Source organism: Mesorhizobium sp. M0778 (assembly GCF_040320105.1).
GTDB lineage: Bacteria > Pseudomonadota > Alphaproteobacteria > Rhizobiales > Rhizobiaceae > Mesorhizobium.
Map to the genome: position 1 here is coordinate 56,356 of NZ_JAMYPA010000005.1, position 57,671 is coordinate 114,026.

The 57,671-nt window shown below is 63.0% G+C and carries 47 protein-coding genes, 1 tRNA gene and 1 riboswitch (1 of these 49 running past the window's edge); of the genes, 21 read left to right on the forward strand and 27 right to left on the reverse strand.

Features of this window, described 5'->3' with window-relative positions; all coding sequences use genetic code 11:
* Nucleotides 1-50 precede the first annotated feature (50 nt).
* Nucleotides 51-1,328 (forward strand): 5-aminolevulinate synthase, encoded by a 1,278-nt coding sequence (hemA, locus tag NKI22_RS09135; protein WP_352852421.1) that lies wholly within the window; start codon nucleotides 51-53, stop codon nucleotides 1,326-1,328.
* 92 nt (nucleotides 1,329-1,420) lie between these two features.
* On the opposite strand, the gene NKI22_RS09140 is transcribed toward hemA, so the two are convergent.
* A complete protein-coding gene (locus tag NKI22_RS09140; protein WP_352482469.1) occupies nucleotides 1,421-2,587 on the reverse strand; it encodes a pyridoxal phosphate-dependent aminotransferase in 1,167 nt (388 codons plus the stop codon).
* Between the two features lie 110 nt (nucleotides 2,588-2,697).
* A complete protein-coding gene (gene mscL / locus NKI22_RS09145) occupies nucleotides 2,698-3,120 on the reverse strand; it encodes a large conductance mechanosensitive channel protein MscL (RefSeq protein ID WP_023719476.1) in 423 nt (140 codons plus the stop codon).
* Nucleotides 3,121-3,353: 233 nt separating this feature from the next.
* Here mscL and NKI22_RS09150 point away from each other — a divergent pair, with 233 nt between their 5' ends.
* Nucleotides 3,354-6,842 carry a PAS domain-containing hybrid sensor histidine kinase/response regulator gene (locus tag NKI22_RS09150; RefSeq protein ID WP_352482470.1) on the forward strand — a complete coding sequence of 1,163 codons (3,489 nt, stop codon included), beginning with the start codon at nucleotides 3,354-3,356 and terminating at the stop codon, nucleotides 6,840-6,842.
* A 3-nt stretch (nucleotides 6,843-6,845) separates the two neighbouring features.
* Here NKI22_RS09150 and NKI22_RS09155 read toward each other — a convergent pair whose 3' ends face one another.
* Both NKI22_RS09155 and NKI22_RS09160 read right to left on the reverse strand, forming a co-directional pair.
* Nucleotides 6,846-7,508 (reverse strand): response regulator, encoded by a 663-nt coding sequence (locus tag NKI22_RS09155; protein WP_502893818.1) that lies wholly within the window; start codon nucleotides 7,506-7,508, stop codon nucleotides 6,846-6,848.
* A 118-nt stretch (nucleotides 7,509-7,626) separates the two neighbouring features.
* Nucleotides 7,627-8,058, reverse strand: a complete 432-nt coding sequence (locus NKI22_RS09160) for a hypothetical protein (protein ID WP_352493790.1) — start codon at nucleotides 8,056-8,058, stop codon at nucleotides 7,627-7,629.
* A 126-nt stretch (nucleotides 8,059-8,184) separates the two neighbouring features.
* Here NKI22_RS09160 and NKI22_RS09165 point away from each other — a divergent pair, with 126 nt between their 5' ends.
* The gene (locus tag NKI22_RS09165) at nucleotides 8,185-8,535 is read left to right on the forward strand and encodes a DUF952 domain-containing protein (protein ID WP_352852420.1); all 351 of its coding nucleotides are present in this window, start codon (nucleotides 8,185-8,187) and stop codon (nucleotides 8,533-8,535) included.
* Nucleotides 8,532-9,608, forward strand: a complete 1,077-nt coding sequence (locus NKI22_RS09170) for a quinone-dependent dihydroorotate dehydrogenase (protein WP_352852419.1) — start codon at nucleotides 8,532-8,534, stop codon at nucleotides 9,606-9,608. Before NKI22_RS09165 ends, NKI22_RS09170 begins: the two co-directional genes overlap by 4 nt.
* 3 nt (nucleotides 9,609-9,611) lie before the next feature.
* Here the strand turns inward: NKI22_RS09170 and NKI22_RS09175 are convergent, their stop codons facing one another.
* On the reverse strand, nucleotides 9,612-11,036 hold the full coding sequence (locus tag NKI22_RS09175; protein WP_352852429.1) for an MATE family efflux transporter: 1,425 nt from the start codon (nucleotides 11,034-11,036) through the stop codon (nucleotides 9,612-9,614).
* A 50-nt stretch (nucleotides 11,037-11,086) separates the two neighbouring features.
* On the opposite strand from NKI22_RS09175, the gene NKI22_RS09180 reads away from it, so the two are divergent.
* Nucleotides 11,087-11,989, forward strand: a complete 903-nt coding sequence (locus tag NKI22_RS09180) for a histone deacetylase family protein (protein ID WP_352547904.1) — start codon at nucleotides 11,087-11,089, stop codon at nucleotides 11,987-11,989.
* A 62-nt stretch (nucleotides 11,990-12,051) separates the two neighbouring features.
* Here NKI22_RS09180 and NKI22_RS09185 read toward each other — a convergent pair whose 3' ends face one another.
* The gene (locus NKI22_RS09185; RefSeq protein WP_352547906.1) at nucleotides 12,052-12,315 is read right to left on the reverse strand and encodes a DUF6460 domain-containing protein; all 264 of its coding nucleotides are present in this window, start codon (nucleotides 12,313-12,315) and stop codon (nucleotides 12,052-12,054) included.
* Nucleotides 12,316-12,447: 132 nt separating this feature from the next.
* On the opposite strand from NKI22_RS09185, the gene NKI22_RS09190 reads away from it, so the two are divergent.
* Nucleotides 12,448-12,521 (forward strand) — tRNA-Gly (locus NKI22_RS09190).
* A 315-nt stretch (nucleotides 12,522-12,836) separates the two neighbouring features.
* Here the strand turns inward: NKI22_RS09190 and NKI22_RS09195 are convergent.
* A complete protein-coding gene (locus NKI22_RS09195) occupies nucleotides 12,837-13,826 on the reverse strand; it encodes a LysR family transcriptional regulator (protein ID WP_352482475.1) in 990 nt (329 codons plus the stop codon).
* Between the two features lie 316 nt (nucleotides 13,827-14,142).
* On the opposite strand from NKI22_RS09195, the gene chvE reads away from it, so the two are divergent.
* The 4 genes from chvE to araD1 all read left to right on the forward strand — a co-directional run bounded on the left by chvE (nucleotide 14,143) and on the right by araD1 (nucleotide 19,304).
* A complete protein-coding gene (gene chvE / locus NKI22_RS09200; protein ID WP_023719486.1) occupies nucleotides 14,143-15,207 on the forward strand; it encodes a multiple monosaccharide ABC transporter substrate-binding protein in 1,065 nt (354 codons plus the stop codon).
* Between the two features lie 99 nt (nucleotides 15,208-15,306).
* The gene (gene mmsA / locus NKI22_RS09205) at nucleotides 15,307-16,839 is read left to right on the forward strand and encodes a multiple monosaccharide ABC transporter ATP-binding protein (RefSeq protein WP_023719487.1); all 1,533 of its coding nucleotides are present in this window, start codon (nucleotides 15,307-15,309) and stop codon (nucleotides 16,837-16,839) included.
* Nucleotides 16,836-18,128: a multiple monosaccharide ABC transporter permease gene (gene mmsB / locus NKI22_RS09210; protein ID WP_023719488.1), complete on the forward strand. Its 1,293-nt coding sequence runs from the start codon at nucleotides 16,836-16,838 to the stop codon at nucleotides 18,126-18,128. Before mmsA ends, mmsB begins: the two co-directional genes overlap by 4 nt.
* Nucleotides 18,129-18,311: 183 nt before the next feature.
* Nucleotides 18,312-19,304, forward strand: a complete 993-nt coding sequence (araD1, locus tag NKI22_RS09215; RefSeq protein WP_352493788.1) for an AraD1 family protein — start codon at nucleotides 18,312-18,314, stop codon at nucleotides 19,302-19,304.
* Between the two features lie 30 nt (nucleotides 19,305-19,334).
* Here the strand turns inward: araD1 and NKI22_RS09220 are convergent, their stop codons facing one another.
* Nucleotides 19,335-20,429 carry a 2'-deoxycytidine 5'-triphosphate deaminase gene (locus NKI22_RS09220; protein ID WP_352852416.1) on the reverse strand — a complete coding sequence of 365 codons (1,095 nt, stop codon included), beginning with the start codon at nucleotides 20,427-20,429 and terminating at the stop codon, nucleotides 19,335-19,337.
* A gap of 143 nt (nucleotides 20,430-20,572) precedes the next feature.
* Nucleotides 20,573-20,650: riboswitch (SAM riboswitch) on the forward strand.
* Nucleotides 20,651-20,720: 70 nt separating this feature from the next.
* Between NKI22_RS09220 and NKI22_RS09225 the strand changes: the two genes are divergently transcribed.
* Nucleotides 20,721-21,911, forward strand: a complete 1,191-nt coding sequence (locus tag NKI22_RS09225) for an O-succinylhomoserine sulfhydrylase (protein WP_352937724.1) — start codon at nucleotides 20,721-20,723, stop codon at nucleotides 21,909-21,911.
* Nucleotides 21,912-21,963: 52 nt separating this feature from the next.
* On the opposite strand, the gene NKI22_RS09230 is transcribed toward NKI22_RS09225, so the two are convergent.
* Nucleotides 21,964-23,118, reverse strand: coding sequence for a ceramide glucosyltransferase (locus NKI22_RS09230; protein ID WP_352852414.1), 1,155 nt, complete (start codon nucleotides 23,116-23,118; stop codon nucleotides 21,964-21,966).
* A gap of 227 nt (nucleotides 23,119-23,345) precedes the next feature.
* Here NKI22_RS09230 and apaG point away from each other — a divergent pair, with 227 nt between their 5' ends.
* Nucleotides 23,346-23,738 carry a Co2+/Mg2+ efflux facilitator ApaG/CorD gene (gene apaG, locus NKI22_RS09235; protein ID WP_254816331.1) on the forward strand — a complete coding sequence of 131 codons (393 nt, stop codon included), beginning with the start codon at nucleotides 23,346-23,348 and terminating at the stop codon, nucleotides 23,736-23,738.
* A 76-nt stretch (nucleotides 23,739-23,814) separates the two neighbouring features.
* Here the strand turns inward: apaG and NKI22_RS09240 are convergent, their stop codons facing one another.
* The 3 genes from NKI22_RS09240 to NKI22_RS09250 all read right to left on the reverse strand — a co-directional run bounded on the left by NKI22_RS09240 (nucleotide 23,815) and on the right by NKI22_RS09250 (nucleotide 27,068).
* Entirely contained in the window at nucleotides 23,815-24,825 is a 1,011-nt protein-coding gene (locus NKI22_RS09240) for an Hsp33 family molecular chaperone (protein WP_023719494.1), read from the reverse strand.
* Nucleotides 24,826-24,942: 117 nt separating this feature from the next.
* Nucleotides 24,943-25,854 (reverse strand): ornithine carbamoyltransferase, encoded by a 912-nt coding sequence (gene argF, locus NKI22_RS09245; protein ID WP_031194171.1) that lies wholly within the window; start codon nucleotides 25,852-25,854, stop codon nucleotides 24,943-24,945.
* A 14-nt stretch (nucleotides 25,855-25,868) separates the two neighbouring features.
* Nucleotides 25,869-27,068, reverse strand: a complete 1,200-nt coding sequence (locus tag NKI22_RS09250) for an aspartate aminotransferase family protein (RefSeq protein WP_023719496.1) — start codon at nucleotides 27,066-27,068, stop codon at nucleotides 25,869-25,871.
* Between the two features lie 354 nt (nucleotides 27,069-27,422).
* Between NKI22_RS09250 and NKI22_RS09255 the strand changes: the two genes are divergently transcribed.
* A complete protein-coding gene (locus NKI22_RS09255; protein ID WP_023719497.1) occupies nucleotides 27,423-27,947 on the forward strand; it encodes a GcrA family cell cycle regulator in 525 nt (174 codons plus the stop codon).
* Between the two features lie 69 nt (nucleotides 27,948-28,016).
* Here NKI22_RS09255 and NKI22_RS09260 read toward each other — a convergent pair whose 3' ends face one another.
* From NKI22_RS09260 to NKI22_RS09270, 3 genes are all read right to left on the reverse strand, one after another.
* Nucleotides 28,017-29,024 carry a magnesium and cobalt transport protein CorA gene (locus tag NKI22_RS09260; RefSeq protein ID WP_023677347.1) on the reverse strand — a complete coding sequence of 336 codons (1,008 nt, stop codon included), beginning with the start codon at nucleotides 29,022-29,024 and terminating at the stop codon, nucleotides 28,017-28,019.
* Nucleotides 29,025-29,216: 192 nt separating this feature from the next.
* Nucleotides 29,217-29,942: a phosphate signaling complex protein PhoU gene (gene phoU, locus NKI22_RS09265; protein ID WP_023719498.1), complete on the reverse strand. Its 726-nt coding sequence runs from the start codon at nucleotides 29,940-29,942 to the stop codon at nucleotides 29,217-29,219.
* 113 nt (nucleotides 29,943-30,055) lie between these two features.
* The gene (locus NKI22_RS09270; RefSeq protein ID WP_352817557.1) at nucleotides 30,056-31,321 is read right to left on the reverse strand and encodes a sensor histidine kinase; all 1,266 of its coding nucleotides are present in this window, start codon (nucleotides 31,319-31,321) and stop codon (nucleotides 30,056-30,058) included.
* Nucleotides 31,322-31,430: 109 nt separating this feature from the next.
* Here NKI22_RS09270 and ppk2 point away from each other — a divergent pair, with 109 nt between their 5' ends.
* A complete protein-coding gene (gene ppk2 / locus NKI22_RS09275; RefSeq protein ID WP_023719500.1) occupies nucleotides 31,431-32,333 on the forward strand; it encodes a polyphosphate kinase 2 in 903 nt (300 codons plus the stop codon).
* 24 nt (nucleotides 32,334-32,357) lie between these two features.
* Here the strand turns inward: ppk2 and NKI22_RS09280 are convergent, their stop codons facing one another.
* The 3 genes from NKI22_RS09280 to NKI22_RS09290 form a co-directional block, all read right to left on the reverse strand.
* On the reverse strand, nucleotides 32,358-33,107 hold the full coding sequence (locus NKI22_RS09280; protein ID WP_023719501.1) for an enoyl-CoA hydratase-related protein: 750 nt from the start codon (nucleotides 33,105-33,107) through the stop codon (nucleotides 32,358-32,360).
* Nucleotides 33,108-33,121: 14 nt separating this feature from the next.
* Nucleotides 33,122-33,760 carry an acyl-homoserine-lactone synthase gene (locus NKI22_RS09285; protein ID WP_023719502.1) on the reverse strand — a complete coding sequence of 213 codons (639 nt, stop codon included), beginning with the start codon at nucleotides 33,758-33,760 and terminating at the stop codon, nucleotides 33,122-33,124.
* A gap of 97 nt (nucleotides 33,761-33,857) precedes the next feature.
* The gene (locus NKI22_RS09290; protein ID WP_023719503.1) at nucleotides 33,858-34,589 is read right to left on the reverse strand and encodes a helix-turn-helix transcriptional regulator; all 732 of its coding nucleotides are present in this window, start codon (nucleotides 34,587-34,589) and stop codon (nucleotides 33,858-33,860) included.
* 271 nt (nucleotides 34,590-34,860) lie between these two features.
* Here NKI22_RS09290 and NKI22_RS09295 point away from each other — a divergent pair, with 271 nt between their 5' ends.
* Nucleotides 34,861-35,712, forward strand: coding sequence for an ABC transporter substrate-binding protein (locus tag NKI22_RS09295; protein ID WP_023719504.1), 852 nt, complete (start codon nucleotides 34,861-34,863; stop codon nucleotides 35,710-35,712).
* A 14-nt stretch (nucleotides 35,713-35,726) separates the two neighbouring features.
* On the opposite strand, the gene NKI22_RS09300 is transcribed toward NKI22_RS09295, so the two are convergent.
* On the reverse strand, nucleotides 35,727-36,137 hold the full coding sequence (locus NKI22_RS09300; RefSeq protein WP_023719505.1) for a tellurite resistance TerB family protein: 411 nt from the start codon (nucleotides 36,135-36,137) through the stop codon (nucleotides 35,727-35,729).
* A gap of 247 nt (nucleotides 36,138-36,384) precedes the next feature.
* On the opposite strand from NKI22_RS09300, the gene NKI22_RS09305 reads away from it, so the two are divergent.
* Complete coding sequence (locus NKI22_RS09305) at nucleotides 36,385-38,040, forward strand: lysine--tRNA ligase (protein ID WP_352817551.1); 1,656 nt, start codon at nucleotides 36,385-36,387, stop codon at nucleotides 38,038-38,040.
* Here the strand turns inward: NKI22_RS09305 and NKI22_RS09310 are convergent.
* From NKI22_RS09310 to NKI22_RS09340, 7 genes are all read right to left on the reverse strand, one after another.
* Entirely contained in the window at nucleotides 38,003-38,839 is an 837-nt protein-coding gene (locus tag NKI22_RS09310) for a thermonuclease family protein (protein ID WP_352493783.1), read from the reverse strand. The genes NKI22_RS09305 and NKI22_RS09310 overlap by 38 nt on opposite strands.
* Nucleotides 38,840-38,850: 11 nt before the next feature.
* A complete protein-coding gene (locus NKI22_RS09315; protein WP_023719508.1) occupies nucleotides 38,851-39,495 on the reverse strand; it encodes a S24 family peptidase in 645 nt (214 codons plus the stop codon).
* Between the two features lie 81 nt (nucleotides 39,496-39,576).
* Nucleotides 39,577-41,796, reverse strand: coding sequence for a 3-hydroxyacyl-CoA dehydrogenase NAD-binding domain-containing protein (locus tag NKI22_RS09320; RefSeq protein ID WP_352817548.1), 2,220 nt, complete (start codon nucleotides 41,794-41,796; stop codon nucleotides 39,577-39,579).
* A 12-nt stretch (nucleotides 41,797-41,808) separates the two neighbouring features.
* A complete protein-coding gene (locus NKI22_RS09325; protein ID WP_352547915.1) occupies nucleotides 41,809-43,017 on the reverse strand; it encodes an acetyl-CoA C-acetyltransferase in 1,209 nt (402 codons plus the stop codon).
* Nucleotides 43,018-43,048: 31 nt separating this feature from the next.
* Nucleotides 43,049-44,218, reverse strand: coding sequence for an acyl-CoA dehydrogenase family protein (locus tag NKI22_RS09330; protein WP_023719511.1), 1,170 nt, complete (start codon nucleotides 44,216-44,218; stop codon nucleotides 43,049-43,051).
* Between the two features lie 114 nt (nucleotides 44,219-44,332).
* Nucleotides 44,333-46,129 carry an acyl-CoA dehydrogenase gene (locus NKI22_RS09335; RefSeq protein WP_352482491.1) on the reverse strand — a complete coding sequence of 599 codons (1,797 nt, stop codon included), beginning with the start codon at nucleotides 46,127-46,129 and terminating at the stop codon, nucleotides 44,333-44,335.
* A 237-nt stretch (nucleotides 46,130-46,366) separates the two neighbouring features.
* Nucleotides 46,367-46,828, reverse strand: a complete 462-nt coding sequence (locus NKI22_RS09340; RefSeq protein WP_023719513.1) for a MerR family transcriptional regulator — start codon at nucleotides 46,826-46,828, stop codon at nucleotides 46,367-46,369.
* Nucleotides 46,829-47,378: 550 nt separating this feature from the next.
* On the opposite strand from NKI22_RS09340, the gene NKI22_RS09345 reads away from it, so the two are divergent.
* From NKI22_RS09345 to NKI22_RS09360, 4 genes are all read left to right on the forward strand, one after another.
* The gene (locus NKI22_RS09345) at nucleotides 47,379-51,233 is read left to right on the forward strand and encodes a peptidoglycan-binding protein (RefSeq protein ID WP_352815750.1); all 3,855 of its coding nucleotides are present in this window, start codon (nucleotides 47,379-47,381) and stop codon (nucleotides 51,231-51,233) included.
* A 191-nt stretch (nucleotides 51,234-51,424) separates the two neighbouring features.
* The gene (locus NKI22_RS09350; protein ID WP_023719515.1) at nucleotides 51,425-52,348 is read left to right on the forward strand and encodes a sulfite exporter TauE/SafE family protein; all 924 of its coding nucleotides are present in this window, start codon (nucleotides 51,425-51,427) and stop codon (nucleotides 52,346-52,348) included.
* The gene (locus NKI22_RS09355) at nucleotides 52,348-53,139 is read left to right on the forward strand and encodes a TIGR02186 family protein (protein WP_023719516.1); all 792 of its coding nucleotides are present in this window, start codon (nucleotides 52,348-52,350) and stop codon (nucleotides 53,137-53,139) included. Before NKI22_RS09350 ends, NKI22_RS09355 begins: the two co-directional genes overlap by 1 nt.
* A 107-nt stretch (nucleotides 53,140-53,246) precedes the next feature.
* Nucleotides 53,247-54,503, forward strand: a complete 1,257-nt coding sequence (locus NKI22_RS09360) for an Hsp70 family protein (protein WP_352483221.1) — start codon at nucleotides 53,247-53,249, stop codon at nucleotides 54,501-54,503.
* A gap of 5 nt (nucleotides 54,504-54,508) precedes the next feature.
* Here the strand turns inward: NKI22_RS09360 and NKI22_RS09365 are convergent, their stop codons facing one another.
* Nucleotides 54,509-55,411, reverse strand: coding sequence for a LysR substrate-binding domain-containing protein (locus NKI22_RS09365; RefSeq protein WP_352815752.1), 903 nt, complete (start codon nucleotides 55,409-55,411; stop codon nucleotides 54,509-54,511).
* 280 nt (nucleotides 55,412-55,691) lie between these two features.
* Here NKI22_RS09365 and NKI22_RS09370 point away from each other — a divergent pair, with 280 nt between their 5' ends.
* On the forward strand, nucleotides 55,692-57,671 hold the 5' portion of the coding sequence (locus tag NKI22_RS09370) for a molybdopterin oxidoreductase family protein (protein ID WP_352549133.1). Its footprint extends 951 nt past the window's final position; the window shows 1,980 of its 2,931 coding nt (coding positions 1-1,980); it begins with the start codon at nucleotides 55,692-55,694; the stop codon falls past the right edge of the window.

Here is a 57,671-nt window from a genome sequence, read left to right on the forward strand (position 1 = left end):
ACGGCGAATAGGCCAATGACTATGATCCCGCGCAAAATTGGGAAGGCGACATGAATTACCAGCGGTTCTTCGAGGAAGCGATCGACCAGCTCCATGCAGAGCGTCGCTATCGCGTCTTCGCCGACCTTGAGCGTATCGTGGGAAAATTCCCGCGCGCCATCTGGCGTGCCAATGGCCGCGCCGAGGAAATCACCGTCTGGTGCTCCAACGATTATCTCGGCATGGGCCAGCATCCCGACGTCATCGCCGCGTTCCAGAAGGCGGCAGGCAAAATGGGATCGGGGGCCGGCGGCACCCGCAACATTTCGGGCACCAGCAACCCGCTGGTCGAGCTCGAACTGGAGCTTGCCGACCTGCACGACAAGGAAGCGGCACTGGTTTTCACCTCCGGCTTCGTTTCAAACGAAGCGTCGATCTCGACCATTGCAAAGCTGCTTCCCAATTGCCTGATCATCTCGGACGAGCTTAACCACGCTTCGATGATCGAGGGTGTGCGGCGCTCGGGCGCCGAGAAGAAGATCTTCCGCCATAACGACGTCGCGCATCTCGAAAGCCTGCTGCAGGCGGCCGGCCGCGAGCGTGCCAAGCTGATCGTCTTCGAGAGCGTCTATTCGATGGATGGCGACATCGCGCCGATCAAGCAGATCGTCGACCTCGCCGAGCGTTACAATGCGATGACTTATATAGACGAGGTCCATGCCGTTGGCATGTACGGACCGCGCGGCGGCGGCATCACCGAGCGCGAAGGGCTGGCCGACCGCATCGACATCATCGAGGGCACACTGGCCAAGGCGTTCGGCACGCTTGGCGGCTACATCACCGGCACCAGCGCCGTGATCGACGCCGTGCGCTCCTATGCGCCGGGCTTCATCTTCACTACGGCGCTGCCGCCGGCGATCGCTGCCGCGGCAACCACCTCGATCCGCCATCTCAAGCGCTCGCAGGCCGAGCGCGACGCGCAGCTGCGTCAGGCGACACGGACCAAGGAAGTGCTGGCCGCAGCCGGCCTGCCGGTGATGGAATCGCCTACCCACATCGTGCCGCTGCTGGTCGGCGATCCCGAGCTCTGCAAGATGGCCAGCGACCGCCTGCTCGGCGTGCAAGGCATCTATATCCAGCCGATCAATTACCCGACAGTGCCGCGCGGCACCGAACGGCTGCGCATCACGCCGACACCGTTCCATTCTGACGCGCTGATTGCCTCCTTACAGGACGCGCTGGTCGAGACATGGGATGCGTTGGGGATTCCCTACGGTTCGGCCGGCCGGCCTTCAGTGGCCAAGAGCGACCGCGTCATCCCGCTGCTGGTGCCGAAGTCGGGCGGGTAACCTCCGCCGCTACGGGCACCATTGCGGAAGCCGCCTATCGGTGCCGCCTCATTTTTCAGTGCTGCGATGCCTGGCGCGAAGCTCAACACACCTCACACAGTCGTCATCCACTTCGCCAGCCGGTGCGCGGCTTCTTCGAGCTGGTCGAGGCGGCGGTGGAAGCATAGCCTGAGGAAAGCTTCGCCACCGGGGCCGAAGGCGGTGCCGGGCGCCAAGCCGACATTGGCGCGGTCGACCATGTCGAAGGCGGCAGCGCGGGAATCGGTGATGCCGTCGACGGCGAAGAACAGATAGAACGCGCCCTGCGGCACGGTGAACCGCGCCCTGCCGGTTTCGGCGAGAATGCCGCAGACGAGGTCGCGCGCCGCCCTCGCCCGCTCCACCTGTTCGACGATGAAGGCATCGCCCTCGTCGAGGGCGACGACGGCGCCGCGTTGCATGAACTGCGCAACGCCGGAAGTCGAATACTGGACCAGGTTCTCGAACACCTGCTGCAAGGCGGGATGGATCTTGATCCAGCCGATGCGCCAGCCGGTCATCGCCCAGTTCTTGGAAAAGGAATTGACGAACAGGATGCGGTCCTCATCGGCCATGATGTCGATGAACGACGCCGCGCGGCCATGGCCGTAGTGGAACAGCGAATAGATCTCGTCGGCAATGATCCACAGGCCCCTTTCGCGGGCGAGATCGAGGATTGCCTGCAGCGTCTCCTTGTCGGCGGTCCAGCCGGTCGGGTTGGACGGCGTGTTGACGAACAGCGCCTTGGTCCGTGGCGTGATCGCCGCTGCGATCTTGTCGACATCGCAGGACCAGCCATTGCCGGACTGATCAAGGGTGACTGCAACCGGAACGGCGCCGGCCACGCCGGCGGCGGCGGCGAAATTCGGCCATGCCGGCGACAGGTAGACAAGTTCGTCGCCCTTGCCGGCCACCGCGTCGATGGCCATCTGGATGGCATGCATGCCGGAGCCGGTGACGATGAATTCTTCGTTGGCGAAAGTCTTGCCGAAATGCCTGGTGTAGTAGCGGGCGAGCGCCTGCCTGAGTTCGGGAATGCCCCGCTGCCAGGTGTAGAAGGTCTCGCCGGCGGCCAGCGCCTTGGCGGCGGCATCGGTGATGAAGGCAGGCGTCGGCAGGTCGCCCTCGCCGGCCCAAAGCGGGATCATACCGTCGCGGCCGCGGCCACGATTCATGACGGCGACAATGCCGCTTTCCGGCGCCGCCCGCGCTTCGGCGCGCAGAGTATCGATCAGGGTCATGGATGGTCCGTTTTCGTTTGCTCGACTGCTAGCGTGTTTCAGGGCGGACGAAAACAGAAAACCCCGGCCGCAAGCGACCGGGGTTTTGGTCCAGAAAGTTGCCGCAGGCGCTACTTTCTGGCGAGGAGATCGCGAATTTCGGTGAGCAGCGCGACGTCGGCTGGTGGCGGAGCGGCCGGGGTAGCCGGTTTCTCGCGCTCCAGCCGCTGGCGCAGATTGTTCACCGCCTTGACCATCAGGAAGATAATGAAGGCGAGGATAAGGAAGTTCAACGCCACGGTGATGAAGCTGCCATAGGCGAAGACCGCGCCCTGTTTCTTGGCATCCGCCAGCGATGTGGCGTTAACGGCCGAGGACAAGGGCAGAAAGTAGTTGTTGAAGTCTAATCCGCCCAAAATCGCCCCGATGACCGGCATGATGATGTCGTCGACCAGCGAGGTGACGATCTTGCCGAAGGCAGCGCCGATGATGACGGCGACGGCCAGGTCCATCACATTGCCCCTGGAAATGAATTCCTGAAACTCTTTCAGCATTCGACCCTCCTTTTCCTGACCGGCCGTGCTGCCGTCCACGCCCTCGGCATCGACCGGCAGGCAGAATAGCAAAAACCTGCGGTTGCGACAGGAGCAAAGACGTGTTTCCCCGGCCTGGATTGCGCGAAGCCGCGGCCATAATGCGCCGAAAGCCGCGATGGACTCGGTGGCCAAGCTGTGATTGCGTCTGCAAGGCCGGATGAAAAAGCCGGCGCAGGGAGGAAGTTCGAGGCGTGCAGGGCTGGTTCATCGTCATCATCGCGATCGCCTATGTGACGTTGCTGTTTGCTATCGCCAGCCTGGGCGACCGGCGCTCGACTTCATCCGGGCCTGGCCGCGCCCGGCCCTTTATCTATGCGCTCAGCCTCGCCATCTACTGCACCTCCTGGACCTTCTTCGGCTCGGTCGGGCTCTCCTCCGAGCGCGGCCTCGAATTCCTCGGCATCTATATCGGACCGGTTCTGGTGTTCGTGTTCGGCTTTCCGCTGCTGCAGCGCATCGTCAGGCTGGCAAAGACCGAGAAGATCACCTCGATCGCCGACTTTCTCGGCGCCCGCTACGGCAAGAGCTTCGCTGTCGCGGCGATCGCCACGCTGATCGCAACCATAGGCGCGGTGCCTTACATGGCGCTGCAATTGAAGGCGATCTCCGGCTCGGTCAGCCTGATGGTCGAGCACTATACCGGCTCGCCGCCGTCGTTCGATCCGTTCGTCAGCGACATCTCGCTTGTCGTTGCCATGCTGCTGGCGCTGTTTGCCGTGCTGTTCGGCACGCGCCATGCCGACGCCACCGAACACCAGGACGGTCTGGTGCTGGCGGTGGCGGTCGAGACCGTGGTCAAGCTCGCCGCCTTCCTGGCGATAGGCCTGATGGTCACGTTTCTGATCTTCGGCGGGCCAGGCGATATGTTCGACCGGCTCGCCGAAAACACGCAGGTGCGCCAGGCGATGGGCTACAACACCTCGCTCGCGACCTGGCTGGTACTGACATGCCTGAGCGGCTTTGCCATCCTCATGCTGCCGCGCCAGTTCTACGTCACCATCGTCGAGAACCGCAGCGAGGCTGAGCTGCGCACGGCGACATGGGTGTTTCCGCTCTATCTCGTGGCAATCAACCTGTTCGTGCTGCCGATCGCGCTGGCCGGCCTGGAACTGGTCGGCCCCAGGACCAGCAGCGACCTCTATGTGCTGTCACTGCCGCTGTTCAGCGGCCACGACGTTCTGGCCATGGCCGCCTTTATCGGCGGCCTGTCGGCGGCGACGGCAATGGTGATCGTCGAAAGCGTCGCGCTGTCGATCATGATCTCCAACGACCTGATCATTCCGCTGTTCGTGCGCCGGCTGCTGCGGACCACGACCTCAGAGAGCGAGGACTGGTCGACGCTCATCCTCAATGTGCGGCGGGCGGCGATCTTCATCATGCTGTTCATCGCCTTCCTCTACTACCGCGAGAGCACAAACAGCGCGCGGCTATCCTCGATCGGCCTGATGTCGTTCGCCGCGATCGCGCAGTTCGCGCCGGCAATGATCGGCGGCCTGGTCTGGCGCGGCGCCAACGGAAGGGGTGCGGCACTCGGCATGGTGGCCGGCATCGTCGTCTGGAGCTACACGCTACTGCTTCCCTCGCTCGCCGCGCCCGAGACCGGCATCCTCGTCCACGGCCTGTTCGGCTTCGATGCATTGCGGCCGCAAGCCCTGTTCGGCACCGTCGCCGAGCCGCTGAACCATGGCGTGCTGTGGAGCCTGTCGATCAACACGTTGTTTTTTGTGTTCGGCTCACTGTCGCGCGCGTCGGTGCCGCTGGAACGCATCCAGGCGTCGATCTTCGTGCCGCGCGAGGCGGGGCCGCTGCCGAGCCTGCGCCGCTTCCGCACCACGATCACCGTCAACGACCTCAAGGACACGATCGCGCGCTATCTCGGTGTCGAACGCACCGAGCGCTCCTTCCAGTCATTCGAGAAGAGCAGCGGCACTTCACTGCACGGCAACGAACAGGCCAGCATGGATGTCATCCGCTTCTCCGAGCAGCTTCTGGCCAGTGCCGTCGGCTCCTCCTCGGCGCGGCTGATCCTGTCGCTGCTGCTGCGCCGCAACGACCGCGAATCCAAGGACGCCTTCCGCCTGCTCGACGACGCCACCGAGGCGCTACAGCACAATCGCGACCTGCTGCAGATCGCACTCGACCAGATGGAACAGGGCATCACCGTCTTCGACCGCGATTTCCGGTTGATCTGCTGGAACCGCCAGTACCGGGCGCTGTTCGACCTGCCCGACGAAATGGGCCAGGTCGGCGTCTCGCTCGATCGTATCCTGCGCCACCTTGCCGAGCGCGGCGATATACCGCCAGACCAGCGCGTCACCATGCTGAACCGCCTGACCAGCTTCGTCAGCCCATGGCAGATGGAGCTGAAGACCAGCGGGCGTATCCTGGAATTGCGCTCCAATCCGATGCCGGACGGCGGCATCGTCGCCACCTATGCCGACATCTCAGGGCGCGTCGAGCAGGATCTGGCGCTGAAGCGCGCCAATGAATCGCTGGAACAGCGCGTGAAGAGCCGCACCGCCGAGCTCACCCGCGTCAACGAGGAGCTGGCGCAGGCGCAGATGCTGGCCGAAGAGGCCAATCTCGGCAAGACGCGCTTCCTCGCTGCCGCCGGCCACGACATCCTGCAGCCGCTGAACGCCGCCCGCCTCTATTGCTCGTCGCTGATCGAGAAGACCGGCAAGGGGCCTGCCGGCAAGGCGGCGATGAATATCGAATCGTCACTGGAATCGGTCGAGACCATCCTCGGCGCGGTGCTCGACATTTCGCGCCTCGATGCCGGCGCGATGAAGCCGGACGATACGAGCTTCGGCCTCGACGGGCTGCTGCGCCAGATCGGCAACGACTTCCGGCCGCTTGCCGCCGAAAAGAAGCTCGAACTCTCGATCATGCCGTCGTCGCTCAGCGTCATGACGGATCGAAATCTGCTGCGCCGGCTGATCCAGAACCTGGTCTCCAACGCCATCAAATATACGCGCCATGGCCGCATCCTGGTCGGCGTGCGGCGGCGCGGCGAACTGGCCGAGATCCAGGTTATCGACACCGGCATCGGCATTGCCGGCGACAAGCTCAACACCGTGTTCCGCGAATTCACCCGGCTCGACGAGGGCATGCGCGAGGCGGAAGGCCTCGGCTTGGGGCTCTCCATCGTCGACCGCATCGCCCGCGTCCTGCGCCTTGAAATCCGGATCTTCTCCAATCCCGGCAAGGGCACGCGCTTTTCCGTGCTGCTGCCGGTGGCGGCCGTGCAGGCACCGCGGCGCGAGGCCGAGGCGAAGCCGCCTGCCCGCGCTACGACCTCGCTTGCCGGGCTGCATGTGCTCTGCATCGACAATGACGGCCGCATCCTCGACGGCATGCGGCTGCTGCTCGAGGGCTGGGGCTGCAGCGTCGACACGCTTTCCGGCGCGGAGGATCTCGACAGGTCCGCCATGCATCGGCCGGACATTGTGCTTGCCGACTATCATCTCGACGACAAGACCGGCCTCGAATTGATCGCCCAGTTGCGTGCGATCCATGGCGAGGACCTGCCGGCCGTGCTGGTCACCGCCGACCGCTCCAGCGAGGTTCGCGCCGCCGCCGGCAGGCTCGACGTGCCTGTGATCAGCAAGCCGTTGAAACCGGCGATGCTGCGCTCGATGATGGCCAGGGTCAGGCCGCTGGCGCCGGCGGCCGAATAAGAATCAGCCGGCGGCCTGCACCGGGTCGCTGCCGATCTTGGACAAAAGGATGACCGCCTGGGTGCGGCTGTCGACGCCGAGCTTCTGCAGGATGGCCGAGACATGCGCCTTGATCGTCGCTTCGGAGACGCCGAGCTCATAGGCTATCTGCTTGTTGAGCAGTCCCTCCGCCAGCATGCCGAGCACGCGCGTCTGCTGTGGCGTCAGCGCCTGCAGCCGCTTGATCAGGTCGGAAATCTCGGGATCGCGCTCGACGCCGAGATCGACCCCGGCGGGTGCCGCGATATCACCTGCGAGCACCGACTGCACCGCATTGCGGATCTCTTCCATGCTGGCCGATTTGGAGATGAACCCCGAGGCGCCCAGGTCGAGCGCGCGCCGGATCGTCACCGGATCGTCATGCGCCGAGACCACCATCATCGGCACCGCCGGATGGATGCCGCGCAACGAGATCAGGCCGGAAAGGCCGCTTGCGCCCGGCATCGAGAGGTCGAGCAGGACCAGATCGACATCCTCATTGGCCAGGACCAGCGCCTTGGCGCTTTCGAAATCGCCGGCCTCGTGAATGGCGGCAACATCTCCGATGCCGGCGAGTGCCTCCCTCAATGCACCGCGAAAAAGCGGATGATCGTCGGCGATGACGAATGTGTAGCCCAACGGTGATATCCCTCCCCGAATCCCGTTGGCGATTTTCCGCCTTGCAGGATCTGAACGATCATAACGCTACGCCGCTGTTCGGCGTGGCCGGCTTGCTATTCCCGCCCTAGGTCTTTTTGCGAATTGCCTAGGTCTTTTGCGAATTGGGCTTGGCGCCGTCTTCGTCCTTGTCCATGTCCTTGACGATATCCATGAAGCTGCGCAGGAAGCGCTCCATGTAGCCCATCGTCTTGTTGAAATCCTCCTCGCTGGGCAAAGTCGATTCGAAACGCGCGGCAAGCGAATTTTCGAGCTTGGCGACGCGTTCGTCGAGCGCCTTCACCGAATTTTGCAGCCGGTCGATCTGATCCTGGAAGGCGGCACGTTCGTCGGCCGCTGTCTTGCAGACGAGTTGACCGGAACGCTCCTCGCAGAGCGACATGGCGCCGGTCTGCGTATCCATGCGCACATAGCCATTGGCCGATTTTTCCAGCCGGTAGCGATCGGCTTCCTCGGAAAAGGCCGAAGCTGCGACAAGCGAGACCAGTGCTGCGGGGATCAAGACGTGTTTCAGACGCATGTTTTCCTCCATGAGCCAGTCGGCGCAATCTATCACAGTTTGCGCCGGAATTGGGGAAGAACCTGAAATGGGGAAGAACGCGGGCCTGCCCTTCCCCGCGTCGTCGGTTCGGACTATAGCGCAACGATGTCCGAGATCATCTACAAGATAGTTCCCGAGGCGCTGTGGCGCGAGGCTGAACGAGAAGGCCGCTTCACCGGCGCGCCGATCGACGTCGCCGATGGCTTCATCCATTTTTCCACCGCCGGGCAGGTTCGGGAAACGGCAGCCAAGCATTTCGCCGGCCAGAGCGGGTTGCTGCTGGTCGCCGTCGACGGCGCGCACCTCGGCGATGCGCTGAAATACGAGGTCTCGCGCGGCGGCGCCTTGTTCCCGCATCTTTATGGCGGGCTCGGCCTCGATGCGGTCGTCTCGGTGCAGGCATTGCCGCTCGGTGCCGACGGCCGGCACGAATTCCCGGCGCTGGGGGCGGAATGAGCGCGTTCGACCGGATCGGCCAGAAACTGCTGTTCACGCTCGATCCGGAAACCTCGCATGGGCTGTCGATTGCCGCGCTGAGATGCGGCCTGCCGGTCGCCGGGCGCCCTTTGCGAGACGACAGGTTGAAGACAAGCATCTGCGGGCTCGATTTTCCGAACCCGCTCGGCATGGCGGCCGGCTACGACAAGAATGCCGAAGTGCCGGACGCACTGCTCGGCCTCGGCTTCGGCTTCGCCGAGGTCGGCACGATCACGCCGCTGCCCCAGACGGGCAATCCGAAGCCGCGCATCTTCCGGCTGCCTTCGGACGGGGCAGTGATCAACCGGCTGGGCTTCAACAATGAAGGCCACGCCGCCGCGGAAAAGCGTCTTGCTGCCCGCAAGGGCCGCGCCGGCGTCGTCGGCGTCAACATCGGCGCCAACAAGGACAGCGCCGACCGCGTCGGCGACTATGAGCGCGGCGTGATCAGGTTTGCGCGATACGCCGGCTATCTGACGATCAACATCTCCTCGCCAAACACGCCGGGCCTGCGCAACATGCAGGCGCGCGAACAGCTTGGTGAACTCCTGTCGCGGGTCATGGCCGCGCGTGCGGCGGCACCGGCAAAGCCGCCCGTCTTTCTCAAGATCGCGCCGGACCTGGTCGAGGCCGAACTGGAGGACATCGCCGCCGAGATCACCGACAAGCAAATGGACGGCGTCATCGTCTCCAACACCACGATCGCGCGAGCCGGCCTGCGCAGCGCCGGCCTTGCCGGCGAGACCGGCGGGCTTTCGGGAAAACCCTTGTTCGAGCGCTCGACCATCGTGCTGGCAAGGATGCGAAAACTACTTGGCCCGGATCCCGCCATCATCGGCGTCGGCGGCGTCGATTCCGCCGAGACGGCGCTGGAAAAGATCCGTGCCGGCGCCGATCTCGTCCAGCTCTATACCGGCATGATCTATGCCGGGCCTGCGCTGCCGGGGCGTATTCTTTCCGGCATGGTCCGTTTCATGGACAGTCAAGGGCTGAAGTCGCTGCGCGAGCTTCGCGACAGCCGCCTCGATCACTGGGCGACGAAACCGCTTTAGCGATCAGTTAAAGGCCGTGCGCACCCGCAGCCGCAATATAGTGAGCAGGCTGAAGCCGCGTACCAGCAGGAACACGTGCAGCGCCGCCCACAGGCCGTGATTGCCGAACGCCGGCGCCAGGATCAGCAACGCGGCGCTGAACGCCAGGAACGACACCAGCATCATGTTGCGCATGTCGCGCGACCATGTCGCGCCGATGAAAACACCGTCCATCTCGAAAGCCAGCACGCCGCTGAGTGCGGTGAATGCCGCCCACGGCAGGTAGATGTCGGCAATGGCGCGGACGTCTGTCGAGGTCGTGATCAGGGCGATCAGATCCGTGCCCTCCAGCAACAAGAAGAGCGTCGCAGCGCCGGCCAGACCGAGCCCCCAGAACAGCGTCAGCCGCACCGCCTGGTCAAACGCCGTGGCGGCACGGGCGCCGATGGCGCGCCCGGCGAGCTGTTCGGCGGCGGTGGCGAATCCATCGAGGAAATAGCCGGCAACCAGGAAGAGGTTCATCAGCACGGCATTGGCGGCCAGCGTCAGAGTGCCGAACTGCGCGCCCTGGCGGGTGAACAGCGCGAAGGCGGCGAGCAGTGAGAAGGAGCGGATCATGATATCGCGATTGAGCGACATCATGCGCAGGAATGCCGCCAGATCGAGCACGCGATGGCGTGGCAGCCTGGGTGCGGCCCAGAAGCGCCGGCCGACGATGGCGAGACCAAGCAGCATGGCGACGAATTCGCCGGTGAGCGTCGCCCAGGCGACGCCGGCAACACCCCAGCCAAGCTCCAGGCCAAGCAGGAAGCAGAGGGCGATATTGATGCCGTTCAGCACCAGCTGCAGCATCAGCCCGAGCCCGCCCTCGCCGCGCCCCAGCACATAACCAAGGATGGCGTAATTGATAAGCGAGAACGGTGCTGCGAGCATCCTGATGCGGATATAGACGTCCATCGCCGCGCCGACGCGCGGCTCGGCGCCGATGAACCATTGCCCGGCAGCCGAAACCAGGGGCGCAAGTGCGGCAAACACGATGCCGGCGACGACCGCGATCAGCACGGCGCGCCAGAACACCGCCTGCTCCTCCAGTGCATCGCCGCGCCCGAAGGCCTGGGCGACGAGGCCGGTGGTGCCGGAGCGCAGGAAGTTGAAGGTGGTGAAAACGACGTCGAAGATCAGGGCGCCGGCCGCCAGGCCGCCGAGAAGGGCGGCGTCGCCGAACTGTCCGACCACCGCCGTGTCGACAATTCCGAGCAACGGCATCGTCAGATAGGCAAGCGTCATCGGCACGGCGATGGCGAGCACCGAACGGTTGGTGACGACGAAAGCCCTGGCTTCGGTGACGTGGGCTTCGGTGGGCAAAGCCTGCTCCAAACGTGTGTTGCTTCCTGTTGCGGCTTGATCGGCTAGCCGATGTGCCCCAGTTTGCGGACCTCGCGCAACCATCCATCCCGGCATGGTCAACCGAAACCCGCCTCTGGCGCACCGGCCGTCCCATGTCCTTGCAGATCGTTCATCATCCCGATTACGACGCCGGTTTCGCCGTCAACCACCGCTTCCCGATGAGCAAATATCCGCTGCTGATGGACGCCTTGCGGGCACGCGGCCTGGCGCGGCCCGAAGCGCTCAACACACCAGCGGTGGCGCGGCCATCATGGCTGAAGCTTGCCCACGCGGCAGACTATGTCGACCAGGTGCTTGCCTGCGACGTGCCGGTGAGGATCGAGCGCGAGATCGGCTTTCCCGTGGGACCGCGGGTTTCGCTGAGGGCGCAGCTCGCAACGGCCGGCACGGTGATGGCGGCGCGGCTGGCTTTGCTGAACGGAATCGCTTGCAACACGGCCGGCGGCAGTCATCACGCGCGGCGCGCGCAAGGCGCCGGCTTCTGCACCTTCAACGACGTGGCCGTTGCCGCGCTGGTGCAGCTCGCCGAAGGTGCCGCCCAAAACATCCTGGTCGTCGACCTCGACGTGCATCAGGGCGACGGCACGGCGGATATCCTGAACGACGAGCCGCGCGTGTTTACCTTCTCCATGCATGGCGACCGCAACTACCCCGCGCGCAAGATCGCCTCCAACCTCGACGTCGCCCTGCCCGACGGCACCGGCGATGCAGCCTATCTGGAGCGGCTGGGCGCCATCCTGCCGGAGCTGTCGGCGCGAAAGCGCTGGGATCTCGTCTTCTACAATGCCGGCGTCGATGTCCATGCCGAGGACCGGCTCGGCAGGCTGGCGCTGTCGAATGACGGGCTGCGCGCCCGCGACGATATGGTGATCCGCCATTTCCGCACGCTAGGCGTCCCGGTGTGCGGCGTTATCGGCGGCGGCTATTCGACGGATGTCGCAGCACTTGCCGCACGCCACGCCATCCTGTTCGAGGTGGCTGCGGGCTACGCGTGAAAGGCTGTTTGTTTGAGCATGATCTTTTCCGAAAGCCGGTTCCCACTTTTTGGGATCATGCTCTACTTCTTGAAATTGGCGATCCTGAGCAGGATGAAGGCCGGCACGACGATCGCGGCACCGAGCAGGATGTAGCCGAGGAAGCGGTCGATGGCGTGGAAGCCCAAATTCCACAGGTCGATGAAGAATTTGCGGATGCCGTAGAGCACGTCCATCGGCGACCAGCCGAAGGCGTTCATGACCAGGCCGACGAGGAACGACACCACAAGCAGCTTCAAGATCACCCGGAGCGGCGTATCGCCGAGAAAGCGGTTCAGTGCGGACAAGGCCTGTCTCCACAGTCGGGTGCCGCGATTCGGGCACATGCCCAGAAATACGCAGTTGACCGCCCGGCATCAAGCCGAGCCCTCAAACCGGATTGCGCATCGGCGCCGGGCCATGATATCGGAGGAACCAGCGCGGGTATGATGTAATGGTAGCTTGTCAGCTTCCCAAGCTGAACGCGCGGGTTCGATTCCCGCTACCCGCTCCAGCTTTTGCCACACGGGTTGCGCCTGAGTTGGCGATGTTGAAAACTTGCGGCTTTACAGGCAGTTTTACAGCTCGGCTGGCCGTCCTTCATCTGTTTGGCCGATGTGCCAGTTCGTCGAATATCTCACATTGAGGGTCGGCGGGGCCTCGAATGACCCCAACCGGAATGTCTACCCTTGGCCCGCTGGCTTCTGCTGGCGGGCTTTTTTTGAGCATCACGCAGCAGTTGTAGCCGACGTGCATCGGCGCCGCTGCTGGTGGGCCTGTCTGGTCGTCTGGCCGGCCACGGGATGCGCCCCGCTACCCGCTCCAATCCTCAGCCCACCTCCCGCAAAATAAAATCGTGCAGCATCTTGGCCGCCGGCGACAGCGCGCGGTTCTTTACCGTGATCAGGCTGTAGGGCCTGACCTCGATGTCGAACTCGGTCTGGACGACGTCGATGGCGCCGTCGAGCCCTTCGGGGTTCTGAATGAACTTCGCGACCTGGATCGACACCGGCGCGATCGCGTCGGATTGCGCGACCATGACCAGAGTCAGTAACAGCGAGCTGGTGTTGAGGATGCGATCCGGCAGCGCGATGTTGCGGTTCAAAAAGTTGCTTTCCATGGCTTGGCGCAGCGGCGAGCCGCCCGACTGGAAAACCCAGTCATAGGCGGCGGTGTCTTCTAACCGCACTGCCTTGCCCTTGGTCAGCGGGTGGCCGCGGCGCACGATCAGGCAGGCCTTCTCGACGCCGATGACGCGGGCCTCGAACAGCCGCGGATTGAGGTCGTCGGGGATGCGGGCGATGATGAAATCGTGCCGAGAGGCGATCAGCTCGCGCGCCAGCACGTTCGAGGTCTCGACCTGCATGGTGATTTCGATGCGCGGATAGAGGCGCCGGATCTCGCGGATCGCCGGCACCGCCAGCTCGATCGCCGGTGCCGTGACCGCGCCCAGGAACACCGAGCCGCCCTTGCCCGCCTTGAGCTCGAAGATCTCGCGGTCGACCTCGCGCATCTCGAGCAGGATCGACCGCGCGCGCCGTGCCAACGCCTTGCCATAGGGCGTCAGCGTGATGCCACGCGGCAGCCTTTCGCAGAGCTTGACGTCGAGCACCGCCTCCATCTCGGCGATCATGCGCGAAGCCGCCGGCTGCGAGATGTTCATGACCTGGGCCGCGGCACTCACCCGGCCGTGCTCGTCGAGGGCTGCGATCATACGCATGTGACGCAGGCTCAAGCCGCTGCGCAGCAGGGTTCCGCCATCGCGCGGAATCTCATCGTAACCGGCTGATATTCCACCAGGATTTCGCAGCGCTGCCATGATTTTTCCCTACTCCTACGCCCGGCGCGCCAGCTGGATCCGGCAGCGTCGTCACTAGCCTAAGCCATATCAGTCTCGATATAGCAACCATCAAAGATCGCATTTGACAGTTATGGCAAAGCGACACACCCTTCGCGCGTCCTGAGACTTGACGGTCGGTGACGAGGGAAAACTCGTATCGATTGAACCAGAGTTTCGGGGCCGATTGGGAGGATACCGGAGATCGATTGACGGCAGCGGCGCGTTTGGCGCTCCTGCACGATTGCGCGGCCCACGAAACCCAAGGGTACGCGTCCATCAACCAGGGAGAGTTAATGTGAAGATTATCAAGACACTGGCCGCCGTCGCGGCCCTAGGCATCGCGGCTATGACGCTGCCGGCGCAGGCAGGCGAAGGCCTGGTCGGCGTGCTGATGCCCACCAAGACCTCGCAGCGCTGGATCAACGACGGCGACGCCGTCAAGTCCCAGCTCGAGGCTCTGGGCTACACTGTCGACCTGCAATACGCGCAGGACGACATTCCGAACCAGCTCAGCCAGCTGGAAAACGAAATCACCAAGGGTCCGAAGGCGCTGATCATCGCTTCGATCGACGGCACCACGATGGGCGACGCGCTGCAGAAGGCGAATGACGCCGGCGTCGTCGTCGTCGCCTACGACCGCCTGATCAAGAAGACGCCAAATGTCGATTACTACACCACCTTCGACAATTTCGGCGTCGGCGTCATTCAGGCCAAATCGCTGCTCAAGGGCCTCGGCTATCCCGAGAAGAAGGGTCCGTTCAACATCGAGCTGTTCGGCGGTTCGCCGGACGACAACAATGCGTTCTTCTTCTATAACGGCGCCATGTCGGTTCTTCAGCCGCTGATCGACGACAAGACCCTCGTCGTGAAGTCCGGCCAGATGGGCATGGACAAGGTCGGCACGCTGCGCTGGCTGGCGGCCACCGCCCAGGCCCGCATGGACAATCTGCTCTCCGCCAACTACTCGGACGGCAGCCGCGTCGATGGCGTGCTCTCGCCCTATGACGGCCTGTCGCGCGGCATCATCGCTTCGCTGCGCGCCGTAGGCTACGGCACTGCCGATCAGCCATGGCCGATCGTCACCGGACAGGACGCCGAGACCGCTTCGGTCAAGGCGATCATCGCCGGCGAGCAGTATTCGACCGTGTTCAAGGACACCCGCGAACTCGCCAAGGCGACGGTCGAACTCGTCGACAAGGTGCTCTCGGGCGGCAAGCCGGAAGGCCTCGACACCACGACCTACAACAACGACGTCAAGGTCGTTCCCTCGATCCTGTTGACGCCGCATGACGTCGACAAGTCGAACTACCAGGCGCTGGTGGTCGACTCCGGCTACATCAAGGCCGAAGAACTGAAGTAATCGCGGTTACAAAGCCTGGGGTCCTGCGCAGGCAGGGCCCCTTTTCGTTGGCGAGCCAGCCCGGTATTGTTTGCGGACCTCGCAGGAGTGGTATTCTCAATGGCATCGACGATTTTGGAGATGCGCGACATCACCAAGACGTTTCCCGGCGTCAAGGCGCTGTCGAACGTCAAGCTCATGGTCGAGGAAGGCGAGATCCATGCCGTGGTCGGCGAGAACGGCGCCGGCAAGTCGACGCTGATGAAGGTGCTGTCGGGTGTGTATCCGTCCGGCACCTATGACGGCCAGATCATCTATCGCGGCGATGAGTGCCATTTCAAAGGCATCCATGACAGCGAGCGCAAGGGCATCGTCATCATCCACCAGGAGCTTGCGCTGGTGCCGATGCTGTCTATCGCCGAAAACATATTTCTCGGCAACGAGCAGGCCAAATACGGCGTCATCGACTGGAATGCCAACGAGACGCGCACCAGCGCCCTGCTCAAGAAGGTCGGCCTCAAGGAAGACCCCAACACGCTGATCACCAATATCGGCGTCGGCAAGCAGCAGCTGGTCGAGATCGCCAAGGCGCTCAGCAAGGAAGTGAAGCTGCTCATTCTTGACGAGCCGACGGCGAGCCTGTCCGAAAAGGACAGCCAGGCGCTGCTCGATCTGCTGCTCGAATTCAAGCGGCAGGGCATCACTTCGATCCTGATCTCCCACAAGCTCAACGAGGTGAACCGGGTCGCCGACAAGGTCACGATCATCCGTGACGGCCGGACCATCGAGACGTTGGCCAAGAAGGACATCTCGGAGGACCGCATCATCACCTCGATGGTCGGCCGTTCGCTCGACGACCGCTACCCGCCGCGAGAGCCGAAGATCGGTGAGACCGTTCTCGAAGTGAAAAACTGGTCGGTCTACCATCCCATCCATGCCGAGCGGCAGGTCATCAAGGGCATCAACCTCAACGCCCGCAAGGGCGAGGTGGTCGGCATTGCCGGGCTGATGGGCGCCGGCCGGACCGAGTTTGCCATGAGCCTGTTCGGCCGGTCCTATGGCCGTCGCATCACGGGCGAGGTGTTCCTTAACGGCAAGCCGATCGATGTCTCTTCGGTGAGCAAGGCGGTGGAACACGGCATCGCCTATGTTACGGAGGACCGCAAGACCTACGGTCTCAACTTGATCGACCATATCAAGCATAACATCACGCTGGCCAACCTGCCCGGCGTCTCGCGCCATGGCGTGATCGACGATTTGCGCGAGCTTTCCGTCGCCAACGATTATCGCGGCAGGACCAATATCCGCGCCTCAAGCGTCTACCAGATGACCGGCAACCTTTCTGGCGGCAATCAGCAGAAGGTGGTGCTGTCGAAATGGCTGTTCGCCAATCCGGAAGTGCTGATCCTCGACGAGCCGACACGCGGTATCGATGTCGGCGCCAAATATGAAATCTATACGATCATCGCGCGTCTCGCCTCCGAGGGTAAGGCAATCATCGTCATCTCGTCGGAAATGCCCGAACTGCTCGGCATCACCGACCGCATCTACGTCATGAACGAAGGACGCATCGTCGGCGAAATGGCGGCGAGCGACGCCAGCCAGGAAAAGATCATGCGCGCCATCGTCCGTGGAGAAGGGAAAGCATCATGAGCACCGAAAGCGCTCCCGGGCCGCAAACCGGCGTCGCCCAGGATATACAACAGGCACCTCGCATTGCCGTCTCGGCGCTGGTCACCAATCTGCGCGAATACGGGTTGGTGCTGGCGTTGATCGCAATCATGGTGTTCTTCCAGTTCACCACGTCCGGAACGCTGTTCAAGCCGGTGAACCTCAGCAATCTCGTGCAGCAGAACAGCTTCATCATCGTGATGGCGCTGGGCATGCTTCTGGTGATCGTTTCGGGCCATATCGATCTCAGCGTCGGCTCAGTCGCCGGCTTCATCGGCGCACTGGCGGCGATGATGATGGTTATCTGGCCGCTTGGCCCATTGAGCAATCCGCTGGTGGTGTCGATCATCTGCCTGATCGTGGGTGGCGCGATCGGCGCGGCACAAGGCTACTGGATTGCCTATCACCGAATACCGAGCTTTATCGTCACGTTGGCGGGCATGCTGATCTTCCGCGGCATCTGTCAGGCGCTGCTGGGTGGCGGGTCTTCCGTGGGGCCGCTTCCAGTCGGCTTCAAGGCGCTGAGTTCCGGCTTCATTCCGGACCTGATCGGCCCATTGACGCTGATACCACCGACCGTGAACGCCGCCGGCAAAACCATTGTCGGCAGCGGCCTGACGCTGCACCTGACGACTATCGTGATCGGCCTCGCCGCCGTGCTCGCCTATGCCTATTTCGGGCTCAGGGCGCGGCGCACCCGCGAGCGGCATGGCTACGAAGCCGAGCCTTTCTCGCTGTTCGTCGTCAAGACCCTGGTGATCAGCGGGCTGGCACTGTTTCTGGTCTACCAATTCGCCACCTATAGGGGCCTGCCCATCGTTCTCATGGTGATGGGCGTGCTGATCGCGTTGTTCGTCTTCGTTACCAAACGCATGACGATCGGACGCCGCATCTATGCGATGGGCGGCAATGCCAAGGCAGCCCAGCTATCGGGCATCAAGACCGAACGGCTGACGTTGATGGTGTTCATCAACATGGGCGTGCTGTCGGCACTCGGCGGCCTGATTATCGCGGCGCGCCTGGGGCAGGCGGTGCCTGCGGCGGGCCTCGGCAGCGAACTCGACGTCATCGCCGCGGTGTTCATTGGTGGCGCTTCGGCGATGGGCGGCGTCGGCCAGGTCATCGGCGCGGTGGTCGGCGGTTTCATCATGGGCGTCATGAACAACGGCATGTCGATCATGGGCGTCAATGTCGATTGGCAGCAGGTGGTCAAAGGCCTGGTGCTGCTCGGCGCCGTCGTCTTCGACGTCTACAACAAGAACAAGGCTTGAGAGGCAACCAGGAGGCATACAGGTCACATCGCGGCGCTGCCGGGCGGCGCGAAGAAGTCCCCCGAGGGACCTGACCCGCGAGCGCAATCCGGACGAAGAATTTCAACCGCGGCGTGGACAGGGTCCGAGCCGCGCCGGGCAGGGTTTGCCAAGAAGGCAGGCCGCAATTCAGAGAGGGTTACCATGCTGATCTCACAGATCCTCGACGACGCCGAGACGATCCGCGTCGTTGCCCGCAACGGCGGCAAGACCCGCGTCATCAACGGCGCTCGCAGCGTCTATTCGCTGGCGATGGAAGCCGCGCGCACCGGCACCGGGCTTGTCGCCCTGATCGAGCGCAAGGGCTTCGGCGAAACCGTCGATCTCGACGCAGCCTACAAGAAGGGACGGCTGCTGTCGCCGATCAACCATCCCGATCCGGCGCATCTCCATCTCACCGGCACCGGGCTGACGCATCTCGGCTCCGCCGCGACCCGCGATTCCATGCACAAGAAGCTCAGCGATGGCGGCGAGGAACAGCTGACCGATTCCATGAAGATGTTCCGCATGGGGCTGGAGGGCGGCAAGCCGGCGAAGGGCCAGATCGGCGTGCAGCCCGAATGGTTCTACAAGGGTAACGGTACCATGGCAGTGGCGCCCGGCGCGGCGCTCATGTCGCCCGCCTTCGCCCAGGATGCCGGCGAGGAGCCGGAAATCGCCGGAATCTATGTGATCGGCGACGACGGCGCCCCGTTCCGCGTCGGCTTCACGCTGTCGAACGAGTTTTCCGACCACGTCACCGAGCGCGTGAATTATCTCTTCCTCGCCCATTCGAAACTGCGCAACGCCTCGTTCGGGCCGGAGATCCTGATCGGCGACCTGCCGTCCGACATTCGCGGCGCTTCACGCATCCTGCGCCACGGCAAGCTGCTTTGGGAAAAGCCGTTCCTGTCGGGCGAGGCGAACATGTCGCACACCATTGGCAATCTCGAGCATCACCACTTCAAATACTCGGCCTTCCGCCAGCCGGGCGACGTGCATGTGCACATGTTCGGCACGGCGACGCTGTCCTTCGCCGACGGCATCAGGACCGAGCCCGGCGACGTATTCGAGATCGAGGCGAAGGATTTCGGCCTGCCGCTGCGCAACCCGCTCGAAATCGAGCAGCCGGTGAAGGTGGCGGTGAAGGCGCTTTGAGCCGGCATAGGCCGCAAAGTGAGGGGAAGCTCAGCGCGCGGCGCGGAAATGCTTGGACAGTTTTAGGCCTTGCGCCTGATAGTTCGAACCGAGATCGGTGCCGTAGAGCGCTTGCGGCCGTTTCAGCATGTGCTCGTAGACCAACCGTCCGACGATCTGGCCATGATCGAGAATGAACGGCACTTCGTGGCTGCGCACCTCGAGCACCGCCCGGCTGCCGGTGCCGCCCGACGCCGAATGGCCGAAACCGGGGTCGAAGAAACCGGCATAATGGACGCGAAACTCGCCGACCAACGGATCGAAGGGCGTCATTTCGGCGGCGTAGAGCGGCGGCACATGCACCGCCTCGCGTGACACCAGGATATAGAATTCGTCCGGATCGAGCACCAGCTCGCCGGCACCGCTCTTGTAGAGCGGCTCCCAGAAATCGACGACATCCTGCGCGGCGCGCTTGTCGACGTCGACCAGGCCGGTGTGGTGCTTGCCGCGATAGCCGACCAGCCCGTCCTTGTCACCGTCGAGGTCGATCGACAACGCGATGCCGCCGCCTGAGATGTTGGGCGGCTCGGTGGCGACCAGCATCTCGGCGCGGTGCAACTCGTGCAGTTCGCTTTCCGACAAAAGCGCATTGCCGGTGCGGAACCTGATCTGCGACAGCCGCGAGCCGGTGCGCACGACGATCGGGAAGGTGCGCGGGCTGACCTCCAGATAGAGCGGGCCTTCATAGCCGGCGGCGATCTTGTCGAACTCGTGGCCGCGGTCGGTCATTACCCGAGTGAAGATGTCGAGCCGCCCGGTCGAGCTCTTCGGGTTGGCCGAAGCCGAAATATGCGCGGGCAGCGCCAGGCTTTCGAGCAGTGGCACGATGTAGACGCAGCCGGTTTCGAGCACGGCACCTTCGGCGAGGTTGATCTCGTGCAACTTCAGCCGGTCGAGCTTGTCGACAACTCTGTGGTCGGGGCCGGGCAAGAAGGAAGCACGCACGCGCCAGGCCTTGTCGCCGAGCCTGAGGTCAAGGCTGGCCGGCTGGATCTGGTCGGCATCGAGCGCGCGCGGCGATTTCAGCGCGCCCGTCTGGAACAGCGCGGAAATATCCCGATCGGGAAGAATGCCTGTCTGCCGCAAGGGTCTGGCTCCGTTCGAACACCGGGCGAGGTCTTGTTTCGTCACAGGTCCTTGCCACAAACCGTGGACGCCTTTGGCACCTGCTTGGTACAACCGTCTTAATCATGCCGGCAATTGACGCAAGCGTGGTGCGGGTCTAAAGCTCGTTATCCCGTGGTGATTTGGCCGGTCGGCTTGCAGCCACGTTAAACAAGTCGCTAAAGGACCGTCGGGCCGCAAGGCCATATGGACCGGTTGCGACTTTCGCGACCGGTTTTTTGTTGTTTGGACCATTTTTGGTGTTTGGATAGAATGATGACCAAGAAGCGCGACTGGAAGCCTCAGACCGCACTCGTGCATGCCGGGACGCTGCGTTCCGGCTTCGGCGAGACCTCCGAGGCGATGTATCTCACCCAAGGCTATGTCTACGAGACGGCGCAAGCGGCGGAAGCCCGCTTCAAGGGGGAGGAGCCGGGCTTCATCTATTCGCGCTATGCCAATCCGACGGTCGACATGTTCGAAAAGCGTATGTGCGCGCTGGAAGGCGCCGAGGACGCGCGCGCCACGGCGTCCGGCATGGCGGCGGTGACGGCAGCATTGCTGTGCAGCGCCAAGGCGGGCGACCATATCGTGGCGGCGCGCGCATTGTTCGGCTCCTGCCGCTGGGTGGTCGAGACGCTGGCGCCGAAATACGGCATCGAGGCAACGCTGGTCGATGGCACTGACATCGCCAATTGGGAACAGGCGGTCAAGCCGAACACCAAACTGTTCTTCCTGGAAAGCCCGACCAACCCAACGCTGGAGGTGGTCGACATCGCCGCCGTCGCGGCACTTGCCAACTCGATCGGCGCCAGGCTGATCGTCGACAATGTCTTCGCCACGCCCTTGCAGCAGAAACCCTTGCAGCTCGGCGCCCATATCGTCGTCTATTCGGCCACCAAGCATATTGACGGCCAAGGGCGCTGCCTTGGAGGCGTTATCTTGTCGGACAAAAAATGGATCGACGAGAACCTGCATGACTATTTCCGCCACACCGGCCCCAGCCTCTCGCCCTTCAATGCCTGGACCCTGCTGAAAGGCCTGGAGACGCTGCCGCTGCGCGTACGCCAGCAGACGGAAAGTGCCGGCCGCATCGCGGATTTCCTCGCCGAGCGCCCGCAAATCGCCCGCGTCATCTATCCCGGCCGTGCCGACCACCCGCAAGCGGCCGTGGTCAAGAAGCAGATGTCGGGTGGTTCGACGCTGATCTGCCTGGATGTGAAGGGCGGCAAGCAGGCGGCCTTTGCTTTCCAGAACGCGCTCGACATCGTGCTGATTTCCAACAATCTCGGCGACGCCAAGAGCTTGATCACCCATCCGGCGACGACCACGCACAAGAATTTGACCGATGAGGCCCGCGCCGAGCTCGGCATCGGACCGGGAACGCTCAGGCTTTCCGTGGGCCTGGAAGATACCGACGATCTGCTCGAAGATGTCGAGCAAGCGCTGAGAGCTGCCGGATAAGGCTGGCCGAACAGGGCGAGCGGGTTCGTACAGCCCGCGCCGGACGTGCCGGTCAGGCGCCGGACGGGGTCTCTTCCAGCTCCGCGACGGCCTTGGTCTGGATGGTCATAACGTTGCCGCGCCAGTCGACGGCGCCGCTCAGCCAGCCGCGCGCCCATATCGCCGGCAGCATGCAGTCGCGAACCATCATTGCCAAGATGGTGCGCAGCGACAGGTGCCATCCTTTGACCCAGGCCAGGGCACATTCCGGCAGGTAGGCCGCGACCAGCACGGCGATGGCGGTTGCCGGCAGGCTGACGCCGGCGTCAGCCGCCGCGATCAGCGCAAGCACCAGCGGCGGCGCCGCGCCGATCAGGATCTCGGGGGCGAAGAACAGCGCGAAGGTGACGCGGCGCAGCCGCGCCCAACGCGCCTGCCGAGACCAGATCTCGCCAAGCGTGCGCCGGCCGAGCGGCTGTTCGAACGGCGAAGCGACAAGATTGACCCGCAGTCCGAGCCGGTTGACCAGCTTGGTCGCGGCGGCGTCCTCGGCAATCTCGGCGGCCAGTGCGCGGATGCCGCCATTGGCGTCAAGCATCGGCTTGTTCCACAACATGCTCTTGCCCTGGGCGAAGCCAAGGCCGAGCGCCTCTCCAGCGTACTGCCAGCGTGCCTGCAGCGTGTTGAGAAAGGCGCATTCGACCTCCCCCCAAAAGCCTTCAGGCCGCGAGCCGATCGGCGTCGAGCAGACGAGGCCGGTGTCGGGCCGCCATGCCGCCATCAGCTGCTGGACATAATCGCTCGGCATAAGCACGTTGGAATCGGCAAGGATGACCCAGCGATAAAGCGCCGCTTCCCAACCCTTCACGCAATTGTTGAGTTTCGGATTGCCGCTGATGCGGTCGTCGCCGACGAGCAGCCGGGCGCGTATAGCCGGAAAACGCGCCATTGCAGCGGTGATCGACTTGACCACGGGGTCGTCGGCATGGGCGACGCAGAAGATGAGTTCGTAGCGCGGCCAGTCGAGTGAGAAGGCGCGCTCCAGCGTCTCCTCGGTAAACGGCTCGACGCCGCGCGCCGGGACGACGATCGATACCGGTGGCACGGTGGCGGCGGGCGATGCGATCCTGGCTGCTCGCTTCAGCTTCAGCGAAGCTAACAGGATGCTGGCGAGATTTGAAAGAAGGAGAGCTATGGAAAAGAGGGCGGCTGCGAATGTCGGTTCCATCGAGATCTGGTCACTCCAGAAATGCCGGCCGCCTGACGGCCGTTTTCAACAATTCGACAGAACACCGAGTCGCCCGGCACAAGCCTGCACACCATCATTGTCATGTGTCACTTAAATGACATTGTTTTTCGGCACCTGCGCTTGAGTCGGGCAAGGAGATGACGCGCATCGTTGATCAAACTGCGCTGAGCGTCGAAAGTTCCATCTACATTGCTTTGGAGCAGTTTATGTACAGCGCCGTCACCCGCAACATCGAAGTGCAGGTCAGGCCGTTCTATCTGGAGGATCACTCCGACCCGCCGCAAAACCGCTATGTCTGGGGCTACCAGGTGACCATCGACAACCAGTCGGACGAGTTCGTGCAGCTTCTGTCGCGCTACTGGCACATTACCGACGGCACCGGCAAGGTCGAGGAAGTGCGCGGCCCCGGGGTCGTCGGCGAGCAACCGGGACTCAACCCCGGCGACAGCTATCAGTATACGTCTGGATGCCCGCTCTCGACCCCGTCCGGCATCATGGTCGGGCACTACACAATGCGCAACAAGCGGGGCGAGACCTTCGACGTCGCCATCCCCGCCTTCTCACTCGATTTGCCAGGCACGCGGCGCACCGTCAATTGACGTTCACTTTGATTCCTCTTCCCGCCTTGCGGGGCGAGGAACCCAAGTTCTGCGAAGGCAGCCGCACTGACGCTCGTTATTGAGCCGCTGCAAATTCCGCCGGGTCGAAGTCATATTGCTTCGAGCAGAATTCGCAGGCGACGTGAATGCTACCATCCTCGGTGCTGTCTCTGATCTCCTCGGCGGAAAAACCCTCGAGGATGCCGCGGATCTTCTCCCTCGAGCATGAGCACTGGTCGGCGACCGGCACGCCGCCGAAGACGCGGACACCATGCTCGTGGAACAGCCGGTAAAGCAGCCGCTCGGCGCCGATAGTCGGATCGATCAGCTCGGTCGGTTCAATGGTACCAAGCAGCGCCAGCAGTTCCTGCCAGGAATTGTCGGTCGGGTCGTGGATTTCCTCACGCGGATCGCCGTCGCCCCCGGGAAGGTCGGGTACGCGCATGCGTTCCGGCGACTGCGGCAGGAATTGTGCCAGCAGGCCACCGGCGCGCCATTGCTCGCGGGCACCGCCGACGCCGGGCGTCAGAAGCTTGGCCACCGAAAGCCGTAGGTCGGTCGGAATCTGCTCCGATTGGCGGAAATAGGTGCGTGCGGCTTCTTCCAGCGTGACGCCGTCGAGCTGGACGATGCCCTGGTAGCGTTGCGTGTGGGCGCCCTGGTCGATTGTCAGCGCCAGGACGCCGCTGCCGAGCAGCGTCTGCGGCGACGTCTCGCCGGCAGCCGTCAAAGCCTCCAGCCGGTCGGCATCGAAGCGGGCATAGGCGCGCAACGCGTGCGGCGTGGAGAAATCCGCGACCAGCATATCGACCGGCCCGTCGGTGCGGGTCTGCAGAATGAACTTGCCCTCGAACTTCAACGAAGTTCCGAGCAGGACGGTCAGCACACAGGCTTCGGCCAGTAGTCGTGCCACCGGCTCGGGATACTCGTGGCGGCTGAGAATAGCGTCGAGCATCGGCCCGAGCTGGACGGTACGGCCGCGCACGTCGAGCGGGCCGACCTCAAACGGCACGACATGGTCGTCGCCGGCGTAGCCGAACTCGCCGAGCTTGGGTTGATGTTCAGCCAATTGACGAGTTTCCAACATGACAAAGCTCCGGGGCGCGGCGATGCCGCCCTCCGGGGCGCATGCGACGAGACGCGCTCGATTTGCGTGATGCGCCTGAGATAGGCACCACGAACTCCCGGATCAAGGCGGCCCGGATCAAGCGCCCAGGCACCAGGCCAAAACCGCCTTCTGGGCGTGGAGCCGGTTCTCGGCCTCGTCGAACACCACCGAATGCGGCCCATCGATGACCTCGTCGGTAACCTCCTCACCGCGATGCGCCGGCAGACAGTGCATGAACAGCGCGTCCGGCTTGGCTTTCGCCATCAGGGCCGCGTTGACCTGATAGGGCAAGAAGACATTGTGGCCGCGCGCACGGTGCTCCTGACCCATCGAGACCCAGCAGTCGGTGACGATGCAGTCGGCCTCGTGAACGGCCTCCTCGGGCGAACGAGTGAATTTCAGCTTGCCGCCATTGGCCTTCGACCAGTCGACATGCCTCTGAGCCGGTTCGCTGCCTTCGGGCACGGCGACGTTCAGCTTGAAGCGGAACCGCGCAGAGGCCTCCAGTAAAGAATGCAGGACATTATTGCCGTCGCCGGTCCAGGCGATCGTCTTGCCGGCCACCGGACCGCGGTGCTCTTCGAAGGTCATGATGTCGGCCATCAACTGGCAGGGATGGGTTTCGTCGGTCAGCCCGTTGATGACGGGCACCGTAGCGTTTTCCGTCAGTTCCAGCAGCCGGTCATGCGAGGTGGTGCGGATCATGATGGCATCGACATAGCGCGACAGCACCTTGGCCGTGTCTGCAATAGTCTCGGAACGGCCAAGTTGCATCTCGGTGCCAGTCAGCATGATCGTCTCGCCACCCAACTGCCGCATGCCGACGTCGAACGACACGCGCGTGCGCGTCGAGGGCTTGTCGAAGATCATCGCCAGCACCTTGCCTTCGAGCGGCTTGGTGCGTTCGCCGGCCTTGAGCCTCGCCTTTCGCACAGCTGCGTCGTCGAGCATGAAGCGCAGATCGCCTTCGGAAACGGCGGAAAGATCGGTGAAGTGGCGAAGGGACATCAGGAATTCCAGGATTACTTCGCGGCGGCAGCGACGATGGCATCCGCCAGGCTCTTGGCGCCGGCACGAATGCGCTCGAGCCCCTCGTGGATCTCGGCATCGGTGACGGTGAGAGGCGGCAGCAGACGGATAACGTTGTCGCCGGCCGGAACCGTCAAGAGATGCTGGTCGCGCAGTGCCACCGTAACCTTGGTGTTGGGCATCGCGCATTTAAGGCCGAGCATCAGGCCGGTGCCCCTGATGCTTTCGATAACGTCCGGAAATTCGTCGGCGACACCGGCCAGCCCCTGTTTCAAGAGCAGCGCCTTGCGCCGGACGTCATCGAGAAAGCCGTCTTCCAGCACCACGTCGAGCACGGCGTTGCCGACCGCCATGGCCAGCGGATTGCCGCCGAAGGTGGTGCCGTGCACGCCGGCGGTCATGCCGGCCGCTGCCTCGTCGGTGGCGAGGCAGGCGCCCATCGGGAAGCCGCCGCCGATGCCCTTGGCCACCGCCATGAGGTCGGGTGTGACACCCGCCCACTCATGCGCGAACAGCTTTCCGGTGCGGCCGACGCCGCATTGGACCTCGTCGAAAATCAAGAGCAGTCCGTGCTGATCGCAGAGCTGCCTGAGCCGCTTCAGCGATTGCGACGGCACTTGCCTGATGCCGCCCTCACCTTGCACCGGCTCGATCAGGATCGCCGCGGTTTCAGGCGTGATCGCCTTTTCGGCGGCGTCGATGTCGTCGAAGCCGACTTGGTCGAAGCCGTCGACCTTGGGGCCGAAACCTTCCAGATATTTGTACTGGCCGCCGGCGGCGATGGTCGCCAGGGTGCGGCCATGGAAGGCGCCTTCGAAGCTGATAGTGCGGAAGCGCTCGGGATGGCCCTTGACGAAGTGATAGCGCCGCGCCGTCTTGATGGCGCATTCAAGCGCCTCTGCGCCGGAATTGGTGAAGAACACCTTGTCGGCGAAGCTGGCGTCGGCCAGCCGCTCGCCGAGCCGGCTCTGTCCCGGAATCTCGTACAGATTGGAGACGTGCCAGAGCTTGGCGGCCTGTTCAGTGAGGGCCGCGACCAGATGCGGATGGCTGTAGCCCAATGAATTCACGGCGATGCCGCCTGCGAAATCGAGATATCGCTCGCCCTTGTCGGTGACCAGCCAGGTGCCTTCACCGTGGTCGAAAGCCAGGGGTGCGCGAACAAAGGTCTCGAAAAGCGCCGAACCGCTCATTATATGCGTCTCCGGAACCGGAAAATCAAAAAGCCGCCAAAGCGGCGGCCCTTGTGGCTTATCGTGTTTTTCGGCCGTGAAGTCAACGAAAAGGTCGCGCAAGGACGTGCGGCAAGCCCCCCAGCACAATGCCGGCTCATAAGCGACCGGGCAAGTTGGGGAAAACCGAAAAAACCGATTCGTGTTGGCCTTGGGACTCTTGTCACCGAGTCAGCGCATAAGGTAATTGTAGTAGAGAAATAACTAGATTTCGTGCGGCGGACCTAATCACCCGATATATGTGGTGTCTGCCCGGCAGAAGCCGGGTCGGGAATGGATTCCGATTGCCGCACTTTTCAGCAGGAGCGCGGTCTCATGAACTGGACTGACGAGCGAGTCGAACTTCTCAGAAAATTGTGGTCGGAGGGTCTCAGCGCCAGCCAGATCGCCGCACAGCTTGGTGGGGTCAGCCGCAATGCGGTCATCGGCAAAGTGCACCGGCTGAAACTGTCCGGCCGCGGACGCACAACCGCATCACCGGCACGCCAGAAGAAGACGGTACAGGGATCGACGATCCAGAAATCGGTGTCGCGGGCAGCAAGCGCCACGCGCCATGCCACCACGTCGATGTCGATCGGTGCGACCGCGCTCAAGGCGCAGTTCGATGCCGAACCGGTGTCGCGCCACTATATCCGCCCGGTCGAAAACGTCGTCGTGCCGATCTCCCGGCATCTGCAACTCGTCGAGCTGAACGAGCGCACCTGCAAGTGGCCGAATGGCGATCCGCTTTCGGAAGACTTCCATTTCTGCGGCAACGACGCCGCCGAAACCGGACCCTACTGCAAGTACCACGCCCGGGTGGCGTTCCAGCCGGCGTCGGAGCGGCGGCGGAGCAGGTGAATGGTGGCGGCTTGAGCCTGGCGTAAGAAGCAAGGCTCCCATTTAGCCCTATTCACTATTCACCTCTCTTCAAAGCCACCCATTCTTGCGAAACCGCCAGTAAAGAAACGTGCAGATCAGGGCGATTGCCGCCAGTACGGCCGGGTAGCCATATTCCATCCTCAGTTCCGGCATGTCGCTGAAATTCATGCCGTAGATGCCGGCGAATGCTGTCGGCACGGCCAAGATGGCGGCCCATGAGGCAAGCTTCTTGGAGATCGCCGTCTCCTGACTCTGGCCGACCAGAAGGCTCGCCTCGAAGGCGAAGGCGAGAACCTCACGCAGGCTGTCGATCTTTTCCTGGACCGTGCGGATGTGGTCGGTGACGTCGCGAAACAGCGGGTGCATGGCTGTATGGATTTGCGGCAGATCGGCGCTGGTCAGCCGCCGGCAGACCTCCACCAGCGGCAGGGCCGCATTACGCAGGCGCAAGAGATCGCGGCGCAGCATGTAAAGCCGCTCGATGTCGGAGCCGGTCATCGGCTTCAGCAGAACCTTGTCCTCGATCGCCTCGACCTCGTTTTCGATCTGCTCGAGCACCGGCATGTAGTTGTCGACGATGAAATCGAGAATGGCGTAGAGGACGAAATCCTCGCCCTTGGCGAGGGAATGCGGACAGCTTTCCCAGTGCTGGCGAACGGCGGCGTAGGAGGTCGACGGGCCATGCCTGACGCTGACAATGTAGCCAGCGCCGACGAACAGATGCGTCTCGCCGAAGGTGACACGGCTGTCGATCAGCTGCGCCGTGCGGGCAACGATGAACAGGGCATCACCATATTGCTCGATCTTCGGCCGTTGGTGCGGATGCTCGGCGTCCTCGATCGCCAACTCGTGCAGATGGAATTGCGCCTGGACGCGCAGCAATAAATTGCGGTCGGGCTCCAGCAGTCCGATCCAGACGACATGGCCCGGCTTCCCGGCCCATTCGCCGGCTTCCTCGATCGGTATGTCGGCGATGCGCCGCCCAGCCGTATAGACGCCGCAAGCGATTATGCCCGACATCGGCGGCGCGGGAGCAAACTCGCGGACATATTCCATCCCAGCCTCCTGAAGGCAGGCTTTCATCGCGGAACTGAGAAGTCGGCGCGTCGAAAGCTTAGCGCAATTTGCTCTCAGGTGGCGAATCCGAAATTCGCATTAGTGTCGAGCAGCAGGGGAGCTGCTTTTCGGATTTGAGAGCCACTCCACCAAGTGGCAACTCTAGCGGCCACCACGTTTTGTTTCGAGAACTCACTTCGCAGGCAGCGTTGCGGGAAGAATTATCTTATCCGTCTTGTCGCCCTTCGGGCGATCGGCCGGCATCTGATCGCCGGTGACGATATAGTAGATCGTCTCGGCGATGTTGGTGGCGTGGTCGCCGATGCGCTCGATGTTCTTGGCGCAAAACAGGAGATGCGTGCAGGGCGTGATGTTGCGTGGGTCTTCCATCATGTAGGTCAACAACTCGCGAAACAGCGAGGTGTACATGGCATCGATCTGGTCGTCGCGGTCGCGCACGAAACCGATTTTCTCCACCGACCGCGACGCGTAGACGTCGAGCACTTCCTTGAGCTGGGTCAGTGCCAGATTGGCCAAAGCCTCGAGGCCGCGGAACAGGCTGTTCGGCTGGCGCCCGTCGGCGACGGCAACCACCCGCTTGGCGATGTTCTTGCCGAGGTCGCCCACCCGTTCGAGGTCCGCCGAGATGCGGATCGCGCCGACGATCTCGCGCAGATCCGTCGCCATCGGCTGGCGCTTGGCGATGATGATGATCGCCTTGTCGTCGATCTCACGCTGCCCCTCATCCAGAACCAGGTCGTCTCGAATGACTTTCTGGGCGAGCCCCGGATTCGCATTGACCAGCGCCGCTACTGCCTGCTCGACCATGCGCTCGGCATGCCCGCCCATCGCCGCGATGCGCTTCGACAGATATTTCAGCTCCTCGTCATAGGCGCTGACGATGTGCACGGACTGCATGGACGAATGCCTTCCCGGATCTTCTGGTTGAGTCGTTCGCTCGAATCCCCGCTGATACGCTAGCCGGATGACAGAAAAAAGAAACGGCCCATCATGTGGTAGATAGTACGGCGTCAGCGAGCCGGCAAATGGACCGTGAACGCCGCGCCCTTGCCGACCTCCGACCTGATGGAGAGTCTGGCGTTGTGGCGGGTTAGGATATGCTTGACGATGGACAGGCCAAGGCCGGTGCCCTTTTGGGTCCGGCTGTTCTCGACATCGACGCGGTAGAAGCGCTCGGTGATGCGCGGGATATGTTCTTCGGGGATGCCGGGGCCGAAATCCCTGATGGTGACGTCGATGCCCGGCTCGGGATCGCTGTCGCCGCGCGTGATCGACACCACGACGCGTCCACCGGACTGACCGTATTTGCAGGCGTTTTCTAGCAGGTTTTCAAAAACCTGGAAAAGCTCGTCGCGATCGCCGGGCACGTCGAGCGGCCCTTGCGCGAAATCCCGCTCGATGACGACGCCGTTTTCCTTGGCCAGCGGCCCAAGCGAATCGATGACGCTGTCGATGGCCTGGCGCAGATCGACCTCGGTTCCCGGCTTGAGATAGGGCTTCATCTCCAGGCGTGACAGCGACAGAAGGTCGTCGATGAGGCGCGCCATGCGGCTGGTCTGGTTCTGCATGATCTGCAGGAACTGCTCGCGTGCCGCGGGGTCGTTGCGGGCCGGCCCGCGCAGCGTCTCGATGAAGCCAGCGATCGAGGCGAGAGGCGTGCGCAACTCGTGGCTGGCATTGGCAATGAAGTCGGCGCGCATTCTGTCGATCCGGCGCGCCTCGCTCTGGTCCTTGAACACCAGCACGTAGAGATCCGTGGCGTGGCCGACAGAAGACGCGCTCACCCGATAAGCTCGTTCGACCGGCAGCTTCTCGATGTAGTCGACGCTGTCCGAAGCGACGTTGCCCGACAAGATATTATCCAGCAAGGCCTGCATTTCCGGCGCGCGGAATTTCAGCGACAGCGATACGCCGGGGGCAATCCCACCAAAGGCTGCAAAGGCGGCGGCGTTGGCATGGACGATGGCGGCGGAGCGATCGAAAATGATCAGCGGATCGGCAACCGCCGCCGCGAGATATTCGCCGGAAAGCCGTTGCAGGCCGCTCGCCTCGATGGCCGCGGCATTTTCGGTCGATTGATGCGCGACGCCGGCCGGCAGCATCGCAGCGGCAACCAGCACGGCGCCTGCCAGCAGCACCACATAGCCGGCTATGCCGGCAAAACCATAGACCATCAGAACTGCAACGAAGCCGGCCGCCAGCAGCCAGCGGCTGTTCCACAGCCGCATGGCGACGGCTTGCGCCCTGCCTTTCCGCTCTGTGCCGATGTCGGCCATTTGCGCTCCGTCGCCTGCGCTCCGTCTGCGGCCACCTCAAGAACTTCCTGCTGGACCGGCATGGAGGCTCCCAATAGCATGAGTCCGGAAGCTGGAAAGGTTCGTCTCGATGAAAAACGCCAAGGAAGGCCCCGCTACAGGTTCGTCGGGGCCGTTGAAGATCATGATCGACGGCAAGGAGCGGGAGTTCGACATCGAGGCCCCCACTCTTCCGGACTGGGTCGAGGACCGCAAGCTGACCGCCGGCGGCTATCCCTACGACAAGAAGATGAAGAGCGAGGGGTATGACGAGAGGCTCGAGCAGCTGCAGATCGAGCTGGTCAAGGCGCAGGCGTGGCTACAGTCGACGGGCAAGCGGGTGATGTCGCTGTTCGAGGGACGCGACGCCGCCGGCAAGGGCGGCACGATCTTCGTTTTGCGCCAGTATCTGAACCCTCGGACGGCGCGCAACGTGGCGCTGACCAAGCCAACAGCCACTGAGCTTGGACAATGGTACTTCCAGCGCTACGTCGACCACTTCCCGACGTCGGGCGAATTCGTCACCTTTGACCGCTCCTGGTACAACCGCGCCGGCGTTGAACCGGTGATGGGATTCTGCACGCCCGCGCAGCACGAGCAATTTCTGGACGAGGTTCCGCATTTCGAGCGGATGATCCGCAACGAGGGCATCTATTTCTTCAAATTCTGGCTGAACATCGGCAGGGAAACGCAGCTTGAGCGATTCCATGACCGTCGCTGGAGCCCGCTGAAGAGCTGGAAGTTTTCGCCGATCGACATCGCCGGCATCACCAAATGGGACGACTACACCAAGGCGCGCGACCTGATGGTCGAACGCACGCACAAGGAGTTCGCGCCCTGGATCATTGTGCGGGCGAACGACAAACGGCGCGCACGGCTGGCGGTCATGCAGCGCATTCTCCTGTCACTTCCCTATGACGGCCGTGACCTCGACGTCATCGGCAAGGAGGACAAGAAGATCATCGGCGAAGGGCCGACTTTCCTCGAAAAATAAGCTCACCTCATCGATTAACGGCTCTCATGCCGCCATCCGGGCAATCCGCTGCAGCCGCTTCAGCGTGGTGTCGTCCTGCAACGCCTGCTGGAAAAGCGAGATCTCCTGGTCGATGCGGTCGCAGAGCGCGCCGGTGTCCCCCCTAAGCAGGTCGCGCGTCTGCAGCAGTGCCGCGACTGGCTTCTTGGCGAGCTGCCTGGCTCTGGCCAACGTGGCTTCCTCGACACTGACGTCCGTCACGATCTCGCCGACAAGGCCGAGCTGCCTGGCATCTTCGGCGGCGAGCGTGTCGCCGAGGCAGAAGAAGCGGAACGCACCGGCATAGCCGAGCTTCTGCGGCGCCAGGATGCTGGTCGCCGCGTCCGGCACCAGGCCGAAATCGACGAACGGCACCCGGAACGTGCTCTTGCTCGAGGCGATCACCATGTCGCAGTGGAACAGGATGGTGCAGCCGACGCCGACGGCGTCGCCGTCGACACAGGCAAGCACCGGTTTCGGGAACGTCGCCAGCGTGCGGAACATATCGGTGACGGCGGCGATCAATCGCCGATGTTTGGTGGCATCGAGAAATTCGGAGAAATCGGCACCGAGGCAAAAGCACCCGGCCAGGCCGCGCAGGACCACGACGCGGACGTCGTCATCGACAGCGGCTTCATGGAATGTCCTGGCCAGGCTTTCGTAGGCCCGCCTGTCCAGCACCGGGCGGCCGTCACCCGACGATACGGTGACGATCAGCGTGTGATTGCGGAATTCTGTTTTTGAGTGAACGTTCATGGCCCTCTCCAATCTTACGAGGCGCGTCTCTGTCCGAGCATGTCCGGGTACCCTCTGGCCAGCACCGGCGCAAAGTGATTGCGGCGCGATCGCACCACGTCGAGCGTGTGCTCGTTGAAGGTGAGCAGTGTGGCAACGACCTGCTGGTTGCCATAGGTCCGCTGATAGCCGAGCGGCGTTGCCAGGAAATGCAGTTGCAGCGCGCGAAGCACCCACATCGGCTCGAATTCGATGATCACCTGGTTGACGTTGCGCTTCAGACCCCACTCGACGAAGCCGGCGATCAGTTCGGTGCCCACCGTCGACACGCCGCGCCGGCCGTCGCGGAATCCCGGCGCAACCGCATAGCGGGTCAGTTCATAGACATTCGGCCCCGACGGTGGGGTTCCCTCATAAAGGTCCGCCAGCACATCGGTTAGAAGATGTGCCCGGGTCGTCGGCAACATACGCTGGTAACCGGCGAGCTCGCCATTGCGGATGACGATCTGGTGCACTGCCTCGTCGTGGTCGAATTGATCGATCTCGAGGCCATCGGGGCGCTGCAGATCGGTCCATCCCATCTCCTCGACGAAAATCTTGTAACGCAAGCGATGAACTGCCTCCCAAAGGCCTGGGCGTTCCATCAATTCCTGGGTGGTGAGGGAAAAAAGCATTTGCCGTCTCCTAGGTTCAATAGGAAAATACGGCCGTGCTCCCCCGAGAAAATTACGCGATCACGTAGGCAAGAATTTCTAGGCCGGCGCGGCCGACCTAGTTAATATAGCCGCGCCTTATCGCTTCCGCGACGGCTTGGACCCGGTTGACGGCACCGAGTTTGCTTTTGGCGTTAAGAAGGTGTTTCTCTGACGTGTGTTCCGAAATGCCGAGAATTTGGGAAATCTCCCATTCGGACTTGCCAACGGCGGCCCATTGCAGGCATTCGCGCTCACGCGGCGTCAATTCGACATGGTCGATGGTTTTGCCCGCCATGGTGTGGAGCTGCATGGCGCGGCCAATCGCATAAGTCGAGACCAACGAGACCAACCCGAACTCGGCGCCCGACAATTCGACAGCCTCGCCGCCCAGCGACACCATGACGATCTGGCCATCGAGCGTGATCAGCGGGAAGGCCAACCCGTCGCGCAGCTTGAATTCACCGGCGTCGCCCATCACCTCGCCGCCGCTCTTGCCGATGCGGATGCCCTGAGACGCTTCCCGCCACTGGAACGGCGCCTGAAGCTGCTTCATGTGGCTGACGACGGGATCGTGATCGACGTAGTTGCGCGCGACGTAGCGCTCAAGCCATTCAGCCGGCCAGTCGCAAAGCAGCACATGATTCTTTTGCTGATTTCTCGGCGTTCCAGGTTGCGGAACCGTCCCGGCCATCAGCGCCGTCAGCCCGAACCCGCTTGTTACCCCCAGCAGCTTTTCGCAGACGGCGGCCGCTGTGCCGGCGTGCTGCAACTGATCTATCAACTCCAGGGTACGATCGAAATGACCCATCGCAACATCTACCCCATGTTGCCTTCCGCACTTGAGACCAATGGCAGTGATCAACCCGCACTACGCCATCAACCCCGGACTGCAAAGCTGCTCCCTCTGTACGCCCCACCGCTCCTCTTGAGCCGGCATCATACAGTCACTTGCAAACTCACTAAACAATATCCCTAAATTGCCATGATGAAACCAAAAACCGTTGTGCCTGAGTTATTTTCGTACAAGAACCTGTGTTATTTCGTACGAAAGCCGGGGCAAGACTGGACGGAGTCGTCGCGTGGCGTTTCGGTGCATATCCATTTCATTGATCTCGATGCTGATCGGAGTGCAATCGCTTGCGGGTGCTGCGCGCGCTGCGGAGCCGCAGGTGCCGGTGTTTTGGGACGCCAAGGTGCGGCTGCCAAAGCCGGACCTTTCGATGCTGCCGCGGCTGCGATTCCTGACCACCACCGATTTCCCGCCCTTCAACTTTCTCGACGGGGCAGGCCGACTGTCCGGCTTCCATGTGGACCTGGCGCGCGCCATCTGCGCCGAGCTCGGCATTGCCGAAAAATGCCAGATCCAGGCGCTGCCCTGGGCCGAGCTCGAAGGCGCGCTGCGGAAAGGCGAAGGCGAAGCGATCATTGCCGGAATCGCCGCCACGCCGGAATCGCGGTCGAAATACGCGTTTTCACGCTCCTACCTGCGATTTCCGGCACGCTTCGTCGTGCCGAAGACACAGGCGCTGACGGAACCAATGTTCGACAAGCTGCGCAGCAAGCGTGTCGGCGTGATCGCCGGCTCCGGGCATGAGCGGATGTTGCGCGATTATTTCGGCGACGTCCAAATCGTCCCCTTCGCAAAGCCGGAGGAGCTTTATGGCGAGCTGAAAGCCGGCAAGATCGACGCCGCCTTCGGCGATGGCATGCGTTTTGCGTTCTGGCTCGGCGGTTCGGATGCGGCGGGCTGCTGCCGCTTTGCCGGCGGCCCCTATCTGGCGCCCGAATATCTCGGCTCGGGCATGGCGATCGCCACCAGGGCCGACGATCCGGCCCTGGCCGCCGCTTTCGACTATGCGCTGCAGGAAATTTCGGTGAAAGGCACGTTCGCCGAGTTCTATCTGCGCTATTTTCCGGTCAGCTTTTTCTGAGCTTGGCTGCTGGCTCAGGTCAGCGTGCGAAGGCGGGCCTTGGCGGCTCGCGCGATGGCGGCGACCGTCAGCGCATCGAGGTCGAGTTCCCGGCGGACGAGCTGCAGCACGCGCACCTCCTCCAGTCGCATTTCGAGATCGACGGCCGCGACCTCGAAGGCAGCGGCATAGGCGGTGTCACGCAGGCGGTCGGGCAGCGCCTCGGCGACGCGCGCCAGGACGCCCTCCAGCCCGTCCTTTTCTTGCAGCATTTTCTGGCAGGCCTGGGCGACCTCGACCAGCCGCTCCTGATTGAAATCCTCAAACACCGGCCAGGATCGAACGACGTCGCCGATCCGCGCCAGTTCGACATCGGTCATGTCGCGGTCTGACGCCGAGGTGATGACCATCAGGTAGATCATGGCTTCGTGTGGCGACAATGGCATTTACAACTCCTTGAGACGGGTCCCGAAGTTAGGAACGAGGGACCGGCGCCGCAAGGAAAAAGAGCCGCGATCGTTGACGCTCCGGTCAGGCCCTGAAGCCTGATCCATACCGACTAAATGGGACGGGGCTCATATCTTCTTGCCTGATCACGGTCCTGCCCGGAAACCGGGTTCCACTTTTCGGGATCATAGTCTAGAGCATGCGGCTGCCGGCACGGATGCCGGCAAAGCTGCAGGAAATAGCATCATGGCCGGACAACAGCCGATCGATCTCAGCCCGGAAGTCCTCACCGCCGCCGCCGAAAGCAAGGCGTGGCCGTTCGAGGAAGCGAAAAAGATCGTCGCCCGCTACGCGAGCAGCGGCTACCCGGAAACGGTGCTGTTCGAGACCGGCTACGGCCCGTCGGGGCTGCCGCATATCGGCACTTTCGGCGAGGTGGCGCGCACATCTATGGTGCGCCACGCCTTCCGAGTGCTGACCGAAGACAAGGTCAAGACGCGGCTGCTGTGCTTCTCCGATGACATGGACGGATTGCGCAAGGTGCCGGACAATGTGCCTAACAAGGACATGCTGCGCGCGTATCTCGGCAAGCCGCTGACCAGGATACCGGACCCTTTCTCCAATGAGTATCCGTCCTTCGGCGCCGCCAATAACGCACGGTTGCGCGCCTTCCTCGACCGTTTCGGCTTCGATTACGAATTCGCTTCCTCGACCGACTATTATACTTCCGGCCGCTTCGACGCGACGCTGCTCAAGATGCTCGAGCGCTTCGATAAGGTGATGGCAATTATGCTGCCGTCGCTGCGTGAAGAGCGGGCGCAGAGCTATTCGCCCTTCCTGCCGATCCATCCCAAGACCGGCATCGTCATGCAAGTCGCGATCGATGAGCGCAAGCTCGACGCCGGCACCATCGTGTGGCGCGACCCGGACACCGGCGAGCGCTTCGAGACGCCGGTGACCGGCGGTCATGCCAAGCTGCAATGGAAGCCAGACTGGGCGATGCGCTGGGCAGCACTCGGCGTCGATTACGAGATGTCCGGCAAGGATCTGATCGATTCCGTCAAGCTCGCCGGGCAGATTTGCCGTGCGCTCGATGCTCCAGCGCCGGAGGGCTTCAATTATGAGCTGTTCCTCGACGAGCAGGGCCAGAAGATCTCGAAGTCGAAGGGCAATGGGCTAACCATCGACGAGTGGCTGACTTATGCGCCGACCGAGAGCCTTAGCCTTTATATGTTCCAGCGCCCGCGAACCGCGAAGAAGCTTTATTTCGACGTCATCCCGAAGGCGGTAGACGAATATTACACGTTCCTCTCTGCTTATCAGAAGCAGGATTGGAAAGAACGGCTGGGCAATCCGGTCTGGCACATGCATGACGGCAATCCGCCTATCATCGACCTGCCGGTGTCGTTCGCGCTGCTGCTCAACCTGGTCAGCGCCTCGAATGCGCAGAACAGGGACGTGCTGTGGGGCTTCATTTCGCGCCACGCACCGGGTGTGACGCCGGCAACTCACCCCGAACTCGACCGGCTGACCGAATATGCGATCCGCTATTTCGACGATTTCGTGAAGCCGGCTAAGGTGTACCGTGCCGCCGACGCGGTCGAGCGCGAGGCGCTGACCAAACTTTCGGAAGCGCTCGCCGCGCTGCCCGCTGACGCCGCCGGCGAGGCGATCCAGAACGCCGCCCTCAATGTCGCGCGCAAGATCGAGCGCTACCAGGATCGTTCCAAGCAGAGCCCTGAGGGTGGACCCGGCGTCTCCGTCGCCTTCTTCCAGATGATTTATCAGGTGCTGATAGGTCAGGAACGCGGGCCGCGCTTCGGTTCCTTCGCCGCACTCTACGGCATTGCCGAAACGCGTGAGCTCATTCGACGGGCGCTTGCTGGTCAGCTGGCGGCTTGAGGACGCCGTCCTGCTCCTCCAGGATCGAGCCCGGCGCCACAGGCGCGGATCGCGACGCAGCCGGGAGCGGCGGCAGGCCTGAGACGCTCGGCGCCGGCCCGAAGACGCCCTTTTTCGCTGCACGCGCCTTCTCGCCGGCTTCTATGTAAGCGCCGCCCTTGGCGGCGCGCGCCCAGCCGTTTTCGACCAACCATTGGCCGATATCCTGATTGCCGATCCGGCACTCGGCGGCGATCAGGTCACGGCCGCCTTCGGGCGGCACGGCACAGACCACCGCACGACCGCGCAGAAAAGCGCGGAAGGCAGTTCGCGCCCGGATGCCGCAACTCCAAGACTTGCCGCCGTCGGTGCAAGTCTCGTCCTGCTTGACGATGTCGATGCCGGAAACCGCAATCGAATAGCCCTTTGCCTCGATGACCCCGGCGGCCGGCGCGACCGGCTGGAACAGTTTCGTGCCTTTCCAGTCGTCAGGCATTTTCGTTTTTGGCGGCCTGGGCAGTCCGGCCAATGCCAGATCGCTCAACGGTGCGCGCGGCTCAATCCGTTCAAGCTCGTCGGAACCGAGCTGCGGCGGCACCACGATTTCCGGATCGATTGCCCTTGAATGCGTAGCCTGCTTGGCCGCCTCTGGTTTCGAGATGGCCGACGTAGCCGGCGCGGCGGGCTGGGGTTCAGCGCTGACCTGAATTTGCTCGCCAGGGCCGCCGCTTTGGTTCTGGACGGCGCGGCCGCCAGCGACAATTGCCGTGGCCATCGCCGGAATCGCCAGAACGGCCAAGGCAAGGTGAGGCAGACGCACCGGCCCCGCGCCTACTGGCTTGCCCAGACAATCCGCGCCACCCATTCGACATCACGCATGGGGATGTCGCGGTCCGGATGATCGGGATTGAGGGAGACCAGCGCGATCGACTTCGGTGTCTGGCGGTCGAGCACCTTGGCCATCACCTCGCCGGCATTGGTCTTGACGACGACGCGATCGCCCTTTCGTATGATAGCCCCCGGCTCGACGATCAGGACATCGCCATTGCGGTAAAGCGGCAGCATGGAATCGCCCTGGACCTTCAACGCATAGGAGGTTTCGGTTGCCCGTGCCGGCAGCTCGATCAGGTCCCATCCCTGCCCCGCCGGAAACCCGGCGTCGTCGAAGAAGCCACCGGCGCCCGCCTGGGCGAAGCCGAGCAGCGGCACCGACGATTTCTGCACGGGCAGTGCGCCGGAATTACCCCGGCCTTCGACCAGCCCCGCAAATTCATCCAGCGAGGCGCCGGTCGCCTCGATGATCTTGGCGAGCGATTCGGTCGACGGCCAGCGCGGCCGCCCATCCGAGGACAGCCGCTTCGATTTGTTGAAGGCCGTCGAGTCGAGGCCAGCGCGCCTGGCCAGCCCGGAGGCCGAAAGCGAATAACGCTCGGCGAGAGCGTCGATGGCGGCCCAAACGCGGTCATGCGAGAGCACCTTGCTCTCCTTCGAAACAGGAAAAAATACCTTCCCTGTTCTACCTCTTGGCCGCCATCTTGTCCACCGCCGAAGACGGCGTCACGCTGCCTCCTTGGCCTCGTTCCTGTCATAGGGATCGAAACGCTCATAGAAGGTCTCGCCCTTCTCGGCCATGTCGAGCAGCAGCTTCGGCGCCCTGAACTCGGCGCCGTATTTCTTCTGCAGGCGCTTGGCGATCTTGACGAATTTCTTCGCGCCGATGCCGTCGATGTAGGACAGTGCACCGCCTGTGTAGGGCGCGAAGCCGAAGGCCAGGATCGAGCCGACATCGGCCTCGCGTGGATCGGTAACGATGCCCTCCTCCATCACCCGTGCCGCCTCAAGCGCGATGGTGACCAGCAGCCGCTGCTTCAGCTCCTCATAATCGACCCTCTCCGGCGCCAGTTGCGGGTAGAGGTCCCTGAGGCCTGGCCACAGCTTCTTCTTGGCAGGTTTTGCCGGATAGTCGTAGAAGCCCTTGCTGTTCTTGCGACCCAAGCGACCGTGTGTGTCGACCATCGTGCTGATCAGCGCCATCTGCTTCGGGTCGACCGCCTTGTCGCCGAGATCGCGCATCGTCTGCTTCATGATCTTCTGGGCAAGGTCGATCGCGGTCTCGTCGGTCAACGCCAGAGGACCGACCGGCATGCCGGCGGCTTTCGCCGCATTCTCGATCATCGGCGCCGGAACACCTTCGATCAGCATCTTGTAGGCTTCCGACATGTAGCGCAGTACGCAGCGATTGACATAGAAACCGCGCGTATCGTTGACGACAATCGGGGTTTTCTTGATGGCGCGGACAAAGTCGATCGCGGTGGCCAGCGCTTTGTCGCCGGTCTTCTTGCCGAGGATGATCTCGACCAGCATCATCTTGTCGACCGGCGAGAAGAAGTGGATGCCGATGAAATTCTTTGGCCGCGCCGAATTCCTGGCCAGCGATGTAATCGGTATGGTGGACGTATTCGAGGCGAAGGTCGCCGAAGGCTTGAGCACAGCCTCGGCCTGTTCGGTGGCGCCCTTCTTTGCGGCCGAATCCTCGAATACCGCCTCGACGACAAGATCGCAGCCGGCGAGATCGGCGTAATCGGCCGTCGGCGTGATCAGCGTCAGCAACTGGTCCTTGTCCTGTGGCTTGGCACGGCCCTTCTTCACCTGATCCGAGATAAGGTTGTCGGAATGCGCCTTGCCCTTGGCGGCAGACTCCATGTCACGGTCGAGCAGCACCACCGGAATGCCCGCCTTGGCCGTCACATAGGCAATGCCGGCGCCCATGAAGCCGGCGCCGAGCACGCCGATCTTCTTAAACCTCGTTTCCGGCACACCGGCCGGGCGGCGCGCGCCCTTGTTCAGTTCCTGGAGCGACACGAACAACGAGCGGATCATCGCTGCCGCTTCCCTGGTCTGCATGATCTCGGTGAAGTAGCGCTGCTCGATCCGCAAGGCGGTGTCGAACGGCACCAGCAAGCCCTCGTAAACGCATTTCAGGATGGCGGCAGCGGCGGGATAGTTGCCATAGGTCTCGCGGCGCAGGATGGCGATGGCCGGCGGCCACAGATTGGCACCGGCCACCGAATAGATCGGAGCGCCGGGCAGCTTGAAGCCTTTTTCGTCCCAGGGCGCCACCGGTTTCAAGCCGTTCCTGATCATCGCCTTGGCGGTTTCGACCAGCTTGTCCGGCTCGGCAATCTCATGGATCAGGCCCATCGACTTGGCCTTCTGCGGCGACAGCGTCTGGCCGGAGGTCAGCATTTGCAGCGCCTGCTGCTGGTCGGTCAGCCGCGGCACGCGCTGGGTTCCGCCGGCGCCGGGGAAAATGCCGATCTTCACTTCGGGAAGTGCCATCCTCACTTTGTCGGAATCGGCCGCGACACGGCCATGGCAGGCGAGCGACAATTCGAACGCGCCGCCCATGCAGGTGCCGTTGATCGCCGAAACCCACGGCTTACCCGAGGTTTCCAGCTTACGGAACAGGCCGTTCATATAGCCCGCATTGTCGAACAGCGCCTTGGTCGCCTTCTCTGGGTCCTTTGCCTTGTCGGCGGCGAAGGTCGCCAGCATCTTCTGCAGCATGGTGATGTCGGCGCCGCCCGAGAACGTATCCTTGCCGGAGGTAATGACCGCCGCCTTGATCGCTGCATCGGTCGCCACCTTGTCGACGATGACGTTCAGCTCGAGCGTCACCTCTTGGGTGAAGACGTTCATCGAACGGTCCGGCATGTCCCAGGTGACCAAAGCAATGCCGTCGGCGTCGGTGTCGAGGGTGAAATTGGTATAGCTCATCATCTCTCTCCGTCAGACGCGTTCGATGATCGTTGCGGTGCCCATGCCGGCGCCGATGCAAAGCGTCACCAGCGCGGTGTTCAGGTCGCGGCGTTCCAATTCGTCCAGCACCGTACCGAAGATCATCGCACCGGTGGCGCCCAGCGGATGGCCCATGGCGATGGCGCCGCCATTGACGTTGATCCGGTCATGAGGAATGTCGAAAGCCTGCATGTAGCGCAGCACCACCGAAGCGAAGGCCTCGTTAAGCTCGAACAGGTCGATGTCCGACAGCTTCATCTTCGCCCGCCTCAACAGCTTTTCGGTGACGTCGACCGGACCGGTCAGCATCAGCACCGGTTCGGAGCCGATGTTGGCAAAGGCGCGGATACGCGCGCGCGGCTTGAGGTCGAGCGTCTTTCCCGCCTTTTTCGAGCCGAGCAGCACGGCCGCCGCGCCATCGACGATGCCGGACGAATTTCCGGCATGGTGGACGTGGTTGACCTCTTCCACCTCGGGATGCTTCTGCACCGCGACGGCGTCGAAGCCGCCCATTTCGCCGGGCATGACGAAGGACGGGTTGAGCGCGGCCAGCGACTGCATGTCGGTCGAAGGCCGCATGTGCTCGTCGTGATCGAGAATGGTCAGGCCGTTCTGGTCCTTGACCGAGATCACCGAATTCTTGAAGCGGCCCTCGCCCCACGCCTTGGCGGCACGCTTCTGGCTTTCGACCGCGTAGGCATCGACGTCGTCGCGCGAAAACCCGTATTTGGTGGCGATCAGGTCGGCCGATATGCCTTGCGGCACGAACCAGCCGGGCAGGCCGACCGAAGGATCCATGAACCAGGCGCCGCCGGAGGCGCCCATGCCGACCCGCGACATCGATTCGACGCCACCGGCAATCACGATCTCGTCGGCGCCTTGCGCGATCTTGGCGGCGCCGAAATTGATGGCGTCGAGGCCCGAGGCGCAGAAGCGCGATATCTGCATGCCAGGCGCCTTGGTGTCGTAGCCGGCCTCGAAAGCAGCGGCACGTGGAATGACTGCACCCGCCTCGCCAACCGGATCGACACAGCCGAAGATGATGTCGTCGACGGTGCCGGTGTCCAGCCCGTTGCGGTCGCGGATCGCCTCGAGCACCTTGGCGCCGAGCCGCACCGCCGGCACTTCGTGCAGCGAGCCATCCTTCTTGCCCCTGCCGCGCGGCGTGCGCACGGCATCATAGACGTAAGCTTCGGCCATTTTCCTGCTCCTTGGGTTTGCTGAAAGTCGCTCAGAGAGAGCGCCCGATCAGCAATTTCATGATCTCGTTGGTTCCACCGTAGATGCGCTGGACGCGGGCGTCGCGGAACATGCGCGCAATCGGATATTCATTCATGTAGCCATAGCCGCCATGCAATTGAAGGCATTCGTCGACGACTTTTCCCTGCAGGTCTGACAGCCAGTATTTGGCCATCGAGGCCGTCACCGGGTCGAGGCCGCCGTTAATGTGGCGGGCAACGCAGTCATTATAGAAGACGCGCCCAATGGTCGCCTCGGTCTTCAATTCGGCCAGCTTGAACTGGGTGTTCTGGAATTCGATGATGGCCTTGCCGAAGGCCTTGCGCTCCTTGACGTAGTCGATGGTAAGAGCCAGCGCCCGCTCGACCATGGCGATAGCAGTGGTGCCGATCTGCAGCCGCTCCTGCGGCAATTGCTGCATCAGCTGGACGAAGCCCTGGCCTTCCTCGTTGCCAAGCAGGTTCGAGGTCGGCACACGCACGTCGTTGAAGAACAGTTCCGACGTGTCGTTGGCCTTGAGGCCGATCTTGTCGAGGTTGCGGCCGCGCTCGAAGCCCTCCACCTCGTCGGTCTCGACGACGATCAGCGAGATGCCCTTGGCACCTTTCTGCGGATCGGTCTTGGTGACGACGATGATGAAGTTAGCGAGCTGGCCGTTGGTGATAAAGGTCTTCGAGCCGTTGAGCTTGTACTGGTTGCCGTCCTTTTCGGCGCGCGTCTTGACGCCCTGCAGGTCGGAGCCCGCACCCGGCTCGGTCATGGCGATGGCGCCGATCAGTTCGCCGGTCGCCAGCCTCGGCAGCCATTTCTTCTTCTGCTCGTCCGAGCCGTAATGGAGGATGTAGGGGGCGACGATCGAATTGTGCAGGCCAATGCCGAACCCGTCGACGCCGACATGGGCGATCGCCTCGATGATGGCGCTCTCATGCGCGAAGCTGCCGCCCGAGCCGCCATATTCCTCCGGCATCGAGGCGCAGAGCAGGCCGGCCGCACCCGCCTTCAGCCAGCTTTCGCGGTCGACCATCTCGTTCTTCTCGAACTCGTCGTAACGCGGCGCGATCTCTTCCGACATGAAGCGGTGCGCCATGTCATAAAGCATGCCGACCTCGTCCGCCGCCCAGGCGGGTTTTGGAAGGCCAAGGATTTCGGCGGGACTGGTCATGTTTATTCTCTGATCCTCCTTCCAAGCACGCCGCCAGAATTGAGGCTGGCGCGCTGCCGTGGCGCCCTCTCCCGGCCGCTTCGCGGCCACCCTCCTCGCGAGGAAGAGGGGAGCCTAGAACGCTTCGGCCGGCAGCGCCATCAATGTGTCGGCGCCGCTGGAGATGCGGGCAAGGTGCGCCGCCGTCTCCGGCATGATCCGCTCCACGAAGAAGCGCGCCGTCACCAGCTTGTTGTCGTAGAAAGACGAAGCGCCGTCGGCGCCATTCGCCAATTTCGCTGCGGCCACCCTGGCCATCTGCGCCCACATATAGCCCAGCGCCACCAGGCCGAAGAGATGCATGTAGTCGGTCGAGGCGGCACCGGCATTGTCGGGCTTGGCCATGCCGTTCTGCATCAGCCACATCGTCGCCGCCTGCAGATCGTTGAGGCTCTTCTTCAGCGCCTTGGTGAAGGGCGCCATCTTCTCGTCGGTGCGGTTCTCCTCGCAGAACTCGCCGACTTCCCTAAAGAACGCCTGCACCGCGCGACCGCCATTCAAGGCCAGCTTGCGGCCGACGAGGTCGAGTGCCTGGATGCCGTTGGCACCCTCATAGATCATGGCGATGCGGGCATCGCGGACGAACTGGCTCATGCCGTGCTCTTCTATATAGCCGTGGCCTCCGAACACCTGCTGCGCCATTACCGCATGATCGAAACCCTTGTCGGTGAGCACGCCCTTGACCACCGGCGTCATCAGCCCGGTGTAGTCGTCGGCGGCCTGGCGGTCCTTGTCGTCACCGGAGCGGTGAGCGATGTCGGACTTGATCGCCGTCCACAGCGCCAGCGCCCGACCGGCCTCGTTGAAAGCTTTCATGGTCATCAGGCTGCGGCGGATGTCCGGATGGACGATGATCGGATCGGCCTTCCTGTCCGGTTCTTTCGGCCCCGACAGCGAGCGGCCCTGCAGGCGATCCTTGGCGTAGGAAACCGCATTCTGGTAGGCAACTTCCGACAGCGAGAGCCCCTGCAGGCCGACGCCAAGCCGCGCCTCATTCATCATGGTGAACATGGCTTTCAGCCCGCCATTGGCCTCGCCGAGCAGTGTGCCTTCAGCGTCGTCGTAATTCATGACGCAGGTCGAATTGCCATGGATACCCATCTTCTCCTCGATCGAGCCACAGGAGACGGTGTTCTTCTCGCCCGGATTGCCTGATGCATCGAGCTTGAGCTTCGGCACGATGAACAGCGAGATGCCCTTCACGCCATCCGGCGCGCCCTCGATACGGGCCAGCACGAGGTGGACGATGTTTCCCGACATGTCATGCTCGCCGGCCGAGATGAATATCTTCTGGCCGGAGATCCTATAGGTGCCGTCGCCATTTGGAACGGCCTTGGTGCGCAGCAAGCCGAGATCGGTTCCGCAGTGCGGCTCGGTCAGGTTCATGGTGCCGGTCCAGGCGCCCTCGACCAGCTTCGGCAACCATGTCGCCTTCTGCTCTTTGGTGCCATGGGTGATGATCGCAGCGATCGCACCTTGCGTCAGTCCGGCATACATCATCAGCGACATATTGGCCGACACCATATATTCGGCAACCGCAGTATGCACTGCATAGGGCAAGCCTTGCCCGCCAAACTCGACAGGTGCGGCGAGCCCCATCCAGCCACCTTCGCGATACTGATCGAAGGCTTCCTTGAAGCCTTTTGGCGTCGTCACCGACCCGTCGACATGGCGCACACAACCTTCCACGTCGCCGACACGGTTGAGCGGCTGCATGACGTTTTCGGCGAGCTTCGCGCCCTCGGCAAGGATGGCCTCGAGCACATCCGGCGTCGCGTCGGAAAATCCGGGAAGATTGGAATAGCGCTGATAGCCCAGCACCTCGTTCAGCACGAACAGCGTGTCCCGGATCGGCGCTCTGTAGATCGGCATGCGTTTCCTCCACCATGCGGTCTTGGCCCCGAAATCAGCCTCAGCATATGAGGATGGCAGACGGACCAACGTTGCGGTCGAGATAACAAATATTGACGTTTGCGTAAACGTCAATTCTGCGATGGGGCAAATTTTCTCCCGCGCGCCAAGACGGCAAACGGCGAAGGACGGTAACGACGAAGAACCGCGCCGCGGAAACCCCGCCGGTGTGATTAATAATGAAATGGCAGGTTTAGTTTAGCTCGCCACGCTGGCCTGCGGCGCCGAGCGCTCGATCAGCATTTGCCGGACGGTCGACATCGAGGCACTCAGTTCGCTGATAGCGTCATCGATCAACGCCCGCTGCTTCTGCAGGCGGGCAAGCTGCTTCTCCGACTTGTCGAGCGCCAACCGCAACTGCTTGGTGTTGGAGCCGTTCGGATCGTAGAGGTCCATCATCTGCTTGACGTCACGCAGCGAGAACCCGACCTTGCGGCCGAGCAAGATCAGTTTCAGCCGGGCCCTGTCGCGGCGTGTATAGAGACGGGTTGAGCCGTCACGCTGCGGGTTGAGTAGACCCTTGTCCTCATAGAAACGCAGCGTGCGCAGCGTCACTCCGTATTTCTTGGCCATTTCGCCGATGCGGACAAGCTCTTCACCGGCTTCGCTCGACATATCGTTGGTATTGGCCGCGGCTTGGCCGGGCGAAATAAGTTTCATGGTCACTGGCTTTCCCCGTCTGGTGGCGTCGCGGTCGCGGACCTTGCGTCGCCTGAGTGAAAGCGGGGGCGTGCTTCCACTCGTGGTTTCAACAAACAAATCGCAAACGGCGTAATCCGCTCGTTTACGTTTACGTCAATGCTATATCGATAGCCGCCTTACGACGCAAGAGCGTTCTGGGCTTGGAACTTTATGCCGCAGCGCCGGTGGATAACCTAAAAGTCGTGGCCGATTTCGGGAGCGATCATGCGGCTGATCAAAATTCTACAGCGTCTTTTGTGCGTCCAAAAAGACACCCGGCGCCGTCCGCAGCCAGTCGACAAAGTTGCAACTTCTTAAGCTTGGTTAACGCGTTGTTTACCACGTTGGGGCGAAATGTGCGCATGTCGGTTACCCGTGTTTATCCTGTATTGAATTTTTCACGGTTTTTCGGAGCGCGGGTAAGACCCGGGAAGCTCGTCTTCCACTGCAACAAGCCAAGCAGTCGCGTTCGTCCCGGCAGGACTTTGGGAACCTGGTGAAAGCCAGCAATTCTGAAACGGGCGCATTGATGAACAGCAAGCGGTCCTATCTCGATACACTCAACGCCGGCAGGCAGCGCAGGCCGCACACGACGCTTGAAGAGCTCAACCGTTCCCTGGAAACGCTGGAGCAGCGACTGGAGCGGACGCGCGAGGAGACTGCAAGCCATCCCGGTCCACGCCGACCAGCAGCAGAACCGCGCTATCCTAGTGCCCAACCCTATGGCCAGCAGCGCCGGTACGAGGACCCACGCGACGCGCAGCGGCCGAAAGGTCCAGCGGCGGCCGTCGACCAGAACTACCAGGCGATCGCCCGCGATATCGACCGGGTGCGCGGCCAGGAGGACGGCGTCGCCCTAGCCGGCAAGATCGCTGGCGAATTGCGCGGCCTGCGCGAAGAGCTTCGCCAGCAGATGACCTCCGGCCTGCAACGCGAGTTCGACGCACTGCGCAAGAATATCGAGCGAGCCTACCAGTCAAATGGCGGCGGCAAGGGCAGCGCCGAACTCGGCGTCGAATTCGAGCGGCTTTCCGGCGCCATCCAGACGCTGGCCGAAAAAAGCGACGACAGAAGCGTCAATATGTTGCGGCTCGAGCTTGAGCAGGTCAAGGCAGCTCTCGATACGCTGGCGCGCGAGGAGAGCGTGCAGGCAGTGGGCCGCCGCTGGGACGATTTCGACCGCCGCTGGAGCGCCTTCGAGGACCGCGTCGACGCCGATCAGCGCAAGCGCTCCGACGCGCCCGGCCTGTCGGCGCTGACCGAGCGGCTCGAACAGATCAGCAATGCCGTCAGCAATCTGCCGGAATCGCTGTCGCTGCGCTCGCTGGAGGAAAAGGTCCGCATGCTTGCCGGAGCGGTCGACCATTTCGCCCGCCAGCAGGACAATCGCGGCAGCGACACATTCAGTCAGATCGACGAGCGGCTCGACGAGATTTCCCGCGCGATCGTCGCCTCGACGGTTGCCGCGCAAGCCAATTCGTTCGACCCCGAGCCCTTCGAACGCATCGAGAAGCGGATCGATTCACTGGCCCAGCAAATCGAAGAAGTGTCGCAGGATCGTCCGGGCCGGGAGGTCATCGACCGTCTCAACACATTGTCGAGCCGCGTGGATGAGCTGGCCGGCCGAGCCAATCTGCCGGAACAAGCTATGGAGCGCCTTGCCAGGCAAGTCGCGCTTATCGCCGACAAGATCGACCATGCACCTGCCATGCCCGACGCCGACTACATCTTCCAGGGGCTCGAGCAGCGCTTCGATGTGCTGTCCAGCATGATGGAACGTCGCCAGGGCGACGCCATCGAACAAGGCAACATGCTGTTTCGCGACCTTGAGCGCCGGTTGGACGAAGTCGCCGACAGGCTGGATCAGCGCATGCCGCAGGTCGACAGCGCCGGCATCATGGATGCCATCGACGCCCGCTTCACCGCGCTGGCCAAGCGGATGGAGACGCGCGTTCCAGATCCCGCCAGCGAGGCGGCGATCCGCGGCCTGGAGAGCCGGCTCGAAGACATTTCAAGCCGGCTGGATTCGTCCGCGGCACAGGTCGCCAGCATCGACCCAGCGTTGATCCGCAGCCTCGAAGCGCAGGTCGCGGGCCTGACGGCGCATCTTTCCAAGCCCGGCACGCCGCTGCCGGAATTCGACGACATCAGCCCGCGCCTCAACGAGATCGAGAAGTCGCTGGCCGGAACCCGCGATTCCATCCTCGGCGCGGCGCGCGAGGCGGCCGAGAGCGCCGTCCGCTCGCTGGCCGGATCAAGCGCCAACACGGCGGCCGTTACCGGCCTCGCCCAGGACCTGAAGACGCTCGAGGCGCTGACGCGCCGTTCGGACGAGCGCAATTCAAGGACGTTCGAGGCTATCCACGACACGCTGCTCAAGATTGTTGACAGGCTAGGTTCCCTGGAGACCGGCGAACCGGCAAGCGCAGAGTTGAGCAAACGCTTCGGCCGGGCATCCAAGATCTCGGTGCAGGACGCACCGTCGATGGACATCGACCAGCCGCTGCCGTTAACGGGCAACATGGCCGATCTGGACGGTCGCACCGCGGCGCTCGTGCGCGACGAGCCAGGTCCGCGTACGCCGGCCGAGGCGGCCGCGGCAGCCGCCCTGGCGGCCCTCGGTTCAGACACGACGCATGAAAAAACCGAGCAGGGCGGCGGCAGGAAATCGATGTTAGGCGGGCTGGCGCGCGCCTTGAAGGGCAAGAAGGAGGCCGAGATGCCGCCGCTTGCCGGCTCGGCGTCGAGCGTCGAAATACCGAGCGTCGATCTCGACGAGCCGCTCGACCCCAAGGTCGCCAATCGGCCATTGGAACCCGGCTCCGGCGCCCCCGACCTCAGCGCCATCATGAAACGTGTGCGCGACGAGCGCGGGCAGCTGGCCCGCGAAGGCGGCGCCGAAGCGGCGAAATCGGACTTCATCGCGGCAGCCAGACGGGCTGCGCAAGCGGCGGCCGCCGAGGCGGACGCCCTTAAGCGCCAGTCGACGATGAAAGGCCCGGTCAAGGCGCTCAGGATAGGCGACCTGCTCAAGGCGCGGCGCAAGCCGATCCTGATGGGGGCAATTGCCATCATGCTGGCGCTTGCCGGCCTGCAACTGGGCAAAGCCTTCTTCTCCGATCCGGTCGAAGTCGCCAACAATGACGCGGCGCCGGCTGTGGCCGCACAGCCGGTGGAGACTGCATTGGCCAGCGTTGCCAGCGAACCGAAGGCGGACGCGCAGACGGCAGCGCAGGATAGCGCGCCGTCCTCCATCGTCAGGCAGGCAGAGCCGTCCGCAGCGACGACCAAGGACGACACGGCGGCGCAAACCGGCCCCGCCACACCGGCAACCGAGGCATCGACAGCCCCCGCGGCAGCCCCTGACATGGCGGCGCCAGACGCCACGGCCGCAGTGCCCGCACCGGCAGCGGCGACGGCCAGCGACGCCGAGCCAATGGCTGCCGCGCCTGCTACCACCACAGCTGCGACGCAGGACACGACGGGCACGGTGCCGCCGGCAGATGCTGCCGCGGCAAGCGTTGCCAAGATCGAGGTTCCGGCCGGTGTCGGTCCGGCCGCCCTGCGCGATGCAGCGGCCGGCGGCGACGCCAAGGCACTGTTCGAGATCGGCTCGCGCTACGCCGAGTCGCGCGGCGTCAAGGAAGACATGGCAGCGGCGGCCAAATGGTACGAGAAAGCTGCCGATCTCGGTTTCGCACCGGCAGAATACCGCATCGGCAATTTCTACGAGAAGGGCATCGGCGTCGCACGCGACATCAAAAAAGCGAAGACCTGGTACCAGCTTGCCGCAGAGCAGGGCAACGCCAGCGCCATGCACAATCTGGCCGTGCTGTTTGCGATGGCGGCGGATGGCGTGACCGACAATGAATCGGCAGCGCGCTGGTTCCAGGCGGCGGCGGACCTCGGCGTCAAGGACAGCCAGTTCAATCTCGGCATCCTTGCGGCGAAGGGCGTCGGCATGAAGCAGAACCTCGAGGAGAGCTACAAATGGTTCGCGCTCGTCGCCAAGACCGGCGACAAGGATGCGGCGGCCAAGCGCGACGAGATCGCCAAAGCCCTGAGACCCGAGCAGCTGGAGCGTACGCGTGCCGCGGCCGAGCTGTGGAAGGCCAAGCCGCTCGATCCAGCCGCCAATTCGGCCGACATTCCTGAATCGTGGCAGGACGGCACACCGCAGACGACGGCCGGCATCGACATGAAGAAAGCGGTCCAGAACATCCAGCGCATCCTCAACAAGAACGGCTACGAGGCCGGCAATCCCGACGGCATGATGGGCCGGAAAACCAAGAACGCGATCATGGCCTTCCAGACCGACAACGACATGAAGGCAACCGGCGCGATCGACGAAAAGCTGGTCAAGGCGTTGCTCGCGCGCAAATAACGGCGGATGCGTCGTTTCCGCGACGCCCTTGCCACAGATTTGCCTGTTAACTGATTGAGTTGTTTTTTGTTTCGGCGGTGCGACGAAGTTTGACTTCACCGCCCGGCCGGCGCAAGAACGAGATAGCCTTCTGACGCAAAATGCCCGCAACGGTTGCATTCGCCAGGAGGCAAACTGATCGAGACTGACGGGTGGGCATCTATCTCCCGATCGCGGAAATTTCCGTTAACGTCTTCGTGCTGCTGGCCATGGGCGCAGCGGTGGGTTTCCTGTCGGGCATGTTCGGCGTGGGCGGCGGCTTTCTCATCACGCCGCTGCTGATCTTCTACAACATACCGCCCGCGATTGCGGTCGCCACCGGCGCCAACCAGGTCATCGCTTCCTCCTTCTCCGGCGCCCTGTCGCACATGAAGCGCGGCACGCTCGACTTCAAGCTCGGCGGCGTGCTTTTGGCCGGCGGCATCGTCGGCTCGACCGGCGGCATCTATGTCTTTGCGTTCCTGCGCCGACTCGGCCAGCTCGATCTGTTCATCTCGCTGCTCTATGTCGTGCTGCTCGGCACTGTCGGCGGGCTGATGCTGGTCGAGAGTATCAATGCGCTGCGCGTCACCCGCAGCGGCGCCGCACCGGTGTTGAAGAAATCCGGCCAGCACAACTGGATCCACCGTCTGCCGCTGAAGATGCGGTTCAGGGCCTCGAAGCTCTTCGTCAGCGTCATTCCGGTGCTTGGGCTGGGCGCGGCGATTGGCTTCCTATCGTCGATCATGGGCGTCGGCGGCGGCTTCATCATGGTGCCGGCCCTGATCTACCTTTTGAAAGTGCCGACCAACGTCGTCATCGGCACCTCGCTGTTCCAGATCATCTTCACCTCGGCTTACACCACGCTGGTCCACGCCACCACCAACCAGACGGTCGACGTCATGCTCGCCTTCCTGTTGATGGCAGGCGGCGTCGCCGGCGCACAATATGGCGCCAAGGCCGGTCAGAGGCTGCGGGGCGAACAACTCAGGGCGCTGCTGGCGCTGCTTGTGCTGGCGGTCGCCATCCGGCTCGCCATCGATCTTTTCGTCACGCCTCCCAATCTCTATTCGCTGTCCGGCGTGGGCCTGAGCTGATGGCTGGCTTGAGGACGCTCGCGGCCGCCGCCTTGCTGTCGCTGCTGGCCGCGGCGTCAGCGGCGAAGGCACAGACGCCACTAACCGAAAACATCCAGATCGGCCTTTCCACCGACAATGTCTCGATTACCGCCGGCTTTTCCGGCGCCGACCTGACCATCTTCGGATCGCTGGAAAATGCCGATCCGCTTGTCGCACGGCAAGGGCGCTACGACGTGATCGTTGTGCTGGAAGGCCCGGCCCGACCGGTCGTCGTGCGCCGCAAGGACCGGGTGCTCGGCGTCTGGGTCAATCTGGAGTCGGAGACCTTCGAAAACGTACCTGTCTCCTATTCTGTGGCGACGACGCGGCCGCTGCAGGACGTCACCGATCCGAACAGCTACAAGCAGCTGTCGCTTGGCGCCTCCAACCTCTATTTGCAGCCGGCCGACGCCGAGGACAGCCCGGCGACAATCGAGGAGTTCACCGCCGCGCTGCGCGAGCGCAAGGCGGCAACAGGCCTCTACAGCGAGAATGTCGGCGGTGTGCAGTTCCTGTCGCAGAACCTGTTCCGCGCCACCGTCAGGCTCGCTCCCAACGTTCCGGTCGGCACCCACAAGGCGCGCGCCTTCCTGTTCAAGAGCGGCCTGTTCATCAAGGAAAGCTCCGCCCAGCTCGAAATCCGCAAGTCCGGTTTCGAACAGTCGATCTTCCGCGTCGCCCACGACTACTCCTTCCTCTACGGTGTCTTTGCCGTATCGCTGGCCATGCTGACAGGCTGGCTCGGAAGACTGGTCTTCAGGAAAGACTGAACTCTCGTAAAAGTGGTTTCCCTTTCCGAGGGTATGGGCTAGACCGCGATCCCCGGTCCGACCGGGCACGAGCTGCTGCTCCCCAAATCAGAATATAGGAACGCACGATGCGACCAGCATTTGCCGGTATCGACTTCGGCACTTCGAATTCCACCGTGAGCGTGGTCAGGAACGGGCAGCCGCGGCTGGTGGCCTTGGAAGACGGCCAAGTCACTCTGCCCAGTGCGGTGTTCTTCAATTTCGAGGACAACCGCACCTATTTCGGGCGACGCGCCATCGCCAACTATACGGACAGTATCGAAGGCCGCCTGATGCGCTCGCTGAAGAGCGTTCTCGGCAGCTCGCTCGCTCACGAAAAGACGCGCATCAAGGCGCGCTCGATCGGCTTCATGGAAATTGTCAGCCTATTTGTCGGCCACCTGAAAAAGAAGCTCGAAGAAAACGCCCTCGACACAGTCGAAAGCGTCGTAATCGGACGGCCGGTACAGTTCGTAGACGACGACGCCGGGGCCGACGCCGAGGCCGAGCACGAACTCGAAAATGCCGCTCGCGCTCAGGGCTTCAAGCACATCGCCTTCCAATTCGAGCCGATCGCGGCGGCACTCGACTACGAACAGAAGGTGACGCGCGAGGAACTGGCGCTGATCATCGACATGGGCGGCGGCACGTCCGATTTCTCGATCGTGCGGGTCTCGCCCGAGCGCGCCCGCTCGCTCGACCGCAAGGACGACATCCTGGCCAGCCGCGGCATCCACATCGGCGGCACCGACTTCGATCGGCTGCTGAGCATCGCCCATGTGATGCCTCAGCTCGGCTATCTGACGTCGACTAAGGATGGCAAGCGCAATCTGCCGGCGAGCTACTTCATCGACCTGGCGACATGGCAGCGCATCAACCTGGTCTATACCGCAAGGGCGATGACGCATCTTCGCCAGATCCGCTACGAGGCAGAGCGCGCAGACCTGGTCGACCGCTTCATCCACATCGTCGAGCATCGTTACGGCCACGCGCTGGCGGCGCTGGTCGAAAGGGCCAAGATCGAGCTGACGGATCGATCGTCGGCCGGTATCGAGGTCGCGCTACCGGAGGTGAGGTTCACGGCAGAGATCACGCGCGAAGGTCTCGAAGCCACTATCGCTCGGGATATTGAGCGCGTTGCAGGTACCGTCGAGCAGACCGTCCGCGACGCGCAGGTGAAGCCCTCCGACATCACGGCGGTGTTCCTGACCGGCGGATCGACCGCGATCCCGCTGGCCAGGCAGCAGATCCTGGCTCTGGTGCCGCAGGCGTCGGTTATCGAAGGCGATGTGTTCGGCTCAGTCGGGCTTGGGCTGGCGCTCGACGCACAGCGGAAGTTCGCCTGATCGGCTTAAAGCGGCGCGGCTCTCTCAGCTTTGCCGCCGAGATGCGCCTTGAGCGCCATCTGGGCCAGGCTTGGCTGCCGGTCGCGATGCGTGATCATGGCAAATTCGCGCTTCGGCAGATCGATCGGCACGGAACGCAGACTGCCTTCGGCGACCGCGCGCGCGACGACGAGTTCCGAAATGATGCTGGCGCCGGCGCCGGCCTCGACCGCCTGGCGAATAGCCTCATTGCTCGGCAATACCAGGAATATCTGTAGGTCCGCGAACGAAATCCCGTCGCGTCGGGCAAGGTCCTCCAGCGCCTCGCGCGTGCCCGACCCGCCTTCGCGAATGATCCAGCGAAGCCCGCCAAGGTCGGGATGCCCAGGCGAAACTTCCGCGATCTCAGGGTGCGAGCGCGCCACGACCAGCATCATGCGATCGATATCGACCTTGGCACGCCGCAAAATGTCGGATTCGGTGCGCCCCTCGACCAGGCCAAAATCGGCTGCGCCATCAAGTACATTGGTCTCGACCTGCCTGGTGTTGCCAATGCTCACGCTCAGCCTGACGGCAGGATAGGCTTCGTGGAAAGAAGCGAGCCGGCGCGGCAGCCAATAGCTGGCGATGGTCTGGCTGGCAGCGATCGAGAGACTGCCTGATATCGTCTGCGAGACATGCTCCAGCACGTTGTGGGCGGCCGCCGCCCGCTCGAGAACCGCCTTGGCCTCCGGCAGGAACCGGCGTCCGGTCTCGGCGAGCTCGATATTGCGGCCCACTCGGTTGAACAACTGCACGCCGTGCTGCTGTTCGAGCGAGCGGATGGCGGCGGACGCGGCCGACTGTGAAATGCCTAACAAGTCGGCCGCTTTGGTCATGTGCCCCCGTTCGGCGACGGCGACGAAGATCCGCAATTGGTCCAGAGTCATGCCAGCATTAAGAAGCAAATCCGATTGGAATTACAAGAGCAAGTTGTTAGACAGATTGATTGCTTTGTTCTAAATTTTAGCCCGAAATTGGAAAAAAGTCGCGCCAGAACAGTCGAGGGTAGAAATTGGTGAGGCTGTTCAAATCCGTGTTTACGCACTGGACCCGCAGCCTGCGGTGGCGGCTCGTCGGTGAACGCTATCGGCCGGAACAGCATTACATGCGCGGCCCAGGCCCGAAGACGAGAGCCAAGGCCGCGGAACGCAACAACATCGCCGGATCATGACCAACAAACCGCTGCGCGGCGCCAACTCAGCACCATCCCAACGGCCGCTTGCCGATACGCGCGCGCCCGCCGAAGGCGACGGCGTCGATACTTCGCCTGATGTCTCCGACAGCATCGCCAAGACCACCTGCTATATGTGCGCCTGCCGCTGCGGCATCGACGTCCACATCAAGGACGGCAAAGTCCGCTACATCAACGGCAACAAGGACCATCCGGTCAACCGTGGCGTGCTGTGCGGCAAGGGCAGCGCCGGCATCATGCAGCACTACAGCCCGGCTCGGCTGAAGAAGCCGCTGCTGCGCACCGGCCCGCGCGGCTCGGGTGAGTTCCGCGAGATCGAGTGGGAGGAAGCTTTGTCGATCGCGACGAAGCGGCTTTCGAATATCCGCCGAACCGATCCGAAGAAACTCGCCTTGTTCACCGGGCGCGACCAGTCGCAATCGCTGACCGGCTGGTGGGCGAGCCAGTTCGGCACACCGAACTTTGCCGCCCATGGCGGCTTCTGCTCGGTCAATATGGCGGCCGGCGGCCTCTACACGATCGGCGGCTCGTTCTGGGAGTTCGGCGAGCCCGACTGGGACAACACCAAATACTTCATGCTGTTCGGGGTTGCCGAGGATCATGATTCCAATCCGATCAAGATCGGTCTCGGCAAGCTCAAGGCACGCGGCGCCAAGGTGGTCTCGATCAATCCCTGCCGCACCGGCTACAACGCGATTGCCGACGACTGGATCGGCATCCGGCCCGGTACCGACGGCCTGTTCGTGTTTGCGCTCGTCCACGAATTGCTTAAGGCCGGCCGTGTCGATCTCGACTACCTCTTGCGCTACACCAACGCCCATCTTCTCGTCATTCAAGAGCCTGGTGCTGCCGATGATGGGCTGTTCATGCGCGACGGCGACGGCAATCCGCTGGCTTGGGACAGGGGGGCAAAGATGCCAGTCAATGCCAGTGACGCCGACGCGAAGCCCGCACTGACCGGCAGCTTTCTCGTCGACGGCCGCCGTTGCGTGCCGGTCTTCCAACTCGTCGCCGACCGCTATCTGGATGAGAGCTATTCACCCGAGGCGGTCACTGACCGGTGCGGCATCTCCGCCGATACCATCCGCAGGATCGCCGCCGAACTCGCTCATGTCGCCTTCGAACAGCAAATCGAATTGCCGGTGGCGTGGACGGACTGGGCCGGCCGCCGGCACGAGACCATCAAGGGCCGACCGGTGTCGATGCATGCGATGCGCGGCATCTCGGCCCATTCGAACGGTTTTCACTCTTGCCGCGCCATTCATCTGCTTCAGGTGCTTCTCGGCACGGTGGACGTGCCGGGCGGCTTTCGCTTCAAACCGCCTTATCCACGGTCTGCACCGCCGGGTCCGAAGCCAGCCGGCAAGAATGTGAAGCCGATGACGCCGCTCGAGGGCATGCCGCTCGGTTTTGTCTGCGGACCGGGGGACCTGCTGATCGACGAAGGCGGCAAACCGATCCGTATCGACAAGGCCTACTCCTGGGATGCGCCGCTGGCCGCACACGGGCTCATGCACACGGTTATCCGTAACGCCTGGGCCGGCGATCCCTACACGATCGACACTCTGTTCATGTACATGTCCAACATGGCTTGGAACTCGTCGATGAATACCGTCGAGACGATGGCCATGCTGACCGATATTGATGCGTCGGGTGAGTACACGATCCCGTTCATCATCTATTCCGACGCTTATTATTCCGAGACCGTACCTTTTGCCGATCTGGTGCTGCCGGACACGACCTATCTCGAGCGTCATGACTGTATCAGTTTGCTCGATCGGCCGATCAGCCACGCCGACGGGCCGGGCGACGCCATCCGCCATCCCGTCGTCGAGCCGGATCGCGACGTCAGGCCGTTCCAGACGGTGCTGATCGAACTCGGCGCGCGGCTCAGCCTGCCCGGCTTCGTCGACGACGATGGTTCCGCCAAATACCGCGACTATGCCGACTACATC

Bases quoted from the DNA above. Each gene is read 5' to 3' on its own strand.
- hemA (WP_352852421.1), top strand. From the start codon at position 51: ATGAATTACCAGCGGTTCTTCGAGGAAGCGATCGACCAGCTCCATGCA.
- NKI22_RS09140 (WP_352482469.1), bottom strand. From the start codon at position 2,587: ATGACCCTGATCGATACTCTGCGCGCCGAAGCGCGGGCGGCGCCGGAA.
- mscL (WP_023719476.1), bottom strand. From the start codon at position 3,120: ATGCTGAAAGAGTTTCAGGAATTCATTTCCAGGGGCAATGTGATGGAC.
- NKI22_RS09160 (WP_352493790.1), bottom strand. From the start codon at position 8,058: ATGCGTCTGAAACACGTCTTGATCCCCGCAGCACTGGTCTCGCTTGTC.
- NKI22_RS09165 (WP_352852420.1), top strand. From the start codon at position 8,185: ATGTCCGAGATCATCTACAAGATAGTTCCCGAGGCGCTGTGGCGCGAG.
- NKI22_RS09170 (WP_352852419.1), top strand. From the start codon at position 8,532: ATGAGCGCGTTCGACCGGATCGGCCAGAAACTGCTGTTCACGCTCGAT.
- NKI22_RS09175 (WP_352852429.1), bottom strand. From the start codon at position 11,036: ATGGTTGCGCGAGGTCCGCAAACTGGGGCACATCGGCTAGCCGATCAA.
- NKI22_RS09180 (WP_352547904.1), top strand. From the start codon at position 11,087: ATGTCCTTGCAGATCGTTCATCATCCCGATTACGACGCCGGTTTCGCC.
- NKI22_RS09195 (WP_352482475.1), bottom strand. From the start codon at position 13,826: ATGGCAGCGCTGCGAAATCCTGGTGGAATATCAGCCGGTTACGATGAG.
- mmsA (WP_023719487.1), top strand. From the start codon at position 15,307: ATGGCATCGACGATTTTGGAGATGCGCGACATCACCAAGACGTTTCCC.
- mmsB (WP_023719488.1), top strand. From the start codon at position 16,836: ATGAGCACCGAAAGCGCTCCCGGGCCGCAAACCGGCGTCGCCCAGGAT.
- araD1 (WP_352493788.1), top strand. From the start codon at position 18,312: ATGCTGATCTCACAGATCCTCGACGACGCCGAGACGATCCGCGTCGTT.
- NKI22_RS09225 (WP_352937724.1), top strand. From the start codon at position 20,721: ATGATGACCAAGAAGCGCGACTGGAAGCCTCAGACCGCACTCGTGCAT.
- NKI22_RS09230 (WP_352852414.1), bottom strand. From the start codon at position 23,118: ATGGAACCGACATTCGCAGCCGCCCTCTTTTCCATAGCTCTCCTTCTT.
- apaG (WP_254816331.1), top strand. From the start codon at position 23,346: ATGTACAGCGCCGTCACCCGCAACATCGAAGTGCAGGTCAGGCCGTTC.
- NKI22_RS09240 (WP_023719494.1), bottom strand. From the start codon at position 24,825: ATGTTGGAAACTCGTCAATTGGCTGAACATCAACCCAAGCTCGGCGAG.
- argF (WP_031194171.1), bottom strand. From the start codon at position 25,854: ATGTCCCTTCGCCACTTCACCGATCTTTCCGCCGTTTCCGAAGGCGAT.
- NKI22_RS09250 (WP_023719496.1), bottom strand. From the start codon at position 27,068: ATGAGCGGTTCGGCGCTTTTCGAGACCTTTGTTCGCGCACCCCTGGCT.
- NKI22_RS09255 (WP_023719497.1), top strand. From the start codon at position 27,423: ATGAACTGGACTGACGAGCGAGTCGAACTTCTCAGAAAATTGTGGTCG.
- NKI22_RS09260 (WP_023677347.1), bottom strand. From the start codon at position 29,024: ATGGAATATGTCCGCGAGTTTGCTCCCGCGCCGCCGATGTCGGGCATA.
- phoU (WP_023719498.1), bottom strand. From the start codon at position 29,942: ATGCAGTCCGTGCACATCGTCAGCGCCTATGACGAGGAGCTGAAATAT.
- NKI22_RS09270 (WP_352817557.1), bottom strand. From the start codon at position 31,321: ATGGCCGACATCGGCACAGAGCGGAAAGGCAGGGCGCAAGCCGTCGCC.
- ppk2 (WP_023719500.1), top strand. From the start codon at position 31,431: ATGAAAAACGCCAAGGAAGGCCCCGCTACAGGTTCGTCGGGGCCGTTG.
- NKI22_RS09280 (WP_023719501.1), bottom strand. From the start codon at position 33,107: ATGAACGTTCACTCAAAAACAGAATTCCGCAATCACACGCTGATCGTC.
- NKI22_RS09285 (WP_023719502.1), bottom strand. From the start codon at position 33,760: ATGCTTTTTTCCCTCACCACCCAGGAATTGATGGAACGCCCAGGCCTT.
- NKI22_RS09290 (WP_023719503.1), bottom strand. From the start codon at position 34,589: ATGGGTCATTTCGATCGTACCCTGGAGTTGATAGATCAGTTGCAGCAC.
- NKI22_RS09300 (WP_023719505.1), bottom strand. From the start codon at position 36,137: ATGCCATTGTCGCCACACGAAGCCATGATCTACCTGATGGTCATCACC.
- NKI22_RS09305 (WP_352817551.1), top strand. From the start codon at position 36,385: ATGGCCGGACAACAGCCGATCGATCTCAGCCCGGAAGTCCTCACCGCC.
- NKI22_RS09320 (WP_352817548.1), bottom strand. From the start codon at position 41,796: ATGAGCTATACCAATTTCACCCTCGACACCGACGCCGACGGCATTGCT.
- NKI22_RS09325 (WP_352547915.1), bottom strand. From the start codon at position 43,017: ATGGCCGAAGCTTACGTCTATGATGCCGTGCGCACGCCGCGCGGCAGG.
- NKI22_RS09330 (WP_023719511.1), bottom strand. From the start codon at position 44,218: ATGACCAGTCCCGCCGAAATCCTTGGCCTTCCAAAACCCGCCTGGGCG.
- NKI22_RS09335 (WP_352482491.1), bottom strand. From the start codon at position 46,129: ATGCCGATCTACAGAGCGCCGATCCGGGACACGCTGTTCGTGCTGAAC.
- NKI22_RS09340 (WP_023719513.1), bottom strand. From the start codon at position 46,828: ATGAAACTTATTTCGCCCGGCCAAGCCGCGGCCAATACCAACGATATG.
- NKI22_RS09345 (WP_352815750.1), top strand. From the start codon at position 47,379: ATGAACAGCAAGCGGTCCTATCTCGATACACTCAACGCCGGCAGGCAG.
- NKI22_RS09355 (WP_023719516.1), top strand. From the start codon at position 52,348: ATGGCTGGCTTGAGGACGCTCGCGGCCGCCGCCTTGCTGTCGCTGCTG.
- NKI22_RS09360 (WP_352483221.1), top strand. From the start codon at position 53,247: ATGCGACCAGCATTTGCCGGTATCGACTTCGGCACTTCGAATTCCACC.
- NKI22_RS09365 (WP_352815752.1), bottom strand. From the start codon at position 55,411: ATGACTCTGGACCAATTGCGGATCTTCGTCGCCGTCGCCGAACGGGGG.